Genomic DNA, 56,537 nt, shown 5'->3' on the forward strand with positions numbered 1-56,537 from the left:
CACCGGGTAGCCGCGCGCTTCTAACTCGGCGCGCAGGGCCGCGCGCTCGTGTGCGCCACTCAACTGCACCCCCACGAAAATCTGGGCCTGGGCGCGCGGGGCGTAGCGGTAATTGAACTCGGTGATGGCCCGCTTGCCCACCACCTCGATAAACGCGCGGAAGGCGCCGGGCCGCTCGGGAATGGTCACGGCGAAGATGGCCTCGCGCTGCTCGCCGATTTCGGCGCGCTCGGCCACGTGGCGCAGGCGGTCAAAGTTCACGTTGGCGCCGCAGGTCAGGGCCACCAGCGTCTGCCCCTGCAGGCCGCGCTGCGCGGCGTAGCGCTTGAGCCCGGCCACCGCCAGCGCGCCCGCCGGTTCCATCACGGCGCGGGTGTCGTCGAACACGTCCTTGATGGCGGCGCAGACCTCGTCGGTGGTCACGCGCACCCAGTCGTGCACGTGGCGCCGCGCCAGTTCAAAGGTGTAGGCCCCCACCTGCTTGACCGCCACTCCATCCACAAAAATGCCCACCTCGGGGAGGCGCACCCGCTCGCCCGCCTGCACCGACTGGTACATGGCGTCGCTGTCTTCGGGCTCCACACCCACCACCCGGATATCCGGGCGCAGGGCGGCCAGCACGCCGGCCACCCCCGCAATCAGGCCGCCGCCGCCCACCGGCACGAACACGGTCATCGGCCCCTCTGTGTCCAGTTGACGCAGCAGTTCCAGGGCCACGGTGCCCTGCCCGGCCAGCACCAGGGGATCGTCGTAGGGGTGCACAAACGTCAGGCCCCCGGCAGCCTGCAAGGCGTAGGCGTGGGTCTCGGCGTCGCTGAACGAGTCCCCGAACAGCACCACCTCGGCGCCCCGGGCGCGGCAGGCGGCCACCTTGATCTCGGGGGTGGTGGCGGGCATCACGATCACGGCCCGCAGGCCCAGTTGCTGCGCGGCGTAGGCCACCCCCTGCGCGTGGTTGCCCGCCGAGGCGCAGATCACGCCGCGCCCCCGCTCGGCGGCCGAGAGCTGCGCCATCTTGTTGTAGGCGCCGCGCAATTTGAAAGAAAAGATGGGCTGCTGGTCTTCGCGCTTGAGCAGCACGCGGGCGCCCGTGCGGGCGCTGAGGCGCGGGGCCTCGCTCAGCGGGGTCTGGTGGGCCGCGCCGTACACCTTGCCGGTCAGGGCAAGGCGCAGCACGTCGCTGGCGGTCAGGTCTTTCGGCAAAGCAACTGCTTCCATGTGGCCCCCCAAAGAAAACGCCCCCGAGCACTCGTCTCGGGGGCCAAGGACAGCGCGCAGGCCGTCAGGAGCTTGCCCCTGGTGGCCGGAGAATTCGCGCCGCGTTCATAGGGCGAGCATAGGCCGGGGCTGGATTGTCCGCCTCCGCCAGGGGTAGACAAGACCCATGACCCCTCTGGGCAAGCTGCCGGCCCCCGAAGCCCTGACGCTGCGCGACGTGACTGTCCGGCGGCGGCGGCTGTGGCCGTATGTGGACCTGGGCCCGGTGTTCCTGTTCATGGGCATCTCGGGCGTGGACCACGGCCGCGAGGCCCGCCTGCAGCGGCGCTTTGAGCAGGAGTACTACCCCTATCTGGTGACTGCCCGCCCCTCGCGTCCGCTGCCCCCGGGCCGCTACACCTTCAGCGGCCTTCCAGAAGACGCCAACCGGCGCGGCTGGACCGTGGGCCCGGATGAGCTGGCGCGCACCGAACTGAGCGAGGAAGCCCACAGCGCCTTTGAGGAGTGGCGCCAGCGCGGCGAGGGGGCGGTGGTGCCGCAGCGCCGGGAGGACTAGAGCGGTTGAGAAAAGCCCCCCCTCACCCCTCGCTGCGGCGCCGCTCTTCGAGTCCCACGAGGGGCGAGGGTCGAGATCCAACATCATCTTTATGGCACCTGCTCTAGAGCAGTGCTGTCGCACTCAGCCCTGCTGCGCGGCCCACAGGGCCAGCGTCTCCTGGGCCTCGTCCACATGCATCTGTTCCACCAGGGCGCCCTGGAAGGTCGCCACACTCTGCCCGGCGGCGCGGGCCTCGTTCCAGGCCGCCAGCAGGGCGCGGGCGCGCTCGGTTTCGGCCTCGCTCACGCCATAGGCGGCGTTGGCGGCCTCAATCTGGCCGGGGTGAATCACGGTCTTGCCCGCAAAGCCCAGGGCGCGGCCCTGCGCACATTCCCGCGCCAAACCTTCGGGGTCGCGCACATCGTTGTACACGGCGTCCAGCGGCACCTTGCCATAGGCGCGGGTGGCCAGGACCACAGCGCTCAGGGCATGGAGGAGCGGCTCCCGGCCCGCGTGGGGGCGGGTGCGCAGGGCGTGGGCCAGGTCGTTGGCCCCGGCGATCAGGCCCGCCACCCCCGGCGCGGCGGCAATGGCAGGGGCCCCAAGCACCCCCAGCGGCGTTTCGATCATGGCCCACAGCGGCTTCGGCCCGGCCAGGGTGGGCGGCGCCTCGACCTTGGGCAGCACCACCCCGGCCAGCGCCGGGTGCGCGGCCAGCGCCAGATCATCCCCGTGCCAGGGGGTGCCCGGGGCATTCAGGCGCAGCAACACCGGCACCGGCCAGGGCTGGGCCAGGGCGGCGCGCGCCTGCTCGCGGGCCCCGGCCTTGTGCTCGGGGGCCACCGCGTCTTCCAGGTCCAGAATCACCGCGTCGGCGCCCAGGGCGCGGGCTTTTTCTATGGCGCGGGGCTTGTCGCCCGGCACATACAACACGGAGCGCCAGGGGCGCGCGGCGGCAGGAAGGGGCTCAGCGGTCACGGCGCTCCGGTTGGGCGCGGCGGGCGGCGCTGCTGCCCAGCAGAAATGGCAGCAGCACCAGCAAGAATCTCAGGGGACGGGCCATGCGGGCAGTATGAAACATGGGTCTGCAGGGCACAAAAAACCCACTTCACGAAAGGAAGTGGGCGGGGGCGCGCGGCCTTCACGGCAGCAGCAGGCGGGGGGCCGGGGCCGGGCCCAGGGCGCGGCGCTGCACCTCGCGCAGGGTGCTCTGGGTGTCGGCGTGGACGCCGTGCTTGCGGAAGCTGGTCACGAGGCTCTGGGCGTCCCTGGCCAGCAGGTCGTGAAAATGGGGGTTCTGGCGCGTGGTGAGCTGGGGAAAATCAATGATGATCACGGTGTCCTCCCACCAGAGAAGGTTGTAGGTGCTGTAGTCGCCGTGGGCGTAGCCCAGCCGCAGCAGATCGGCCATGCCGCGCACGCTCTGGTCCCAGGCGCGCTGGGCCTGCTCGGGGCTCAGGGCGGCGTCACTCAGGCGCGGGGCAATCTGGTCTTCGGTGCCAATCAGGCGCATCAGGACGGCGGGGGTGGTCTGGGCGTACTCGAAGGGATGGGGGCCCACCAGGGGTTCGGGCACGGGCAAGCCTGCTGCCCACAGGTGCCACAGGTGGGCGTACTCGGCGTTCACCCAGCCCTCTTGCAGCATGGCGAGGCCCTTGCGGGTGCGGCCTTCCATGGCCCGCTTGGCGCGCGCGTCCAGAATCACCTGTCCGGCGCGGTACACACTGTCGTTCTTGAATGAGCGGGCTTCTAAGTCGCGGTAAAGCTTCAGCAGAACGCTGCCTTTGGGGCCGCGCGCCACGTACGCCGTGGCTTCCTTGCCGCTTTTCAGTTCGGCCACCACTTCGGTGATGTGGCCCAGGTCTTTCAGGCGGCGAATGACATCGTCCTGCTCACCCTCGCCCTCGGCGGTCAGGTCGGCCAGCGCGCGGCGGCCCGTGGGCTTTTTGCGGGGTCGCCGGATGCGCTCCTGCGGCTCGTCGGTCAGATCGTCAGTGTCGTCCCAGACATCGTCCTGGGCGCTCCACTGGGGCTGTCGTTGGGCGCTCATGGGCGCCCCGGGGGGTTACAAGGCTTGGGTGCGCCCGAAGGCAGAGGTGGCCCGTGTTGGTGAAACAAAATCACTCCTGTTGGCAGGGACGAAGACTCGGTGGGCAGCGGTCTTGGTGTCAGTGATATCGGTCATAGGCAACACCTCCTTTCGGTGATGAACGCAGCGTAGCAGGCAAATGCGGCGCCTGTCACGAAGATCTGCGGCGCTAGGCCATCACGCCTAGCGGGGGTGGCAGATGCAAAAGGGCAGGGTTTCCACGACAAAACCGCGCCCAGATCAGGCGCGGTCAAAGGCTGCGGGTTGTCTGCAGATGCTGTCTGGGAGGTGGACAGCCGCCGGTGTTTCCCCTTCGCTGCGCCACGCTGCAAGCGCCTTCAGTCAGGACCTTTCGGAAAGGGGGAGAGGAAGGCGTTGGAAGCTGGCTTACTTCAGCGTTTTGCTGATGTAGGCGTTGGTGTAATAGTCCGTGGCCTTGGCATTGGCGGGCAGTTTGCCCTGCTTGACCAGTGCGGCCACTGCCTTGGTCCACGCGGCCGGGTTCATGGCCCCCAGGCCGTTCGCCTGGGCGTAGGGGCCGGTCATCAGGGGCACGCTGGCGCGCAGCACGTCCAGGCTGCCACTGCTGCCAAACACCGGCTGGGCCAGCTTGAAGGCGCGTGCGGGGTCGGCCACCGTAAATTTCAGGCCGCGCTGCGCGGCGCGCACCACCTTCTTGGCCAGATCGCCCGAGAGGCTCTTGCCTGTGCCAATCAGGCCCACGCCCACCATCGGGTAGGCGCCCGTGACATCCAGGGTATACACGCGCTTGCCGCTGGTGCGGGCCAGTTGCAGCACGTCGTTGTTGGCGTAACCCACGGCGGCGTCCACCCGCCCGGCGCGCACGGCGTCCACCTGCGTAAAGCCGATGCTGCTCAGGCGCACGTCCTTGCCTTCTTGCAGCCCGGCGCTGTCCAGCAGCGCCTGAATGGCGTGGTAGGAGCTGCCAAAAGGGCCGGGCAGGCCCACCGTGAGGCCCTTCAGGTCCTGCACCGTATTCAGGGGCCTGAGGCTAAAGACCGTGACCGGGTTTTTCTGGTACATGGTCATCACGTAGCGCACGTCGGCGCCCTGGTTGCGCGCGAAGATGGCGTCTTCGGGGTCGCCCACCACAAAGTCCAGCTTGCCCTGCAGCAGCAGGGGCAGCAGTTGCGACACGTAGCCGTGCTGGTAGTTGACCTTCAGGCCCTCGGCACCGAAATAGCCCAGCTTGTCGGCCACGTAAAAGGGCGTGAACTGCACGTCCGGGTTGTAGCCCAGGCCAATGTTCACCGTGCGCTGCGCGGCGGCAGAGGTGGCCAGCAGGCCCAGCAGCAGGAAGGCGGCGCGTCTCATGAGGGCGAGTATAGGCGCGCCGGGTGACCCGTCTGTGATGCAGGCGGCGGTCTGCCGTTACGCCTGGGCCCGGCCCAGCACGCCGGTCAGGGCGCGCACCACCCGGGGGTCAAAATGGGTGCCGCTGGCCGCCTGGATAAAGCTCAGGGCCTCGTCGGCGCTCCAGGCGGCCTTGTAGGTGCGGTTGCTGGTCAGGGCGTCGAACACGTCGCACACCGCAAAAATGCGCGCGGTCAGGGGAATGGCCTCGCCGCACACCCCCCGGGGATAGCCGGTGCCGTCCCAGCGTTCGTGGTGGGCCGCCACCACATTCAGGGCCTCGTCCGGCAGGAAGGGCAGCTGCTGGGCCAGATTCACCCCCTCGTCCACATGGCGGCGCATCCGCTCGCGCATGCCGTCGGTGAGGGGGCCGGGGCAGTGCAGAATCTCGTCGGGCAGGCTCAGCTTGCCAATGTCGTGCAGGTACGCCCCCCAGCGCAGGGCGCACAGGTCCCCCTCACTGAGGTTCAGGGCCTGGCCCAGCTGCGTGGCCAGCCGGGTCACCCGGTCGGTGTGGCCGTGGGTTTCGGCGCTGCGGGCTTCCAGGCACAGGCCCAGGGCGCGCAGGGCACTTTCGTGGGCGTGGCGCTCGCGTTCCTCGGCGTCCAGGCGGGCGGCCAGCAGGGCCATCAGGCCGGTCACGCTGCGCACCAGCGCCTGCTCGGCCGCTGACCACGCCTGCGGCGAGAGCCCCAGCAGCAGCAGTGTGCCGATCAAGCGGCCCCCGGGGTCATGCACGGGGGCCGCACTCAGCGAGCGCAGGCCCGGCACCGCGAAGGTGCGCGCGGCCGGGTGCGTGCGGATATCCGCGATAAAGAGCGGCTCCTGCGCCTGGGCCAGCGCCCGTACCAGGGGCAGTTGCGGCGACAGCCCCTGACGCCAGCGGCCCAGCGGCTGCACCCCACTTTCGGCGCGCACCCGGTACAGGTTGTCCGGGGCCCACCACTGGTAATACCCGGCCCCGTGCGCGCCCGTGTGAAGCAGCAGCGCGTCCAGCACCGGCTGCATGGCGCTGCCCAGGTCGGGGGCCGTGAGCCCCAACCGCGTGAGCCGCAAGGTCAGCTCAGCGAAGGTCCCGGAAGCGTCGGCCGTGGTCATGAGATAGCTCTACTATGACACACCCAATGAGGAAAACCTCACAAAAGGGAAAAGGGGGCCACGCGGCCCCCCTCTGGGGTGATTCCGGGAGGCGCCTTCAGGGCAACGGAAAGCGCCCAGCGAAGGCGTGGACCTCAGCCTTCACGTCCTCGCCTTTCAGGGCGCGGTCAATCAGGCCGGCGATGGTGGGCATGTCGCTCTCGACCATGCCGCGCGTGGTGACGGCCGGCGTGCCAATGCGGATGCCGCCGCCGTGCAGGATTTTTTCGGTGTCGTAGGGCAGGGTGGACTTGGAAATGGTGATGTGGTTGGCGTCCAGGCGCTTGGTGGCCTTGGTGCCGTTCAAGCCCTGGGGGCGCAGGTCCAGCACCAGCAGGTGGTTGTCGGTGCCGCCCGACACCACGCGGTAACCCAGCGCCTGAAAGGCGGCGGCCAGCGCCTGCGCGTTCCTGATGATCTGCGCGGCGTAGGTTTTGAATTCGGGCTGCAGCGCCTCGCCAAAGGCCACGGCCTTGGCGGCGATCACATGTTCCAGCGGGCCGCCCTGGTAGCCGGGGAACACGGCGCGGTCAATCTTGGCGCCCAGTTCGGGGTCGTTGCTCAGAATGATGCCGCCGCGTGGACCCCGCAGGGTCTTATGGGTGGTGCTGGCCACCACATGCGCGTGGGGCAGCGCGTTGGGGTGCACCCCGGCGGCGATCAGGCCCGCAATGTGGGCGATGTCGGCAAACAGAATGGCGCCCACCTCGTCGGCCACCGCGCGGAAGGCCGCGAAATCAATGGTGCGGCTGTAGGCGCTGGCGCCCGCAATGATCATCTTGGGCTGGTGCTCGTGGGCCAGGCGGCGCACTTCCTCCATATCAATCCGCTCGGTTTCGGGGTTCACCTTGTAGCCCACGATTTTGTAGCGCAGGCCCGAGAAGTTCACCGGGTTGCCGTGCGTCAGGTGCCCGCCGTGCGAGAGGTCCATGCCCAGCACGGTGCTGCCGGGCTCAATCAGGGCGTTGTACACCGCGAGGTTGGCGCTGCTGCCCGAGTGCGGCTGCACGTTGGCCCACGCGGCGCCGAACAGTTCCTTGACGCGGTCAATGGCGAGCTGCTCGACCTGATCCACGACCTCGCAGCCGCCGTACCAGCGCTTGCCGGGGTACCCTTCGGCGTACTTGTTGGTCAGCAGCGAGCCCTGGGCTTCGCGCACGGCCGCCGAGGTGAAGTTCTCCGAGGCGATGAGTTCCAGCCCCACGCGCTGGCGCTCGGCTTCCTGGGCGATCAGGTCAAAGACGGCCGTGTCGCGGGCCTGGGTGGGTGCAGCGGTGCTGGTCATAGGGTCACGGTAACACTGCGGGGTGTGCTGGCCGGGCGGCGTGTCTTTGCAGGGCAGACGTGGGGTGGGGGGGATGGGTGATGGTGGAGGGTTGATGGAAGGGGGCGGGAGATTCATGGGTCGAGACGTCGAGGGGTCAGGGGTCGAGAGGGGAAGTGGGTGGGGGCGCTGGGAGGGAGGACAGCGGATGGCGGATGGGTCATCCCGGCCTCGTCTGTTCTCGACACCTCGACTTCTCGACACCTCGACCTCTCAACCTTCCCTCAGCCCCCCACCCCTGGACTGGGCCGCCCCTCGCCCAGCACCCGGCGCACTTCGCGCAGTTCGGCGTCGCCGGCCAGGACCAGCACGCTGTCGCCGGCCAGGAGCTGGGTGGCCCCCTTTGGAATCAGGAATTCGCCGGCGCGGTGCACCAGAATCACCAGGGCTTCGGGGGGCAGGTGCAGGTCCACGATTCGGCCGCCGTCCGCGAGGCTGCCGCGCATGACTTCCACCTCCACCATCTCGTTCTTGTTGTGGCCGGTGGGGGTGTAGGTGATGGGGTAGGTGGCCTGCGCCGGAATCTCCTCGCGGACGTGCAGCCAGCGGGCCACCAGGGTCAGGGTGGTGCCCTGCAGCAGCACGCTGGTGAGCACGATAAAAAAGACGATGTTAAAGAGGGTGCGCGCCTCCGGAATGCCGGCCACCAGCGGAAAGGTGGCGAGCACGATAGGCACTGCGCCGCGCAGGCCCACCCAGGCCACCATGCTTTTCTCGTTCAGTGGCATGCGGGCGTTCGCCAGCGAGAGGTACACGCTGACCGGCCGCGCCACAAACACCAGCATCAAGGAACAGGCCAGGGCCAGCCCCGCCGTGGGCAGCAGTTCGTGGGGATTGACCAGCAGCCCCAGCGTGAGGAACATGCCCACCTGCATCAGCCACGACAGGCCGTCGTGAAAGCCGATCAGGGAGCGCTTGTGGATAAAGTCGGCGTTGCCCAGCAGCACGCCCGCGATGTAAATGGCCAGAAAGCCGCTGCCGCCCACCACGGCGGTGCCGGCAAAGATAATCAGGGCCAGCGCCAGCATCAGGACCGAGTACAACCCTTCAAACTGCAACTGCACGCGGTTGAGCAGCCAGAGGGCCGCCCGGCCCAGCGCCAGACCCAGCAGCGCGCCCAGCACCATCTCCTTGAGAAACAGCGGCGCGATGCTCAGGACCCCCTGGCCCGGGTGCGCCATGAGTTCCAGAATCCCCACCGTCAGAAACACCGCCATCGGGTCGTTGCCCCCGGACTCGAATTCCAGCAGGGGGTCAATGTCGCCCTTCAGGCCCAGGTTGCGCTCTTTGAGCACCGAGAACACGGCGCTGGCATCGGTGCTGCTGACAATGGCGCCCAGCAGCCACGCGGTCAGCCAGGGAAAGCCAAAGGCGTAGTGGGTAAAGGCCGCCATCACCCCGGCGGTGGCCAGCACGCCCACGGTGGCGAGGCTCAGGCCCCGGCGCACCACCGGGCGGGTCAGGGCCCAGTTGGTGTCCAGGCCCCCCTGAAACAGGATGAAACACAGCGCCACCGTGCCGATGGCCTGCGCCAGTCCGTAATCCTGAAACTGAATGCCCAGGCCGTCGCTGCCGAACAGCATGCCCACGCCCAGAAACAGCAGTAGCCCCGGAATGCCCAGGCGCCCGCCCAGCCGGCTGACGAGCAGGCTGACCAGCAGCAGCACCCCGGCCGCCAGCAGGTAGCCTTCGGCGTGCACTTCACCCATGAAAGGCCCGGTGCGGCGAAGAGAAGAAGAGCGCAGTCATAAGGGCATCGTGGCATGCGTCTGGGTGCCACAAAAAGAAGCTGGCCCCTGGAGTGCGGGGGCCAGCGGGTCAGCTTAAGTTTCGTTAAAGGTCGCCGGCCAGCCAGCGCACCACGTTCTTGCCCAGCGCCGCGTTGCTGAGGTTGGGCCAGTTGTTGTACTGCCCGGTGCTGCCGTCCGAGTAGGTGTTGTCCCCGAAGGTGCTGCTGTCGCCCCACATCGCCACGCGGCCACCCCCCACGCTGTTCACGGCCAGATAGGTTTTGCCCCCGGTGCCCATCAGGGCGGTGCCAGAGAACACGTCCACGCTGGTGCCCACGTACACGCCGGCGCTGCTTACGCCGTTCAGGATGGGGTGGGTGGTCAGCGGCGCGGCCGTGTACACCGGATCGCTGAAGCTGGAGTTGAACGACGCACCCAGGCCAAACAGGCCGTCGGTGTTCAGGCTGGCCTGCAGGCTGGTGCTGACGCTGCTGGGCGTGCGGCCGTCCCAGCCATTAAAGACTTCGGGGCTGTCCCAGCCGCTGTTGTTGCGGTCGCTGGCGCGGTGGTCGGTGATGAAAAAGACCCCGCCCCCGTTCTGCACGAAGCTCTGGATGGCGGCGCGTTCGCTGTCGCTGAAGGGATTCTGCGGCTCGGGAATCACCAGCACGGACACGCCGGACAGGCTGCTGGTGGTCACAGCGGTGCCGGTCAGGGTGCCCACCGTGTAGCCCAGCCCCCGCAGGGCGCCCGCGTAGTCGCTGTACGCCCCGTCAATGCGCCAGTCGGCGTTGCCCGCATCCTCAGCCTTGGTGAGGTCGAACAGCACCTTCTTGGCCGTACCGCCCCCGCCGCCTGTGCCGCCCCCGTTCGCCGCGCCGGGGGTGGCCGCCTGCACCTTGAAGTCGGCGCTATTGGCGCCCGTGTCCTGGCCGTCGGGCACGCGGGCCAGGGCGCTGCCCGCGCCCGTGGTGGGGGCGGGGGCGCCCTCGCCCTGCCCGGCGGTGGGGGTGCCGTAGGCCACCGCGTCCACCACGGCGCCGGATTTCAGCAGGCGCAGGCTGCCGCTGCCGTTGTTCAGGTCCGCGCCGCTGCTGACCAGGGTGCGGTTCGTCACTGTGGTGTCCTGGGCCACCACGTAGTACCCGCTGGCCGGGATGGTGCCCGACAGGGTGATCGTGCGGTACTGGGTGCCGGCGGTGTCGTAGGCCGCCAGGGTGTAGCCGCTCAGGCTTTTGCCAGCCGGGCCTTTCAGTTCAATAAACGTGCCGGTATCGGTGCCCAGCGCGTCGGAGTACAGCTCGTTCAGGACGGGTTCGCCCGCCGCCGCCAGGGCCGCCAGTGGGGCGCTGTCCTGCGCGGTGCGGCCACAGGCAGGCAGAAGAAGGGCAAGGGAAGCGAGCGCCATCAGGCGCCGGGCCGGCAGATTGGGTTGCATCGGAGTTCTATTCTCTACGGAATTGTGATGTTTGTGTCAATTTGATTGGTGGTCCATCTGGCGCATTTCTTCATGTGCCCCTCGTCTGCTAGGCTGGGCCGCATGACACCTCAGGCCGGTTCACGTTCGCCGTTTTTCGGTTCTGGGGGTTGGCTGGCCTGATCGCTCAGGTCAAGCGCTTTACCCCCGCCCGCACCCATGCGAGGCGGGGCTTTTCTTTGTTCCGCAGGAGGACACATGCAGCACGAAGCCATTCAAGAGATCACGGCCGCTGGCACCCTGGAGGCCCTGCAGGCCGTCAAGACGAAGTACGTGGGCAAAAGTGGCCTGGTGACCCGGGAACTGGGCGCCCTGGGCAAACTGCCCCCCGAGGAGCGCAAGGCCCGGGGCGCCGAGATCAACGCCGTGCGTCAGGCCATCCAGGCGGCGCTGGACGAGCGCGAAGCCGTCCTGAAGCGTGAGGCCCTGGACGCCAAACTGGCGGGCGAGGCCATTGACGTGACCCTGCCCGGCCTGCCCCTGCCGGCGGGCGGCCTGCACCCCATCAACCGGGTGTACGAGGACCTCGTGAACATCTACGAGCGCCTGGGCTACACGGTGGTGGAAGGCCCAGAGGTGGAAGACGAGCACCACAACTTCGAGGCCCTGAACGTGCCCTGGTACCACCCGGCGCGCGACCTGCAGGACACCTTCTGGCTGGAGGAGGTGCCCGCCAGCTTCAACGGCCCGTTGGAACCGGGGGCGGCCCCGGCTCCAAGCGTGCCTCGCCTGCTGCGCACCCACACCAGCCCCATGCAGGTGCGCTACATGGTGGACCACGAGCCAGACCTGAAGGTGGTCGTGCGTGGCAAGGTGTACCGCTACGAGGCCACCGACGCCACCCACGAAAGCATGTTCCACCAGCTGGAAGGCCTGGTGGTGGGCGACGGCATCTCCATGGCCGATCTGAAGGGCACCATTGCTGAAATGGCGCGCGGGTTGTACGGGGCGGGGGCCAAGGTGCGCTTCCAGCCCAGCTATTACCCCTTCGTGGAGCCGGGCGCCGACTTCGCCGTGTACTGGGACAACCCGCGCGGCGAGAGCAAGTGGCTGGAACTGGGCGGCTGCGGCATGGTGCACCCCAATGTGTTCAAGGCCGTGGACGATCTGCGCGAAGCCCAGGGCAAGCCCCGTGTGTACGAGGGCAAGACCGGCTTTGCTTTTGGCCTGGGCCCCGAGCGCATTGCCATGCTGAAGTACAAGATTCCCGATATCCGCTACTTCTACGCGAACGACCCGAGGGTGATTGGGCAATTTCGGGGAGAGTTGGGATGAACGTTGATGCGGCGTCTGCGTCGTTGCGGTCATTCCTGACTTCGCATCCTGAATCGGAGATTGCCGAGCAGTTGCGGTATCTGCAAAACAATGGCTTCGGAAAGATTGAAAGTATTGCCGCCCTGAAAGACGTAGCGGGGATGGAAACGGCCGAGGCCAAACGGCAAGTGCATTTCAGCACCGCCTGGGCCCAACGCCGAGAACAGGACGAAGCGCTACACGACGAACTTGAACGTTTTATCGAGGAGGCCCCATGAGACCCCGTTCCGTCGGCATCCTCTTCAACGATCAGAACCAAGTCCTGTTGATGCTACGGCGCAAGGCAGGGCGCGCCTACGCCACCCTGCCCGGCGGCGGCATTGAGGGCGAGGAAACCCCGGCCGAAGCCTGCGCCCGCGAGATGCTGGAAGAAGTGAACCTGACCGTTGGGGTCCAGCGCGAGGTGCTGGTGCTGGACAACCTGGGCAACCGCGAACACTACTTTCTGGTCACGTGGCAGGGTGGCGAAATGCGCCTGGGCGACGGTCCCGAAGGCGTGCGCCACAGCGAAGAGAACTCGTATGAACCGGCCTGGGTGGGCGTGCAGGACCTGGACGCCGTGAATCTGATGCCGGAGCAGGCGCGGAAACTGGTGCGGGGGCTGGCATTCCAGGAGATTTCCGAGGCTCACTCCCAGAGGTGAATCCATGAATCTGGGTGGGTTCGCGCTATGGCTCTCGCCGCTTCCCTGGAGGACATGCCTTGTGAGCGTTTGAGGACCTGAATCCACTCAAGCAAGCCGCAAGGCACCTCACTTCGGGCCTTTCTCAATGCGGTGATGAGGTCGTCACCCTTCCCCAAGTGTTGTTCCAAAGCTGCAATGCCTTCGGGCAAGTGATGATAGCCAGGAACGCTCACGCCTTCAATTTAAGTTCTCGTTACGAGGTATCCACCATGAACATCCCCTATTCCTGGCTCAAAGAGCTGATCCCTGCCCTGCCGCCCGTGGCGGAACTGGAACCTGTGTTCGCCCAACTGGGCCTGCCGCTGGAAGGCGTGGAAGAGGTCCCCGCCCCGCCCGAAGGGGTGCTGCTGGTTTCTGTCACAGCGGCCGATCCGATGCCCGGCACCCAGCTGACCAAGCTGAGCCTGGATGCCGGCCCCCACGGGCCGCGCACCATTGCCAGCGGCGCTCCCAACGCGGTGGGCCTGCCCGCCGGCACCATGCTGGCGCTGGTCTCGCCCGGCACCGCTCTGGGCGGCATGACCTACGGCGTGCGCGAGTTGCAGGGCGTGGAGTCCTGGGGCATGGCCGCCAGCGCCAAGGAACTGGGCGTGGGCGAAAGCAGCGCCGGGCTGATGCTGTTCCCGGCCGGGACCGCCGCTCCCGGCACCCCCATGCGCGAGCTCTGGGCCGCCGATCAGGTGCTGGATGTGGAAGTGACCCCCAACCGCGCCGACGTGCTGAGCGCCCTGGGCCTGGCCCGCGACCTCGCGGCCTTCCTGAAGCTGGACTTGAAGGCGCCGCCCGCCGGCCCCGAGGCCAGCGGCGAGGGCGAGATCCGCGTCTCCCTCCCCGACAAGGGGCGGGTCATTGAGCGTGATCCGACCCAGAAACTGCGGTTCGGCTGCGACCATTTCGTGGCGCGCACCGTGGGCGGCCTGCGCAACGGCCCCGCGCCCCTGTGGATGCAGCGCCGCGTGACCCTCTCGGGGATGCGGTCCATTGACCTGATCGTGGACACCAGCAACTACGTGATGCTGGAACTGGGCCAGCCCACCGCGCTGTATGACCGCCGCGACGTGGGGGACGATCAGATTCTGGTCTCGTTCGGCCGCCGCCAGGGCGAGACGGTGCGCGACCTGATGGGGGGTGAGCACACCGTGGGCCCCGAGGACCTGCTGATTCTGGACGGCCAGGAGCGGCCCATTTCCAGCGTGGCCGAAGCCTTTGCGCAGGCAGGCCAGCCGCAGCCCGGCCAGGGCGTGCTGGGCATTGCGGGCATCGTGGGCGGCGACCACGGCCATGTGCGCGCCGACACCACCGACGTGGTGATTGAATCCGCGCACTTTGACCCCGTGTTGCTGCGCCGCACCAGCACCCGCCTGGGCCTGAAGACCGACGCCGTGTACCGCTACGAGCGGGGTGTAGACCCCCTGTTGCCGCCCCGCGCCGCCGCCCGTCTGGTGGGCCTGCTGGCCGAGGCGGGCGGCACCGTGCACCCCGGCGCCACCGTGGTGGGCCAGCCGGACGTGCCGGGCCCCATTGAAGCCACCGGCGAGCAGATTCGCGCCCTGCTGGGCATGAAGGTAGACACCGCCGAGATGCGGGATATCCTGACCCGCCTGGGTTGCGGGGTGGAGGGCGAGGGCGACGCTCTGCGCGTGCAGCCGCCCTCGTGGCGCGTGGACCTGAACATCTGGCAGGACCTGGCCGAAGAGGTGGCCCGCCTGCACGGCTACGCCCACCTGCCCGAACGCCTCCCCACCCTGCGCGTGCACGAAAGCAACATCGGCGCCGAGAAAGAGGGTGTGGCCCGCACCACCCTGCGCCGCACCCTGGCCGGGTTGGGCTTTCAGGAAGTCGTGACCTACACCTTCACCAGCGACGACGAAGCGAGCAAGGCCCGCAGCGAGCGCCCCGGCGTGCGGCTGCAAAACCCGCTGACCGCCGACCGCACCGGCCTGCGCACCGCGCTGTATCCCAGTCTGCTGAAAGCGGCGGGCATGCACGCGCCCGGCGAGCGCACCCTGCTGTTCGAGCTTGGCCGCATTTTCCCCGCCAGCGGCGAAACCGAGCGCCTGGGTCTGCTAATGCGCGGTCCCCTGGCCCCCAAGACCCATGAGGACGCGGTGGCGGGCGACTTCCGCGCCTTCAAGGGGCTGGTGGAGAGTCTGGCCGCCACGCTGGGCGCCGCGCTGGAAGTCCGGCAGCTGCGGGGCGACGCCGTGCCCGCTGCGCTGCACCCCGGCATTGCCGGTGAGGTCGTGTGGAACGGGCAGCCCGTGGGCTGGCTGGGCGCCCTGCACCCCGAGATTGCGCCCAATTTTGGCCTGAAGGGCGAGACCTTCCTGCTGGAAGTCGCCCTGCCGCTGCCGGGCCGCGAGTGGGCCTTCCGCGATCCCAGCCGGGCGCCCGCCGCGTGGCGCGATCTGGCCGTCATTGCCCCCCAGGGCGTGAGCTACGGCGAGGTGGCGGCGGTGCTGGAGCGCGAGGGCGGCGACCTGCTGCAAAGCGTGCAGCCCTTCGACGTGTTCGTGGGTGAGCAGATCGGCGCGGGCAACCGCTCTGTGGCCGTGCGCCTGACCTACCGGGGCGACCGGACCCTGACCGAAGAGGAGATTGATGCCGTTTTCCAGCGCCAGATTGCAGCCGTGAAAGCCCAAGGCTGGAGCATCCGGGAGAAGTAAACAGGCGCGGGTCAGCACGGCAAACAAGAGAAGCGCGCAGACTGGGCTGCGCGCTTCTCTTGTTTGCTGGCGGTTCCTGCGGCGGCTACAGGTCGTCGCGAATCATCTGACTGTGCCACCCCACAGCGTCACTGAAATGTTCAAATTTTGGCCGCTGACCCAGCACCACCGCGTCATAGGCATGGCGCATCTGCCGGGCACACACATCAGGTGGAAGCCGGCCAATAGCGGTGCCCAGGCCAGGGCACAGAAGGGTCCGAATCGGCGGCGCCCCTGTCTGGTTGTGTTCCCGGACCAGTCGGAGGGCCGCGCGGAAAGCCAAGTAGGCATTGGGGGTATGGACCACACTGGAGGGAATGCGCATGGTTGGCGCGCTGATGAGCCAGGGAAGGGCGGCCTTGCCGGTGGGGAGAATCTCTGCCTGACCAACCGGCAGCTCGCCGTCGTGTTTGTTGAAAATCAGCTCCTGCAGCGCGAACGACAGTTGCCAGCCGAAGTATTCGCTGTAGACCAGATCAATGCCGCCGTCCATAAAGCCAAAACTGTTGGCCGGGCTCACAATCGCGTCGGCGGTCGCCCCAAAGATGTCGCCCTGGCTGACGGTGACGTGGGGCAGGTCCCTGAAGTGCTGGTCCCAGGCGGCCACCAGCTTCGGGTTGATGTCTCGGAGATGAACCTGTAGGCCCTGGAGACTCACGCCCGGCTCCGCACTGTGTCCAGGGTGTCGCGCACCAGCAGTTCGCCGTCGCGGTACACCGTACGCATCAGGCTGCCGGGGAAGTCGGTGTCGAAGGTCTTGTAGGCCTTCGTGACCATGCGCCCGCCTTCCAGCACCAAATCCAGCACGCCGTCCTTGCTGCGCTTGCCGGGGTCGGTCACGGGGTCCTTGTAAATGCCCCGGTACTCGCCGTCAATCAGCCCGGCGCTGGCCTTGTAGGCAAATCTCTGCGTGTCGCGGTCCACCTTCTGCAGCAGCGCGCCGCCCATGCCAAAGGCCACGTTCTCGGCGCTGAAGCCGTCCACCTCCAGATTGTCCAGAATCTGGCGAATGGTCTGTTCGTCAATGCCGTCGCCCTGAATCACGCGCACATGGTTCAGCACCTTGTAGCCCTTGCTGTTCGTGGTGGTGCCGTACTTGGCCGCCAGGGCGTTCACAGCCAGCCGCACCATCGCCGGGGGGTCCCCACTGTCCGGGCGCACGACCAGGGTGGCGCCAGAGTCCATGACCTGCTGCTTCAGCGTTTCGCCCCAGTGCACGTTGATGGCGTGTTTCAGGTCGTACGAATCGCTGACCACCGCGAACACCCCGCCCGGCTTACCAAAGTGCGTGACCATATTGCGGTAGGCGTCCACCTCGTGCGCCTTGCCCCAGCTGGTGATGGTGCTGTGTTCGGCGGCGGGAATCGAGTACGCGGCAATATCGGCGCCGTAGTGGTTGCGGCCCACGCGCAGGGCTTCCAGGGTGTCGCTGCCCAGAAAGTTGATCAGGTGGGCCAGCCCGCCCAGGCCCGCGCTTTCGCGGCTGCTCACGCCCCGGCTGCCAAAGTCGTGCAGCTTGAACGGCAGTTCCTCGGCGGCGCGGTCACTGGTGCGCTCCAGCGCGGCGCGGATAATCTCGCGGATGTGGTAGCTCTGGGTGGCCACGGTGGTGGGGTACCACACGCGCATCAGCATGGTTTCAAACCAGCCCACCAGCCAGGGCAGTTGGGGGTCGGTGTTGGTCACGCTCATCAGCACGTTGTGAATGGGCACCAGCGTGCCTTCGGGCACCGCGCGCACCTCCAGCGGCAGGCGCCCGCCGTGCACGTTCACCACCCGCATCCAGCCGTCGTAGGGAAAGGGCTCACCGTGCGCTTCAATCAGGGCGCGCGCCTCTTCCACCATCTCGGCCGTCACGCGGCGGGTCAGGTAGCGGTCCAGGATGTACTGCAGCCCGAAAAACCGCGTCACTGGATAGCGCCCCCCACGCGACTCCAGGTACGAGAACAGCCGCGTGGTGCCCTGCGGATACTGCAGGAAGTGGCTGCTCTTGTACGAATCGGTGTCGAGGATCAGGTTCTGGTCGTCAATGCGGGTCATGGTGGTCCTCCTGTGGGTCACCGGCGATGACTCATAATGTAAAATCCTTTTCTGAAAACTATGAGGATGGAGAGTATAAGGGTGCTGGTCTGCCGCGCCGCTCCAATTGAGAAAAGGTGTGGACGGCGCCGCTTTTGTTCCTTTGGGCACGATGCGAGGTCTTTCACCGCCGCTGACCGGCAGGGCATTTATGCTCGCTTCATGTTCAAAGCCCGCTGGCCGCTGGCCCTCACGCTGTCTGCCCTGCTCATTGGCTGCGGCGCCTCGACTGGAGATTCTGGGGCCACGCCCACCCCGCCGCCGGGCACCCCGGCACCGACCCCGCAGCCGCCAGCGCCCACCCCGCCCGCCCCCACACCCAGCCAGCCGGGCAGCGCCTGGAGCGACCCGGCCACCTGGGGCGGCACGGTGCCGGCGGCGGGTGCCAACGTCACCCTGCCTGCGGGCAAGCGGGTGATTTTGGATGTCTCGCCCCCGGCTCTGACGGGTCTGACCATTCCAGCTGGGAGCGCCCTGGAATTTGCCGCCAAGAACCTGACCCTGCAAAGCGAATGGATCATGGTGCACGGCGAACTGCGCATTGGCCGCGAGGAGGCGCCCTTTGCCCACCACGCCGAGATCCGGCTGACCAACACGGTTCCCGGCGAGGACGTGATGGGCATGGGGGACCGCGTGCTGGGCGTGATGGACGGCACGCTGGAACTGCACGGCCAGCCCCGCCTCGCCTGGACCCGCCTGAGCGCCACCGCCCGCGCCGGCAGCAGCACCCTGACCCTGGAACGCGCCCCCGACTGGAAGGGGGGCGACACCCTGACCCTGACGAGCACCGACTTTAACCCCGCCCAGACCGAGCAGGTCACCGTGCAGCGCGTCAGTGGCAATACGGTCACCCTGGGTTCGCCCCTCAAGTACACCCACTGGGGCGACCCCATCACCGTGTCGGGCCGCGCGGTGAACGAGCGCGCCGAGGTGGGCCTGCTGTCGCGCAACATCGTGGTGGGTGCCACCGAGGACGCCGTGCAGAGCCGCGTGGGCGCCCATGTGATGATCATGGGCAAGAGCACGGCCCGTATCGAGGGCACCGAGTTCACCCGCGTGGGGCAGCTCAATACCCTGCGGCGCTATCCGGTGCATTTTCACCTGCTGGGCAGCGCGGCGGCCTCGTACCTGCGCAGCAGCAGCGTGCACGCCTCGTTTAACCGCTGCGTGGTGGTGCACGGCACGAGCGACCTGCGAGTGCTGAACAACGTCACCTACGACACGCTGGGCCACTGCATCTTCCTAGAAGACGGCGACGAAACCGGCAACGTGCTGCAGGGCAACCTTGTGACCCGGGTGAAGGCCCCCGACAGCAAGCAGGGGCAGAACCCGCTGCTGGACAGCGACAAGCGGCCGTCCGGCTACTGGATCACCAACCCGGCCAACACCGTCAAGGACAACGTGGCGGCGGGCGTGGACGGCACCGGCTTCTGGTACGCCATGCCCCAGCACCCCACCGGCCTGGCATCGGGGAAAACCACAGTGTGGCCCCGCCGCACGCCGCTGGGCGAATTCAGCGGCAACGTGGCGCACAGCGGGGACCGGGGCCTGAACGTGGACAACGGCCCCAAGGCCGACGGCAGCCTCACCGAGACGGTGTACTACGATCCGGTCACCAACCCGGCCGACCCCAAGAGCGCCGCTGTGCCCGCCGTCTTCAGCGATTTCGTGGCCTACAAGCACCGCGATCATGGCGTGTGGCTGCGCGGGGAAAACCATGTGCTGCAGGGCGCCGTGCTGGCCGACAACGCGGTGGGGGCCACCTTTGCCTCGCACCTCTCGGTCCTGAAGGGCGGGCTGCTGGTGGGCGAAACCGTGAACGTGGGCCAGCCGGAAAGCTGGGAAGCCAAGGGCGAGGGCGGCCGTAGCCTGCCCCGCCCGTGGGAAGCGGCGTTTCCCATTCGCGGCTACCAGTTCTACGACGGGCAGGTAAGCATTCAAGACGCTGCCCTGGCCGCTTTTGTGCCGAACAGCATTCGCAAGGCCAGCGGCCTGGGTTACCTGACCAAGAACGCCTTTCCCCTGAACCCGGCCAACCACGCCCGGGGCCTGACCTGGCTGGACAGCAGCGTGCGCGTGTATCTGCCCGACCCTCAGGCCGACAAGGACGGCGACAAGGCCGCCACCTTCATGGACACCGACGGCACCGTGACGGGCGCGGCGGGCCTGAGCGTAACCGGCAGCCCGCTGCTGCGCGCCGCCCCCGACTGCCAGGGCCGCGCGGAGTGGAACGCCAGCGTGTGCACCGGCAGCTACGGCCGCCTGTGGCTGCAGGATGTCCGGGGCGGCCAGCCCGGCCCGGTGACGGTGGCCGGTCCCCACGGCACCGTGAGCCTGAAGGGCACCCCCGACGCCTACGCCACCGTGAGCACCACGGCGCGCGTGGGACATGCCTACACCCTGACCCCCACGAACACCACCGCCCAGTGGCGCCTGGGCTTAAGTGGCCGCCAGCCCGGCGACACCCTGCGCCTGACCCTGCCCGCCACCAGCGAGCCCATCCTGTACCGCGACTGGTGGATTGACAACCGCAACCGCCTGAAGAAGGTGGCCCTGGGCAGCCTGGACGCGACCACGGGCGACAGCTACGCCTACGAGGGCGGCCAGCTGCACCTGAAACTGGTGGTGCAACCCGGGCGCGATTACGCGGTGCTGGACGTGTGCACGGCGGACCTGTGTAAGTAAGGGCTGGGGGCCATGGGCCATGAGCTTTGGGGGGTGCCCCAGGGCTCATAGCTCATGGCTCATGGCCTCCTCTTACAGGTACACCAGGCAGCCGCGTGCGGCCAGTGCCGCGAAGGCGTCTGGGACGTGCTCCAGCTGGTTCCAGCGCAGGTCCAGCTTGCGCAACCGGGGCAGGGTGGCCAGGGCCTCCGGCACGCGGGTCAGGCGGTTGGCGCGCAGGTCCAGCTCTTCCAGGTTCTGCCAGCCGTTCAGCGTGGCGGGGAGAGCCTGCAACTGGTTGAACCTCAGGTCCAGGCGGCGCAGGGCGCTCAGGCCGCCGAGGGTGTCCGGCAGCGTGCCTAGGGCGTTGCCCTGCAGGTTCAGCACCTCCAGCGCCCCGCAGTGCCCCAGGGTGTCGGGCAGGGTGGTCAGCGCGTTGTTCATGGCGTGCAGTTCCCGCAGGGCGCTCAGGGTGCCCACGCTGGCGGGCAGGGTCCTCAGGCGATTGCCGTACACACGCAGTTCGGTGAGGGCTGCCAGCTCTCCCAGCCAGTCCGGCAGCTCGGTCAGCCTATTGTCGGTGGCGTTCAGGTACCACAGGCCCTGCAGCGTGCGCATGGAGGCTGGCAGCGTGCTCAGGCGGTTGTGGCTGAGGTACAGGAACTGCAGTTCCGGCAGGCCCGCAAACACGTCGGGCAGGGTGGTCAGCTCATTGTGACCCAGGTCCAGCATGGTCAGGGCCGACAGGGTCCCCAGGGCCCCGGGCAGCGCACCCAGGCGGTTGGCCGAGAGGTTGAGGGTGCGCAGCCCCCGCAGCCGCCACACCCAGTCGGGCACGGTGGTCAGCCGGTTGTCGTACACGCTGAAGACGGTGGTGGCCGGGGCCGGGTGGGGGTCCTGGGGCAGCTGCTCCAGCCCCAGGCTGTCCAGATTGAGGTGCGTGAGGGCCGACCAGTCCGGCAGGCTCAGCAGGGCCCGGCCACGCACCTCTGGGTGATGTTGGTGGGCCAGGGGCGGCAGGGCAGGGGCAGGCGCCATACCGCGAGCCTATCCGAGCGGCACGGCAAAGGCGCCCCTATGTGCGGGGCGCCCCATGGCTCATGGCCCAAAGCCCATGGCCCCTACTCCTTCTTCGGCAGGGCCAGCCCCATCGCCTGATACATCTGGTACTGCGGCGCGCCGCCCAGCATGTTCTGGCCGCCGTCCACTGGCAGAATCACGCCGGTCACGTAGCTGGCCGCGTCGCTCACCAGAAACAGGGCGGCGTTGGCGATGTCCTGCGGCACCCCAAAGCGGCCCAAAGGCACGGTGCGCATGAACTGGGTGCGGGTCTTTTCATCCGGGGCCAGCCGGGCCATGCCCTCGGTGCCGTCAATGGGCCCGGGGATAATGGCGTTCACGCGAATGCCGCGCAGGCCCCATTCCACGGCCAGGGTGCGGGTCAGGGCGTCCACGCCTGCCTTGGCCGCCACCACATGCGCCTGCATGGGCACCGGCACGCCGTAGGCGCTGATGCTCAGCACGTTGCCGCCGGGGGTCTTCAGGCGCGGGGCCGCCGCCTTGATGGTGTTGTAGGTGCCCAGCAGGTCAATGTCCACCACTGTCTTGAAGCCGTTGGGCGAGATGCCGTCCACGGGCGCCGGAAAGTTCCCGGCCGCGCCCGCCAGCACGATATCGAAGTCGCCAAAGGCCTCCACGGCCTGCGCGGCGGCGGCCTGCAGCGCCGCAAAGTCGCGCACATCGGCGCTGACGCCCATGGCGCGCCCCCCCGCATCCACGATGCCCTGCGCGGCGGTCTGGGCTTTGTCCAGGTTGCGGCCCAGCAGCGTCACGGCGCAGCCGTGGGCCGCGAAGGTCTGGGCAATCCCCAGGTTGATGCCGCTGCCGCCGCCGGTAATCAGGGCGTGTTTGCCGGCCAGCAGGTCGGGGCGGAAGGTGGGGGAGAGGGGGGAAGGCTGGGTCATGGGAGCTCCTTTTTAGGGGGTCTAAGGGTCGAAGAGTCTAAGGGTCTAAGGGAAGTGCGGGCGGGTGTTGAAAGTGGGGGAGGTTGGTCAGGGGAGGGCCGTGGGGGACCAGCCCAGGTCGTTCGGAGTCAACCTGGGCTTGACCCTATGAGCCACGCCCCTTGAGGGCATTCATCAGGCCGTCCGCCGTCATGTGCTGGGCGTTCCAGGCCACCGCCTGCTGCAGGCCCTCGGCGTGGGGCAGTTCGGCACTCAGGGCGCGTTTGGTGCCTTCCAGGGCGCGGGGGGGCAGCTGGGCCAGGGTGTCGGCCAGGGCCCCCGCGCGGGCAAACAGGGCCTCGGGGGTGGGCAGCACCTCGGTCACCAGGCCCCAGCGTTCGGCGGCAGCGGCGTCAATGGGTTCGCCGGTCAGGGCGAGGTGCGCCGCGCGGCCCCGGCCCACCAGCCCCGGCAGGCGCTGCAGGCCGCCCAGGTCGGCGGTGATGCCCAGTTTCACTTCCGGCAGACTGAACCGGGCGTCCGCGCTGCACAGGCGCAGGTCGCAGGCGCTGATCAGTTCCAGGCCCGCGCCAATGCACCAGCCATGCACCGCCGCGATCACCGGAATGGGCAGGGCGGCCAGGCCCTCAATGGCCGCGTGCATCTCGGCCACCACGGCCGCGAACGCCTCGGGCTGGCCCAGGGCCGGGGCGATGACCGGCGCGGTGGCCTTCACGTCCAGCCCCGCGCTGAACCACTCCTGGCCGCGCACGATCAGCACGCGCGCGCCCCCCAGCCCGGCCAGGGCAGGCGGCACCTCGCGCCAGAACGCCGGGCCCAGGGCGCCTTTTTTCGAGGTGATGGTGAGGGTGGCGACCTCGCCCGCGCGGCCCAGGTGCACGCTTGTGTTGGTCATGGGGCCCACTTTACCCCGCCGCGCTGGACTCGGTTCAAAATGTCCGGGTCTGGGCCCTAGCGGCGGCGGGGCCCTGCTCTAGAATGCCGGTCGTGTCGGTGCCGCCCTCTGCCCCTGACCGGCTGGCCGCCCACCCGGCGGACGGGGCGCGGCCCGCGCTGCGGGACCATCTGCTGCGGCCCCTGCTCACGCCGTTTGTGCTGCTGTTGGGGGTGGGCGCGGCGGTGGTATATGGGGTGGGGCGCAACGATCAGGCGCTGCAGCGGGTGCTGGACGCCCAGGCCCGGACCCAGCTCATCAGTGAACTGACGGGTCAGGTGGCGGCCATGGAAAACGGGCAGCGCGGCTTCGTGATCACGGGGCAAAGCCGCTTTCTGGCCCCCTATCAGGAAGCGCAGGCGTCCTTTCAGGCGGCGGCCTACGCCCTGCACGACCTCAGCGTGGACGAGGCCCAGCGCCTCACCCTGGGACAGGTGCAGACCCTGGTGGGCCGCTGGCAGCAAGAAGCGGCGCAGCCCGAAATCCAGGCGCGGCTGGGGTCGCTGCAGGCGGCGGCCGGGCTGGTGGCCCAGGGGCGGGGCCGGGTGATTCTGGAACGGGCGCGGGGGGTGCTGGCCGTGCTGGCGAGTCAGGAAAATGCGCGCCTGAGTGAGGCCACGCGCCAGAGTCAGGCCACCCTGAACGCGGTGCGCTGGGTCAGCGTGGGGGGGCTGTTGCTGGGCATGGCGCTGCTGGTGGCCACCGCCACGCGCGTGGCGCGCACCGTGGGCCGCCACGTGCAAGAGCTGAATGTGGCCGCCCAGGACATGGCGCGCGGCGAGTACGCCCGCCGGATGCCGGGCAGCCCCGTGCAGGAGCTGGCGGTGCTGGGCGCGCAGTTTGACCTCATGGCCCAGGCGGTGCAAGAGCGCGAGCAGCAGTTGCGGCGCAGTGCCCAGGCGCTGGAACGCAGCAACGAGCAACTGGCGCGCAGCAACCGCGAACTGGAGCAGTTTGCTTATGTGGCGTCGCACGACCTGCAAGAGCCGCTGCGCACCATTGGCAGCTACACCGAACTGCTCGCCCGGCGCTACGCGGGGCAACTCGATGAGCGCGCCGACCAGTACATCGCCTTTACCACCGCCGCCACCCAGCGCCTGAAAACCCTGATTCAGGACCTGCTGAGCTACTCGCGCGTGCGCCGCACCCAGCGCTTTTTTGTGCCCACCGATGTGGGGGCGCTGGTTGGTGGCGTGCTGGCCGACCTGCACGCCCAGATTGAGGCCGCTGGGGCCCAGGTGGAGGTGGGGTCGCTTCCCACCGTCACCAGCCACCCGGAGCTGCTGCGCCAGGCCCTGCAGAACCTGATCAGCAACGCCCTGAAATTCCGCGCCCCGGACCGCCCGGCCCAGGTCCGCATTTCGGCGGCGCAGCAGGAAGGCCGCTGGGTGCTGAGCGTGCAGGACAACGGCATTGGCATTGCCCCGGAGTACCACGAACGAATTTTTGGGGTGTTTCAGCGGCTGCACAGCGCCGACGCCTATCCAGGCAGCGGCATTGGGCTGTCGGTGGCCCGCGCCGTGGCCGAGGCCCTGGGCGCCGAACTGCGGCTAAGCAGTGCGCCGGATCAGGGCAGCACCTTCTCTCTGGCCCTGCCCGTGCGCCCCCCCGCAGACCCCAGCCCCGAGGGCACAGGGGTTTGAACGTCCAGGGCGGCACACACAGCAGCGCCAGTTGCAGCACACAGGTCAGGACATCGCGGTAACCACCAGCGGCGGAGAAGCACTTTAGACGACTTCCGAAACATTCCATCACATGTTCCGGCGTTTTTCCGACCAAGGGGACGCGCAGAGCGGCCCCGCAGAGAAGAAAAAAGGCGAATGTCCGGGCATTGGGCTGACGCAGCGCCGAGGGCGGGGAACAGCCACTTCTTTCTGGCTGTTCCAGAAATGGGCGGCAGTTCGGATCAGGGCCCGTGAGATGGCTCTAGGGGCGGGCCATCACGCCAGCACTGCGTTCAGCGGCCATGTTCCGGCTGAGCCAGCCAACGACCGACCCCCCGACGGGCTGCAACCGCCGGGGGGCCTGGGGGATCAGGGGGAGTTTACATCGAGCTGCCGGTGGAGCCCATGGGGCGGCGGTTCATGCCGCTGTCGTCCATGATCTGGCCCCCGTGACGGGCGGCGGTGGCCTGCACGGCGTCAAAGGGCACGCTGTCTTCCACGCCCACCACGCGGCCACCACTGTTCATGGTGCTGTGCATGTGGTCGTAAGAGGTGTGGTCCACCTCGTAGGTGTCTTCCATGCTGGTGCGGCCGTCGTGGTTCTCGTCCACGCCCATCGCGCCGCCCGTGGCGCCCACCGCCGCGCCCACGCCGGAGCCCAGCGCGGTCATGCCCAGGATCACGGGCAGGGCGAGGCCGCCCGTCGCCACCACGGCGCCCGAGGCCAGCACGCCGGCCACAGCCCCGGCCACGGCGCCCACGCCGGTGCCCTTCACGGCGCCGGCGCCGGCATCTTCAGCGCCCGCGCTGGCGTCGGCGGTCACGGTGTCGGTGGTGGTCGTCGTGGTGCTGGTGCCGCCGCTGCGCATGTAGCTGGCGCGGCCCAGGGTGGGGGCCACGAGGCCCTGCTGCTGCATGTCGGCAATGAAGGCGTCGGCGGCGGCAACGGTCGGGAACATGACGTGTTTCATGCCTCCCAGTGTTCACGCCACCTGCACCCCCTTCCATGAGAGCCCGCGCAACGGGCATTGGGGCGACCCTGAGACCACCCTGAGACGCACCTCACAAAGCTCAGCATCTGGCCTTCAGGCGTGGCGCATGCCGGGCAGGCGGGGCTGGATTTCAGCGGGTTCTGCGTGCAGTGGGGCGCTGCATGGCGGCACCGAAGCGCGGCCCAGACCGCAGAAGGTCGCGGGCCCTCTCCTGCCGGCCTACCCCACCTGCTGCGCTTCAAACAGCCGGGCCGGGCGCACAAAGTCGTCCTGGGAGGCCACCAGCTGAATCTCGCGCGTGCCCGCAAGGTGGGTGCGCTGCAGCAGGGCGTAGAGCGCGCTCATGGCGAGGCTCAGGGCGCTGTCGGGGCGACCACTGTGCAGGTAATGCCCGAAAAACAGCGCGGCAATCGCGTCGCCCGTGCCGTTGCGAGGGGGGTCCAGGGGCAGCAGGGGCGTGCGGCACAGCCACGCGCCGTCCTCGCCCACCACCAGGGTTTCAATACTGCCCTCGGGGGCGCCGCTGCGCACCAGACTGGTGAGAAGCACCAGCCGGGGCCCCCCGGCGCGCATCCGCTCCCGTAGGGCGCGCGCGGCGTTCAGGGCCTGTTCCAGCGTCTCCACTGTGTGGCCAGTCAGCAGTTCCAGCTCGAACTGGTTGGGGGTCAGAATGTCCGCTTCGGGCACCGCCTGGGCCCCGATCAGGTCCGGCAGTTCGGGGCGCACGAACACGCCCCGGCCCACATCGCCCATCACGGGGTCGCAGCAGTACAGGGCCTGCGGGTTGGCGGCGCGCACCCGGCGCACGGCGTCCACCACCGCCGCCACCGTGCCCTCGCTGCCCATGTACCCACTGAGCACCGCGTGGCACTCCGGCAGCGCGCCGCGCGCCTCGATGCCGTCAATCAGTTCGGCCACCAGTTCGGGCGGAAAGACCGTGCCAGTCCAGGCGCCGTAACCGGTGTGGTTGGAAAACTGCACCGTGTGAATGGCCCAGACCTCAAAGCCCAGCCGCTGCAGCGGAAACACGGCGGCGGCGTTGCCCACGTGCCCGTAGCTGACCCACGACTGTATGGACAGGATGTTTCTTGGCGGCCCTTGCGTCATGCCGCCCAGGATACGGCGGGGGGCGGCGGCGAAAATATCTGCCCTGCCTGATCGCCGGTTTCCGGGCGGAGGGCGCGGGAAAAGAGACGGTGTTTCGGGCCTGGAACTCGAACCGCATCGCCGGCCAAAAGATGTGCCGCGTCCCCAGCGGTTCCGGGCGGGTCTGCCACACCGGATGAAGCCCCCTTGAGCCTTCTGAAGGACCCCGCCCAGTGAGGAGGCCCCAGCACCTGAACCGGGCTTCATATGCGCTGGGCTGGCCCCCCGGATACTTCGCACAACGGAGGCTGACATGAAACGACTGCTGCTCACCCTGGCCCTGCTGAGTGCCGCTGCCCTGGCCCAGACCGACACGACGAACACCACCGACCCCGCCGCCAGCACCACCGACCTGAGCACCTCCACGGGGACCGACACCACCGGAGAAACAGGCACAGGCGAGGCGAGCACCAGCGACACCGGGACCACCGATACGGCCACGGGCGATACGGGCACGGGCGACACGGGGACGGGCGACACCGGCATCGGCGACACCGGAGCGACCGAGACCGGCACCACGGACATGGGCACTACGGACATGGGCACGACCGATGCGGGCACCACCGGAACCGAGCCCAGCACCGACAGCTCGGAGATTGGCACCCCGGCAGAGACGGCCGTCGGCAGCGAAAGCGGCGCCCCGGGCAGCACCAGCATGGTTCAGGGCGACACGCGTGGCAATCCCTTTCCCTGGGGCCTGCTGGGGTTGCTGGGCCTGGGCGGGCTGATGGGCCGGGCGGCAGCGCAGCGGCGCGGACCGGGCCGGGCGTAAACGGGCGCAGGGCCCGGCACAGAGCGGCGTTTCGTCTGGGAGAGGGGCCTTTCTGGCTCCTCTTTCCTTCTGGACGCTGACAGCGGTTGGCGTTGAGGAGGGAAGGGACGCCCTCAACGCCAACCGCCGTCTATCGCAGTCACTCGCGCCGCTCGCCCCACACGACCTGAAAGGTTCACCCTGAGGTCTTGTGGGGACCGCTCTGAATGCCAATCCTGGTTAGCGCCTCAGCCGCTCTGGGCTTTGCGTTCAGGGCAAGGCGTGCAGGGTCAGTGGGCCCAGCACGCGCGCCCAGACATCCGCCTTGTCGCGCGCGCCTTCCAGGTCCAGGGGCGTGGCACCGCTGACGGTCAGGCGCCAGCCTCCACCCCGGCGGTCCAGGGCTTCAATCTGCACCCCGCCCGCGTGCGAGCGATCCAGGCCGTCGGCCACGCGCAGCACGGCCACCAGCCGGGTCAGCAGGGCCTGTTCGGGGGCCGAGAGCGCGGCGAACTCCGGGTGGGTGGTTTTGGGCGCACTCTTGCGGTGGTAGCGCGCCAGCAAGGCAATCCACTCGATCTCGCGCGGGGTAAAACCGCGCAGCTCGGCGTGGCGGATCAGGTAGGCGCTGTGTTTGTGGTGGGCGCTCTGGGCCACAATCTGTCCCACCTCGTGCAGCGCCCCGGCCGCCGTGAGCAGGCTGCGGGCCTCGCCCTCCGGGCCAAATGATTCGCCCGCCGCCTGCAGGCCGGCCAGCAGCCCCCGGGCCAGCGCCGCCACCTGCCGGGCGTGCGACAGGTTCGCCCCAAAACGCTCGGCGGTGCCCAGCACACTGCGCTGCCGGGCGCTGATGGACGACTGGTAGGCCTGCAGACGCGTGAGTTCCTCGATCAGCATGCCCTCGCGCAGCGCCCCCTCGCTCACCGTGACCTCGGCAGCGCCTAGCAACGCCAGCGCCGCGTGCAGGGTGGCCAGCCCAGCCACGATGGTGTCGGCCCGGCGTTCCAGGCCCGGCAGGCGGGCGCGCGCAGCCGAGCGCAGGCCGCGCACCTGTTCCAGCAGGGCCCCCAGTTCGGCCAGCGAGAAGCGCGTGCCGTTCACGCTCTGCGCGTGTTCGCCCCGCCGCGCCAGGATCGCCACAGCGGCGGCTTCGGCGGTGCCGCTGGAGAGCACCACCCGCGTGCCGGCCCGCACCCGGAAGCGCGCGGCGTGCGGCGCCAGCGCGTCCTGCACCGCCGCGCGCAGGGCCGACAGTTCGCGCCGCCCCGGCGTTTCGGTGGGCACATGGGCCCGGGTCATGCGAATGGCGCCCAGGGGCAGGCTCAGCACGTCTCGGGCACGCGCCGCGTCGCCGCGCACGAATTCCAGGCTGCCGCCCCCCAGGTCCAGCAGCACGTTGTCGGGGCCCAGTTCCACGGCGTGGGCCGCGCCCAGGTAGGTCAGTTCGCCTTCGCGCTCGCCGCTGATGATGGCCGGGTACACCCCGGTGCGCGCCAGCATCCGCGCCGCCACCGCCGCGCCGTTGGGGGCCTCGCGCAGGGCGCTGGTGGCGTACACATGCACCTCGGGCACGCCCGCACTGGCGGCCAGGGCCCGGAACCGGGTCAGCGCCGACGACAGGCGGTCCTCGCCTTCCGGGGTCAGGTTGCCCGCCGCGTCCAGGCACTCGCCCAGGCGGGTGCGGTCTTTCAGGGCGTCCAGCACGCGGTAGCCGCCGGCCTCGCCGGCGGTCATGGCCTCGGCGATCAGCAGATGGCTGGAATTGGTGCCCACATCCGCCACCGCGACCCTCATGCCCGGCGCTCCTGAACCTGCGTGTTCATGGGCTGCAGGGTAGCGTGAAGGGAAAGGGGCCATGGGCTTTGGGCCATGAGCCATGGGGGGGGTTCCCTCATGGCTCATGGCCCAGAGCTCATGGCCTGTCTGTCTTCAGGCCAGCTTCAGTTGCCACTCGGTGAAGGTGGACCACGGCGTAAAGCCCAGGGTCACGTTGATGCCGAGCATGGCGGCGTTCTCGTGGGCGTTGTTGGTCTGCACCCAGCGTGCGCCCGGCACGGTGGCCAGGATGTGCTCCAGCATGGCGGCCTTGACCCATTTGCCCAGGCCCTGGCCCCGCGCGCCCGGCCGCACGGCGGTGGCGCCCTGGAACACCGGGCCCTGGCGCTCCGGGGTCCAGAAGATCTCGCTGTAGGCGTCCAGCGCGCCCGTGCGGGTGTCTTCAATGGCCATCATGGTGCGGACCTCGCCCGCTTCCTCAATCATGGCGTCCCAGGCGCGGATCATTTCGGGGGTAATGCGCCAGTCGTCCTGCTCCAGGTCGCCCTTGGGGGCCGTGTTCATCACCATCATCATGTCGGCGGCGCGGTCCAGGTACGCGTCGGGCACGGTGGTCCACAGGTGCAGGCGGTAGGGGTCGCCTTCGGGGCGCCCCTGCCAGCGGGCCAGCAGGTCACGGTCCAGCCCAGAGAGGGGCAGGCGGCTCTGGCGCATGGGCAGCGCGGCCTGGGCGCCGGTGGCCTGCGCAAAGGCCTCGCCGGCAGGCACGCGGCTGGTGGTCCCGAAGGTCAACACGGTGCGGCCGGCCTGCATGGCCATGTCACGCAGTTGCCCGCCCAGGGTGCGGCCCAGGCCCTGACGACGCGCCTGCGGGGCCACCACCAGCCGGGCGTGGGCCATGTGGGTGTTCTGTTCGGTGTCGTATTCCAGGCAGCCCCAGGCCAGGGCCTGCGCGCCTTGCCACACCACGAGGTGGTGCTTGCGTTCGGTGGGCAGCTGGTGGCTCAGGCCCACGGCTTCCTGTTCTGGGATCAGGGGTGGGTCTTCGGGATTGGCGTAGGCAAAGCTGTCGGCCAGCAGGCGGCCCACGGCCAGTTTCTGTTCGGGCGTGGCACTGGCCGGGTCAAAGAGGCTGACTGGCCAGGCGCCAGCGTTCAGATCGGGCAGGGGAAGCGTGGAGGTCATGGGGGCAGTGTGACCCCTGGGGGTCAGAGGAACATGCGCCGGATGGCGGAGGGGGGCGTAAGCAAAGGCGGTCTCGCTTTTTAAGTTGCTCGCGGTTGATCCCTGGATCAACCGGGCGAAGCGAGGAGCGAAAACAGGGCCTCGCCCCAGGAATGGAAACGTTTCTGCTCTGCGCTCTTCTGAAACGGTGGCATGGGGGAGGTGCGAGGCCCTTCGCTGCCCGGTCCGGTTTGCGGCTGCGACATACTGCGCGGCGTGTTCGCCCACGCCATCGGCTTTGACGACGCGCCGTTTGACCGCGCCCACCGGGGCAACGTGCCGGTGATTGGCGCCGTGTACGCCCGCACCACCCTGCACGCCGTGGTGCGCGGGCACGTGCGCCGCGACGGGCGCAACAGCACCGCCGAACTGGCGCGGCTGGTGGCCCTGTCGCCCGAACACCTGCAGCTGGTGCTGCTGCAGGGCATTGCGCTGGCAGGCTTCAACGTGGTGGATCTGCCGGGGCTGCATGTGGCGACGGGTCTGCCCGTGCTGGTGGTGGCCCGAAAGGCCCCGGACCTGGACCGGATTCGCGCGGCGCTGCTGTCGCGGGTGCCGGGCGGCGCGCGCAAGTGGCGCCTGATCGAGGCCGCCGGGCCGATGGAACCCTGCGGCGGCGTGTACGTGCAGCGCGTGGGCCTGACCCTGGCCCAGGCCGAGGCCGCCCTGCACACCTTCACGGTGACCGGCCGGGTGCCGGAACCGCTGCGCGCCCCACATCTCATCGCCCGCGCGCTGGTCCAGGGGCACAGCCGGGGCGGCCGAGCGTAGGGGTCGGCCGGATCAGGGGCGCTGCTGTGCCCACCTCAACCCCCACCGAACTTGACCAAGTCCTCTGGATTCTCAGCCACCGGGGCCAGCACATTTACCGTCTGCTGAACTGTGAATGTTCCCGTCAGGTGGCGTCAGCACGGCGTCATGCGGGCCGGGCACACTGCCAGGCATGAAGAAGAACTCGACCGTCACCGCCCTGCTGGCCCTCGGCACCGCTACCACCCTCAGCGTGGCGGGCGCGCAGGCCAAGATCAGTGCGCAGAGCATCATCGTCAACCCCACCCAGCCCGACCTGTCCGTGAGCGTGCGCGTGGACAAGGACCCCAGCGGCAACAGCAACCCGGCCTACCGCGTGGGCGAGAACATCACTGTGAGCGCCACGGTCAACCGCGACGCCTACGTCTACCTGTTCAACGTGAACCCCGACGGCACCGTGGACCAGGTGCTGCCCAACCGCCTGAGCGGCGAGAACTTCGTCAAGGCGAACACCACCAAGAGCTTCCCGGCGCCCGGCGACAACTTCACCTACTCGGTGGAAGGCCCGGTCGGCCAGAACAAGGTGCTGGCCCTGGCCAGCCTGACCCCGCTGAACCTCGACCAGATCAGCTCCTTCCGCACGGCCCAGGACCAGTTCGCCACCGTGAGCACCCAGGGCGGGCAGACCGGGCTGGCGCAGGCCCTGAGCATCGTGGTCAACCCCCTGCCTCAGAACAGCTGGGTGAGTGACACCGCCTTCTACACCGTGGCCGCGCAGACCCCGGTGAGCACCGGCAGCCTGTTCGTGGGCACCAACGTGGCGGGCGCCACCGTGATCCTCAACGGCCAGCGCCTGGGCGGCGCCAACGTGACCTACAGCAACCTGCGCCCCGGCACCTACCCCGTGCGGGTGCAGGCCCCCGGTTTCGCTGACTTCAGCTCCACCGTGACCGTGCGTGCGGGCACGACCACCAACCTGAACGTGGAATTTGCCCAGCCCCTGAGTGTGGCCCCGGCGCCCGTGAACACCGGCAACGGCGTGCTGGACTTTATCGGCAACCTGCTGGGCGCCATTGCGGGCACCCAGCTGCAGGACCCCGCCCGCAGCGCCTACGACCAGAAGGTGCGTGAACTGCAGGCCGACGGCTACGCGCTGCAGCAGAGCCGCACCACCGGCACCGGCTACAGCGGCACCCTGGTGCGCGGCGCCAGCACCGTCACCCTGACCGTGGACCGGGGCGCCAACCGCACCGTGCGCGTGAACGTGAGCGAAACGACGACGTACCGCTACTGAGGCGATGGTCGAAGGGTAATGGTTGATGGTTGAACAGCAGGGCCCCTGGAACGTTCCGGGGGCCCTGTTCGTGTGGCGTTAGGCCTGGAGCTGTTCGGTGAGGAAGGTCATCAGGCTGCGGATGTGGTCGCGGTCAAAGCGGAATTCGGTGCCGGCGGCGCGGTAGAGCTCCGGGACGGGCACGGTGTTGCCCAGGCGCAGGCTGGCCTTGTAACGCTCCAGGGCGCCGGTGGGGTCCTGCTGAGCGCCGCGCCAGACCCCCACGGCCGCCAGATAGCACATGGCGTATTCGATGTAATAAAAGGGCACCTGGAAGATGTGGTAGTACTGCCAGCCCTTGGCGCGCAGGCGCTCGTCCAGGCCGTCCCAGTTCACGAAGGGGTGGAAGGTGCGGTCCAGTTCCAGCCATTTGGCGTCCAGGTCGGCAACCGTCACGGTGTCGGGGGCCTCGGCGTACAGCCAGTGCTGGAAAGCGTCCATCTGCGCGGCCCAGGGCAGGAAGGCCACCACGCCCTGCAGCTGCTTTTCGCGGTAGCGCGCCAATTCGTCCGGCGAGAACACATGCCCCAGGTGGTCCAGGGTCAGGAATTCCATCGCCATACTGGGAATCTCCACGAACTCAATGGGGCTCCAGCGGTTCCACACCAGCGGCTGGGCCTCGCCGCTGTAAAAGCCGTGGAAAGCGTGCCCCACCTCATGGAACAGCACCCGCACGTCCTCGGCAGTGCCCACCACATTCATCAGCACAAAGGGTTCGTTGGTGGTCGGAAAGTACGAGCAGTAGGCGTGGCTCATCTTGCCTGGGCGCGATTCCAGGTCCAGCAGGCCCCCGGCGCGCATCTGGGCAAAGCGGGCCGCCAGCCCGGAATCCAGGCCGCCAAAGGCCGTCTGGGCCAGAGTTTCCAGTTCGGCGCCCCCCTGGAACGGGGTCAGCGGCGCGCGGGCCTGGGGGTCCAGCAGGTTGTTGCGGTTGTAGTCCCAGGGGCGCAGGGCGCCCAGGCCCAGTTGCGCGGCGATCTCGGCCGTCATGCGCGAGAGCAGCGGCACCACCTCAGTCTGCACCGCCTCGTGGAAGGCGCGGCAGTCGGCGGGGGTGTAGTCCACCCGGTCCAGTTCCTTCCAGCGCAGGTCGCGGTAGTTCGCCTCGTCGGCGTTGCGCGCCAGCTGCCAGCGGGTGGCGATCAGGCGCGCCATCACGTCGTCCAGTTGCGGGGCCACCTCGGCGTTGCTGGCGGTCAGGGCGTGCCACGCGGCCTCGCGCGCGGGGCGACTGGGGTCGTCCAGGCGCTGCTTGATCTGGGGAATGGTCAGTGTCTCGCCGCCCAGTTGCACCGTCTGATTGCCGGTGATCACCGCGTATTCCTGCTTCTGGGCTTCGTGGGTGACCTCCAGGTCCACGTTGGCCTCGCGGAACAGGGCGGCGGCGTCCCGCATGCGGCGCAGGGCCAAGGCGAAATTGGGGGCGGGCTCGTAGTCCGGCACCGCCAGCAGCTTTTCTTTGAGGGCCTGCTCGGCGCGCGCCCACTGCGGCAGAGCCTCGGCCACAAAGGTCTGGTAGCGGGCCTGGGCGTCCGGCTGATCGGTGTGCAGGTCGGCAAACGTCGAGAGCTTGGCGCCCACGGCCTGCACTTCGCTGCTGAGGGTGCTCCAGGCCGCCAGCCAGGCGGGCACCTCCCCAGCCTGCAGGGCTTGGGCCTGCAGCGCCTGAAAGCGGGGCGCGTAGTGGGCCCACTCGGCCGCAGGTGCGGGCACCGTCAGCGTCTGGTCGGCGGTGGACTGGGAAGGCACAGGGCTCATGCCCGCGAGTGTACTGCGCGCCCCACGTGGGCCGGCCCCGCACCGGAGACTGCCGCCGCGTTCCTGTTCGGGCCCAGCGGACGCGGGGTCAGGGACGGGCAGCAGGCCGCTGCGCCCTGGGCTGTCCCCCTTACTCGCTGGGGGCTGGGCGGGGCCCCTTGCCGGGCCGCCCCTGGGGCCGCCCGCCTTCAGGCAGCGCGCGCACCTCGGCGTCGGTCATGCGGCGCAGGTCGGCGGCGGGCACGTTCTGCAGCAGGCCCTGATCGGTCGCCACGTCCACCGTGCCGCTGAGGGGATGCAGCTTGGTCACCTTGCCGCAGGCCCCCGAGCCCTCGTGGCAGACCTTGGCGTTCTTGCGCGGCAGGTCCTTGAGGAGTTCAAGGTACTGGGTGTGCTCAAACTGCAGGCAGCACAGCAGGCGCCCGCAGGGCCCCGAGAGCTTTTCCGGGTTCAGCGGCAACTGCTGGTCGCGCGCCATGCGAATGCTGACCGGCGCGAAGTCCTGCAGGTGCGTGGACGAACAGTTCTCGCGCCCGCAGGCCCCCAGCGTGCCGATCATCTGCGCCTGCTCGCGCGGGCCCACCGCCGCAAAGTTCACGCGGGCGCGGGTGTGGGCGCGTACCTCGCCAATCAGGCTGCTCAGTTCAATGCGCTCGTCGGCGCTGTAGCTGACCGTCACGAGGCTCTCGTCCAGCGTGAATTCTGCGGCCACCACCTTCACCGGCAGGCTGCGCTGTCGGGCGCGGGCGCGCAGCAACCATTTCAGGTCCTCGCCCGCGCGGTGCAGGTCTTCCCAGCGGCTCAGGTCCTCGGGGGTGGCGGCGCGCAGCACGGCGCCGTAGCGTTCCTGGGCGAGCGGCTCGCGGGGTTCGCCGCGCACGGTGGCCACCTCCGGGCCGCGCTTGCCCTGCACCACCACGCGCGTGCCCACAGGGTGCGCCTCCTCGCTCAGCATGGCGTGGAGACGGGGACTGCGCTCAAAGCGGATGGGCAGGACAACCATTCGCTGCAGGATGTCACGGCCAGCCCGGGGCCGTCGAGACGCGAGGCACAAAGGGGCGTGGGAAGTGGGGGTTTGGGCGGCCAGGGGCCCGTTCCCTTTACCAACAAGCGGGGGCTGGTCGCGGTGTGCGCCAGCCCCCACAGCATTGCCCCGAAGCTCAGTGGCGCTCGGCCAGGACCTCAATTTCCACCCGCACGTCGCGCGGGAGCCTCGCCACCTGCACGGTGCTGCGGGCGGGGTAGGGCGCGCGGAAATGCGCCTCGTAGACCGCGTTCATGGCGGCAAACTCGTTCATGTCGGCCAGGAACACGGTCGTTTTCACCACCCGGTCCAGATCGGTGCCCGCAGCGGTCAGCACGGCCCTGAGGTTGGCGATCACCTGTTCGGTCTGTTCGGTGATGCCGCCCTCGACCAGTTCGCCACTCGGGGTCAGCGGAATCTGGCCGCTGGTCACCACGAGGTTGCCGAAGGTCACGGCCTGGCTGTAGGGCCCGATGGCCGCGGGGGCACTGTCCGTCTGCACAATCTCTTTCATGCCCCGAGCATACCGGGCCGTGGTTTGCAGGCGCGCCCCTACCCTAGGGCCGCGACTCGCGCACCGGCAGTTCGGCCACCCGCGCCTGGGCGGGCAGGGCGGCGCTGGGAGCGCCCAGGGTCGGCGGGGGGCGCCCCACCGCACGCTGGCCCACCATAATGGCCAGCAGCAGCACGGTGCCCGATAGCCCGATGGGCACCCGGCTTTCGGGCGCCAGCATGATGCCCAGCAGCGTGAAATACGCCACCATCAGCAGCAGGTACGTGGCGAGGCTGTTGCCGCGCTGGGCGCTGAGCAGGGCGTCCACGTAAACCGGCCCGTCTTCGCGGCGGTGGGGCAGTGTGTAACCGGGCAGGCGTCCGGCGCGCTGGATATCCACAATCAGGGCCGTGATGTTGTCGGGCCCGCCCTCGTCGTTGGCGGCATTGACCAGCAGCCGGGCCGTGGCCTCCGGCGACAGGGGCCGCGAGAGCAGGCCCAGCAGGACCTGATCGGTCACCACGCCGCTCAGGCCATCGGTGCACAGCAGCAGGCGGTCGCCGGCCTGCACCGCCAGGCCAAAGAGTTCCAGCCGCACCCGCTCCTCGCCGCCCAGCGCGTTGCTGACCACGCTGCGCCACTGGTGGTCACGCGCCTCGTCCTCGGTCATGAGGCCCTGGCGCACCTGCTCGGCCACCCAGGAGTGGTCGTCGGTGAGGCGGTGCAGTTCGCCGCCGCGCAGCAGGTAGGCGCGCGAGTCGCCCACATGGGCCAGCAGCGCCGCGCCCCGGTCCACCAGGGCGGCGAGCAGCGTGGTGCCCATGCCCACGTACTCGCCGACCGCGTGGCGCAGCACCGCCATATTCGCGGCCTGCACCGCATTGGCCAGCCGCACGGGCGGGGTGCCCCGGCTGTCCAGGTAGGCCTGGCTCAGCGCGTCCAGGGCGAGGTTGGCCGCCAGTTCTCCGGCCGCGTGGCCGCCCATGCCGTCGGCCACCGCGTACAGGCCCCCGTGCGGCAGGTCCAGCGCCAGCGCGGCATCCTGATTGACCCCGCCCTGCCGCTGACGGCCCACATCGGTCAGCAGGCCCGACGTGAGCGAGGGCGTCGCGGAAGCGCGCATGAGACCAATATAAGCCACGGGCCGCGCCCGTTTGCCGCCGGGGGCGCAAAGGCCGTGGGGCCAGCGGGCGTGCTGCCGTTGAACAGACCCCTGCAGCGGTCACGGCGGCAGGCCGCCCCACCCCGGGGGCCTAGCTTTCGTCGCGGCCCAAAGCGGCGGGCTGGGTGCGCAGCCAGCCCAGCAGGGCCTCGGCACTGGCGGGGTTGGTCGCCAGGGGCACGTCATGGACATCGCACAGGCGTACCAGGGCCGTGACATCGGGTTCGTGGGGCTGGGCGGTCAGGGGATCACGGAAGAAGAACACGGCCAGCACCTCGTCCTGGGCCAGCCGTGCGCCGATCTGCTGGTCGCCGCCCAGCGGTCCAGAGAGCACCCGCTCGATGGTCAGGCCCGTCTGTTTTTCCAGCAGGCCGCCCGTGGTGCCGGTGGCCACCAGATGAAAGCGGCCCAGCACTTCGCGGTGGGCCAGGGTAAAGAGGGCCAGTTCCAGTTTCTTCTTGTCATGGGCGATCAGGGCGACCTGACGGCGGCTGGAGGGCGGCGGGGCAGCGGTCATGCGGGGATTGTGCCACGCCCTGCGGCGAGGGGCACTGGCCCTGCCCAGCGCGGCCAGACGGGGCCAGCAACTTTGGAAGGTGGGTGCCCAGACGGTATCTACAGATCCGGCCCCTGTTTCCCCCAGCGTCAGTGGATCTCAACCCACGGGAGGACGCGGCGTTCCGCACTCAGGCGGCGTCTTCCACCCGGATGCGGCGGTACAGGGCCTGCACCCCGCACCACAGGCCGTAGCACAGTGTGCCCAGGGCCACGGCGCCCAGCAGCACGTTGCCAGCCGGCTGGTCGCGCAGCCACGTCAGCGCCTCGGACACGCCCACGGCCTCGCGGGCGCGGCCCCGCCACGCGGCCAGCAGGGCAAAGCTGCCAATCACCAGCATCAGCAGCCCGCGCGCCGTAATGCCCATCTGCCCAATCTTGACCAGCACGCCGCGCAGGCGCTCGCTGATGTCGTGAAAGGCCATGCGTTTCATGAACTTGGCGCCGTAGGCCACGTACAGCTGGTAGGCCGCCACACCCAGCAGGAACAGCCCTATGGCGGTCAGCAGCAGGCGGCCGGCGGGCAGGTTCAGCACGGCAGCGGCGGCGCGGTCCTCGCTGTTCTGCTGGCGGGTGGCCGTGCCCAGCAGCGCCAGCCGCGCCGAGAAGAGGGCCAGGCCGGTGTTCGCCACGCCGCTGAGCAGGTAGCCGGCGCGTTTGCCCAGGCCCTTGGGGCCCGTGCCCTGGTGTTCAGGGTCCAGCAGCGCGCGGATCAGCTGCCACGTGGCGTAGCCCAGCAGGCCGGCGGCCAGCACCCACAGCAGCAGGCTGCCGCCAGGAATGTCCTGCAGCCGCAGCAGGGCGCCCTGCATGTCGGTGGTGGCCCCGCCCTGGCCCAGCGCCACGCCCAGGGCCAGCAGGCCAACGGCGCTGTACACCACGCCCTTACTGGCGTAGCCCACCCGGGCCAGGAGGTCCAGGCCCGGCGCGGCGTGCCCGGTGACGGCCTGCGCCCCCCGCCGCGCGCCACGTTTGACTTCAGAGGCCACCTCCTGGCCCATATTCTTCAGGTCTGCCATTGGACCTGTAGTGTGTGTCGCCCGGCCCGCGCGGCGGGTCTGAGGCCCCAGAAGCCGCCCTTGACCTGACGCGGCGACTTTCTTCATCTTGGCGCGGGGACACAGGCAAACCCCCCGTCGCCAGGGACGGGGGGCAAGGGGCGCGGGGCCGGGCTTAGGGCAGTTCCATCTCGAAGTCAGCGGCGTCTCCCAGGTATTCCGCCATCCAGGCCTTCACGGCGGCCTTGGTGTAGCCCCCGGCGATGGGCATGGTGGAGTCCAGGTAGTAGGCGCCTTCGTAGATGTACGCCTGGGTGTAGTAGTTGCTGTTCCAGTCGTTCACCAGTTCGGTGTCCAGGCTGTCCTCGTCGTCGCTGTAGTCCCACGACAGGCTGGCGGTGGCGCGGCTGCAGGTGTTGGCCTTGCAGCCACTGAGCCACACGGTGACCTCGTAGTCGCCGGCCATGACCGTCATGCTGGGGTCGCTGTCAGGGTCGGCGGGCTTCAGGGTCACCTTATAGCCGGCGTCGCGCAGGGCGGCGGCCATGGCGGCCGGTGTGGCGGGCTGCACCTGCGAGGCCGTGGGCGCCCCGGCGCCGCCGGCCAGGGCAGCGCCAGACAGAGCAGAAAGCAGGAAGGCCGCCGACAGAAGTTTTTTCGTCATGCCTTACAGTACGACGCCGGGTCGGCAAATGTGAGCAACTTTAGAATGGGTCAAGAGCTCACGCGGCTCATGAAGGAGGGTGCATACCATGAGGATTATGGCGACCCCCCTGCCCGCGCGGCGCAAGCGCACCTTCGGCGTGTACATTGGCCGCTTTGAGCCGCCGCACCAGGCGCACCTGCTGGTGATGCTTGAAGCCCTGGAGAGCGTGCAGAAGCTGATTGTGGTGATTGGCAGCGCGCGGGCGGCCCGCAACATCAAAAACCCCTTCACCGCCGACGAGCGCCAAGAGCTGATTGCGGCGATGCTGCAGGGCGCCGGCATTCCCCGCACCCGGGTGCTGTTCGTGCAGGTGCGCGACTACTTTTACAACGAAGCCCTGTGGCTCTCCGAGGTGCAAACTGGCGTGCATGCCCACACCCGGGGCAGCACGGACGTGGCCCTGATTGGGCATATCAAGGACGAGAGCAGCTATTACCTGCGCTCCTTTCCGGCCTGGGAGTTCATTCCCACCCACGTGGTGAGCCCCCTGAGCGCCACCGACGTGCGCAAGGCCTACTTTGAAGATCGCCTGGCCGACGTGCAGGGCATGGTGCCGCCCACCGTGCACGCTTTTCTGGACCGCTTCCGCGCTGCGCCAGAGTTCCGCGAATTACAGGCTGAATACGCCTACCTGAAGCAGTACCGCGCCGCGTGGCAGGACGCGCCGTACCCGCCGATTTTTGTGACCACCGACGCCGTGATCGTGAAAAGCGGCCATGTGCTGCTCGTGCGCCGGGGCGGGCTGCCGGGAAGGGGACGGCTGGCGATGCCCGGGGGCTTTCTGGAACAGGATGAAACCCTGCTGGCCTGCTGCGTGCGCGAGGTGCACGAGGAAACCGGCCTGGGCCCCGGCATTGACCTGGGGGCGGCGCTGCGGGCGCAGGCGGTCTTTGACTACCCGGACCGCAGTCTGCGGGGGCGGACGGTGACGCATGCCTTCCACTTTGATCTGGGGATTGGGCAGTTGCCGCGCCTGTCGGGGGGGAGTGACGCGAGTGAGGCGCTCTGGGTGCCGCTGAGTGAGGCGCTGGGGCAGCCGGAGCAGTTTTTTGAGGACCATCACGCGATCATTGAGCATTTTGTGATGCGGGGGTAGGAAGGAGATTTTTGGGCGAGTTCGTTTGCGGGCTTGCCCCACCCCCCCAGCCCCCCTACCCCGGAGGGGCAGGGGGGAGTTTTCCGCTGCGCTCGGCAAACGTCGACTGACGGTGTGGGGCGGCCTTCCTTCGTCCCGCTGTGTACGCCGTCGCCTTTCTCCGCCCATCGCCTCACGCCCGCGCGCTGCGCGCACGACGGCTTCCGTTGCTCACCCCGTAGAGGTGAAGGGTGGGGACGCTGAAAACGCGAGGTTCTACTTTTGAAAGGCAAAAGCGGCTATGGCTTCTGCTGCTTTTGAAAGTAGAACCTTCTGGCTCGCACCAAGGCAGCCTGCCCCTCCACTGCCCAGGTCCAGACGAGGCCGTCGTGCGCGCAGCGCGCGGGCCATTGCGATGGGGCGGAGGATGGCGTCGAAGCCGGACACGTTAACGGATAGAGCAACTCCGTCAACTTCAGTAAAAACTCTTGCCCAGTGCTAACGTCTGCTCCCCCCTGCCCCTCCGGGGTAGGGGGGCTGGGGGAGTGGGGCAAACGCAGGCAAACGTCATCACCCAAACAGCCCCCCAAATCCCAGAACCCCCCCCAGCCCCCACACCGTGACCCAATCCCCCCTCCCCGCCACTGCCCCCCCTCTACACTGAACCCCGTGCTCCCCGCCCGCTCCCCCTTCGCCCGCCTGGACGGCTTTCTGCGCGACACCCTGGGCAGCGGCGCCACCCGGCTGCACGAGGAAGAGGCGCAACCCGCCCGCACCGTGCCGGTGGCCGAGCTGGGCTGGAGTGACGCGGTGGCGCGCGGCTTTGGGTTCCCGGAGGTCTACGCCCACCAGGCCCAGACCTACCGCCTGATGCGGGGCGGCGACCATGTGATCATCACCACGCCCACCGCCAGCGGCAAGACTGGCGCCTTTTTCCCCGGCGTCTTTGACCGGCTGGAACGCGACCCGCGCTCAACGGCGCTGTTTGTCTACCCCCTGGTGGCCCTGGGCCAGGACCAGCGCGATAAGTTGCTGGCCTTTAAGGAACGCGGCGGGTTTCTCTGGGAGGTGGCGGCCTTCCAGGGCTCGGCCCAGAGCGGCGAGGTGTTCCGGCCGGGCGTGCGCATGGTCACCGCCACGCCCGACAAGCTGCACTGGTCGCTGACCCAGCCCGGCATGCGCGCTTTTCTGAAGGGGCTGTCGTTTCTGGTGCTGGACGAGGCCCACACCTACCGGGGCGGCTTTGGCTCCGAGGTGGCGGGGATGCTGCGGCGCCTGCTGGCCCTGGCCCGCGCGCTGGGGGCGAACCCCCAGGTGGTCCTGAGCACCGCCACCATTGGCAACCCGGCCGAGTTTGCCCGCGAACTGACCGGCGTGGACGCCACGGAAGTCAGCGAGTCCGGCGCGGCCCGCCACGGCAAACGTTACGTGCTGGCCGACCACCGAGGGCAACCCCGGCGCTTCTGGAACGCGGTGATGGACGCGTCAGAGCGCCACGACCTGAAGGTACTGGCCTTTTTCCGGGGCCGCTCGCGCGCTGCGCGCCTGTATTCCACCTACCGCGCCCAGCCGGGGTACGCCCGCCGCGCCCACCTGTATATGGCGGGCACCAGCGACCGCGAAGGCCGCCTCTCAGAATTTCGCCGCGCCCGCAGCGGGGTGATGTTTGCCACCAATGCGCTGGAAGCCGGGGTGGACATCGGCGACCTGGAAGTGGTGATTATTGACGGCTACCCGGGCAGCCGCATGGCCTTTCGCCAGATGGCGGGCCGCGCCGGACGCATTGCGCCGGGGCTGGTGCTGTACCTGCCCGCCCTGAACGAACAGGGGGTGCCGCTGCCGGCCGACGCCTTTTACAGCAACGCGGGCAATTTTCTGGAACTGCTGACCGGGCCCATTGAAAAGGCGGTGGTGGAGGCGCAGAACCCCTACCTCTCACCCCGCCACCAGGCCCGCGCCAACGAGGAATTTCGGCTGGCGGGGCTGGACCTGCCCCACGAGGTCCGCGCCGCCCCGCGCTACTGGAACCTGCGCGGCGAGGGCAGCCTGAAATACGCGGTGGTGGAGGCCGCCGACTGGGACCGGCTGGGCCCCAAAGCCCTGGACGCGCCGCTGGAAAGCCCCAGCCAGCACTACGCGCTGACCGAGAAGCACGAGGGCGCGGTGTTCACCCTGGACGGCCAGGGCTACAAGGTGCTGCGCTGGGACGAGCACCCGGCGGGCACCGCGATTGTGGTGGAAAAGTACGACGCCGCCAACCTTTTTACCCGGGGGCTGCACGCCACCCTGGTCACCCCGGTGGGGATGGGCGAATGGGTCCGCAAGGGTCCGCTGGCCTACCGCTGCGGCGAGGTCAGTATTCGGCGGCGGTATGCGGGCTACCAGATGCTGCGGCAGGTGTTCGAGCGCGTGTGCGTGGGCTGTGACCGCGAGCCCGGCCCCACCGAGCGCAGTTGCGCGCGCTGCGGGGGCCGCATTCAGGACCGCATGCAGGACCACAAGCTCAGTGAGCACCTGTACGAGCAGCCTACTGAACTGCCGCCCTTTCGCACCAGCGCCCTGGAAATCGGCGTGGACCCGCGCGCCACCGAGCGGCCCACGGCGGTGGCCCATACCCTCAAGCACCTGCTGCACAAGGTGACCCCCGAGCGCATTGCCTGCGACGAGAACGACCTCGCCAGCGCCTTCCGCGAGGGCCGCGACACCTACTTTTTTCTATACGACGACTGGCTGGGCGGCCTGGGCGTGGCGCGGCGGGCCTTTGAGCAGATGGACGACCTGCTGGACCGCGCCCTGAGTCTGGTGGCCAAGGGGTGCTGCCAGAACGCGCACGGCTGCTACGAGTGCATTGCGGTAGGCCGCTGCTTTGCGCCCACCCTGCCCAGCGGCGAGCGCCGCCCCACCGACAAGCACGCCACCCGGCTCTTTCTGGAAAGCCTGCCCGGCATCCGGGTGCCAGAGGCTGTGCCCGCCCCCGCCGCTCTCCCCGACGCGGCCCCCCTGCCCGACGAGATCGCCCTGCCGCCCAGCTGGCCGCTGCAGGCGCGCGAACTGCTGGACCTGCACGGCCTGTCCCTGCCCGAGGTCAGCGCCCGCCTGGGCATTCCCAGCCGTGAGTTGCAGCGCGCCGTGAGCACCACCGAGCCGCTGCGGCTACAGCACGCCAAATTCGGCACTGGGGTCTTTATGCAGGGCTTTCACCAGGGCGAACGCCGCGAGGTGCTGGTGTACTTCCCCGGCGTGGGCCAGAAGCGGCTGCTCCTGAAGTTTGCCGGCCTGACGGTGGTGGAGGGCGCGGCGGCTCCCCTCGCTTGACCCGCCCCGGGGGGCAAAGCTATACTCGGGCCCGCCGAGAAACGGCACTTCCATAGGGATATGGTGTAATGGCAGCACAACAGATTTTGGATCTGTTTGTCTAGGTTCGAGTCCTAGTATCCCTGCCAGAACGTACGGCCCCCGCGCTCAGCAGGGGTCGTTTCTGCTGTATGGCCCGGCTCATGAGACCAAACGTGACGAAGCTCATGTTCCGTCAGCTGGCCTTCACCGCCCGTCAGGCAGCGCGGCCTACCTTGGTGACAGAGGCACAGAGTTCCGCTGCACGGCCTGACCCCAGGCCGCAGGGTGCGCTGTGCCCACGGGAGTCCATCATGAAAAAGCCTGCCCTGCTGATCGCCTTCACTGCCTCCCTGCTTGGTGCCTTCAGTGCCCCCGCCAGCGCCGCCCCACAACTCAGCGCCCAGAGCATCATCGTCAACCCGGTGCCCACCACCCTGCAGGCCCGGGTGTGGGTGGACCGCGACCGCAGCGGCAACGCGGTGCCGAACTACCGCGTGGGCGACCGCATCACGCTATACGCCACGGTGAACGAGAACGCCTACGTGTACCTGTTCAACATCAACCCCGACGGCACCGTGGATCAGATTCTGCCCAACCGCTTCTCGGGCAACACCTACCTGCGCGCCGGGCAGACCCGCGCGTTCCCCAGCAGCCGCGACCGTTTTACCTTTGACGTGGCGGGCCCCGAGGGCCTGAACCGCGTGCTGGTGGTCGCCAGCCGCCGGCCGCTGAACCTGAACGAACTCAGCTCGTACGCTGCGGGGCAGGACTTTGCCACCGTGAAGCCCACCACGACCCCCGGCTTTGCCCAGGCCCTGAGCATCGTGGTGAACCCCGTGGAGAGACCTATTCCCCAGCAGGACTGGACCAGCGACACCGCCGCCTACAACGTGGATTACTGATAGTCAGCTTTTTTAAAGGGGGGGGGACGTTAAGTCCTCCTCCGCTGTTTTGAGGGCTGAGTGCCACTGATACACTGTTGACCACATGTCCGCTGTGCAGATGCGTGTTCGTGAGGCGGTACAGGCCGTACAGGTTTGGCTGGCGCATACCCCCGCTCCGGGTGAAGCCGTGGTGCGACAAGCCATTGTGCTGCGCCTTCTGCATGCGGCCGGTTTCGATATCTGGAATCCGGCTGAAGTGGTTCCCGAGGAGACCAACAGCAGTGGTAACCGATCCGATTTCTTGATTCGCCTGGGCACTGGCAAGTTTGCCCTGGAACTTAAGGGCATGAATGTCGCGCTGAGCCCCCGGGACTATCAGCAGGTGGTGACCTATGCGGCCAGCGAGGGCACACCCTGGGCAGTGCTCACCAACGGCCGGGTGTGGGTCATTCTGGACCGCACGCATAACCCCGGGGGCACCTTTCAGGAGCACGAGGTTCTGAAACTGGAGCTGGGGCAGGAAGGCGATACGTTTGCGGATGATTTCGCCGCGTTGTTTGATCCGGCCGTTTGGAAGGTAGACGCTTTTGCTCAGGCTGTAGGCAACGTGCGGGCGCGGCAGGAACGCCGGTTGAATGAAGCCCGCATTCGGCGTCAAAAGACGGCTGTCATTGAAGATATTCAGGAGCAGTTCCAGATTCCCTCGTTTGATCTAGCGGCCCAAGCAGCCGTCGAGATGAACCGCATGACTGAAGCTGAACGAGATGTATTGCTGGGTCACTCGCGGCATGCCACATCACCAACGACCCTCACCGCAACGCTGACGGACAGCACAACAGAAGTCTTTCAGGCGCCCATCCGGTTCCATTACCGGGTCAAAGGCGCCCACGCCACTGCTCTCTATGATCCTTCTCAAGGGACATGGACACTGATGGCAGGGAGCACTGCACTGAATCGCGTCTGCTCAGATCCTGCGCAGGCCCGAGCCCTCAAGAAACGGCGTGAAGTGCAGAAGGCTTCTGGGCAACTGGAGGAAGTAGATGCCACATACCTTCGGTTCCTGAGCGATGTGCCCTACACCAGCCCAAGTGTGCCGGCCCTGGACATTTCTGGCGGTCCGAAGAATGGGTGGGATGTGTGGCGGGATGACGAAGGGCGCCCAGCCCAGTTTTACCGGCCTACACCTTCTCCTTGCGGCTGACCGTGCCCTGGAACAGGGCCATCAGTTCCCAGTCGGCCTCGCGGCGCACCTCTACGCGGTAGATGCCCAGGGTGCGGCCCACGCGCTCCGGGGTGGCCAGCGCCACCAGGGCGTCGCCCGCGCGGGCCTGGCGCACAAAGGTCATGTGGGTATCAATGGCCACCGCCTGCGCCCCCAGGTTGCTGATGATAAACAGGGCCTCCTCGGCCAGGCCAAACACCACGCCGTTGTGCGCGCTGCCGCGCCGGTTCAGACCCGCGTCTCCAACCGTCAGGGAGACGCGGGTCAATTCAGGTAAAGCCTCCTGCACGGTCATGCCCAGGTGGTCGGCGTAGCTCATGACCCCAGGGTAGGGGAGAAGGCGGGGGCTATGGGTGGGGATGGTAGGGCCACGCCACCTCGCCGGCCGGGTCGCCCGCGCCCGCCGCGTCCCAGTCGTGGGGATACACCTCGCGGGGGCTGAGGTCGCCGCATGTCCCCTGGGCCTGGGCAGCGGCGCAGGTCACGTCGTAGGCCGCCAGGATGGCGGGGAACTCGAACTGGTCCTTGGTCAGCGTGACAAAGGCCTCGGCGTGGGCCGGTTCCACGCGCAGCCCCACCTCGCCGGCCGGGTGCAGCGCCCCGCTGTAGGGCACACAGATCTCGATGGGCCCGTCGCTGTCGGCGTTCACCTCGCCGTGGTAGATCACGAACGGCGCGGCGGCGGGTTGCGCGCCCTGGTCGCGCAGGGTCTGCAGCAGGGTGGTCATGCCCTGCGAGATGGCGGCGGACAGGCCGTCCACGTACACCTGCCGGGTCAGGGTGGCGACGTTCTGGGCGGGCACAGTGCGGGTCTGGGGGGTGGGGAGGGACATGGGCGTTTCTCCTTCGAGGTGCTGAATGAGGTGGCGGGTGAGGTCGCGCCGCTGGCGGTGTTCGGCGTCCAGCGCGGCGAGGTGCAGGCGCAGGGCGGCCGGGCGCTCGCCCGCCGGCAGGGCCAGCAGCGCCCCGATGGCGGGCAGGGGCATGTCGGCCTGACGCAGCCGGCCAATCAGGCGGGCGTCGGCCAGCTGGGCGGGCGTGTAGCGGCGGTAGCCACTCTGGGGGTCCACCTGCGCGGGCCGCAGCAGGCCCAGTTCGTCGTACAGCCGCAGGGCCTTGGGGCTCAGGCGACTGGCGCCGGCAAACGCGCCGATGGTCATGAGGGGCAGGGCAGGGGTGGGCATAGGGGGGCCTCCGGAGGTGAGCCCAGGGTGGGCCCTGCCCCTGGGGGAAGGTCAAGGGGGCTAAGGGTCGAAGAGTCAAAGGGTCTAAGGGGGTGAGGGAGGGGTCGAGAAGTCTAGGGGTCGAGCCGTCGAGGGAGGCACAGGGTTTCTCGACGCCTGGACCCTTAGACCTCTCGACGGCGGCGCCCCCGCCGCCCCCTGCGCTACCCTTGCCCCATGACCCCCCTCCTGCTGGGCCACCGGGGCGCGCCGGGGTTGGCGCCAGAGAACACGCTGGCCAGTTTTCAGGCGGCGCTGGCGGCCGGGCTGGACGGCGTGGAACTGGACGTGCGGCGATTGGCAGACGGCACGCTGGCGGTGCACCACGACGCGGCGCTCCCCGGTGGGCGGCGGCTGGCGGCGCTTACAGCCGCCGAGCTGCCGCCGCAGGTGCCCACCCTGCCAGCCGCGCTGGCCTGGGCCGCCGACACGGGCGCGTTCGTGAACGTGGAACTGAAGTTTGAGGGCCCCTGGCCCGACGACCGGGTGGCGGGCACCCTGCGCGCGGTCACCGCCCACGGCCTGACACGGCGGGTGATCGTGAGTTCCTTTCTGCCCACGCTGCTGCGGGCCGCCCGGGACTTGGCCCCACAGATCGAGCGTGGGTTGCTGGTGCACCGCGCGTATCCGCCGCCCCTACTGCGGGCCGGAATGCGCTGGACCGGCAGCGCGGCCCTGCACCCGGAGGTGGGCACGGTGGACGCGCGCCTGCTGGCCCTGGCCCGCGCGCAGGGCTGGCGGGTGCACGCCTGGACGGTGAATGACCCTGCCGAGGTCAAGCGGCTGAGCGCCCTGGGCGTGGACGGCCTGATCGGGGACGACCCCGCCGCCCTGCTGGGCGCGCGGTTGACCGGCCCCTGACGCGGGGCGCACCCCAGCCTGACGAACGCCCGGCACCGTACAGCGTGTGAGAACACTCCTGATTGGTGTCACGGCCCTGCTGAGCCTCGCTTCATCTGTTCACGCCGCCACGCTGGTGGGGTACGCACACCTGCCCGCCGACACCTTCGCGGCCGGGCCCGCCAGTGGGGCCTACAGCGGCGCGGGGCTGCGCGGTCAGGCGCGCTTTTCGTCGCAGCCGGTACAGGGGTTTTCGGGGGTGCAGTTCGGCAAGAACGGGGGCTACCTGTTCCTCAGCGACAACGGGTTTGGCAGCAAGGCCAACAGCGCCGACTACCTGCTGCGCCTGTACACCCTGAACCTGAACGCCAAAACGGCCCCCACCGGCCAGGACAAGGTGGAGGTGGGCGCCTTTGTCAGCCTGCGCGACCCCGATCGCAAGGTGCCCTGGGTGATCGTGAACGAGGCCAGCCCCGAGCGGCTGCTGACTGGCGCGGACTTTGACGTGGAAGGCTTTGTGCTGGCCCCCGACGGCACGCTGTGGGTGGGCGACGAATTCGGGCCCTACCTGCTGCACTTCAGCGCGGACGGCCGGCTGCTGGACGCCCCCATCGCCACGCCCAACCTGCCGGGCCTGCCCACCCTACGCGGTCAGGCGCCCATCGTGATCGGGCACCGGGGCAGCAGCGGCACCCGCCCGGAGCACACCCTGGAAGCCTACCGGGTGGCGATTGAAGCGGGCGCGGATTTCGTAGAGCCCGACCTGGTGGTGACCAAAGACGGCGTGCTGATTGCCCGCCACGAACCCGTGATTGCCGTGGTGGACGCCAGCGGCAAGGTGCTGGAAGCCACTGCCGATGTGGCGTCGCGCCCTGAATTCGCCTCGCGCCTGACCACCAAGAAGGTGGACGGTGTGGAGGTGCGCGGCTACTTTGCCGAGGACTTTACGCTGGCTGAACTGAAAACCCTGCGCGCCGTGGAGCGCCTGCCCGCGCTGCGCGGCAAGGCCTACGACGGCCAGTTTCAGATTCCCACCCTGGCCGAAGTGATTGCGCTGGTGAGGGACGTGGAAGCGAAAACCGGGCGCAAGATCGGCATCTACCCCGAGACCAAGCACCCCACCTACTTTCAGCAGATGGGCGTGAACACCTCGCAGCTGCTGATTGACACGCTGAAAAAAGAAGGCTTTACCGACCCGGCGCGCGTGTTCATCCAGTCCTTCGAGACCGCCAACCTGAAGGCCCTGAAAACCGACATCATGCCGAAGGCTGGGGTGAACCTGCCCCTGGTGCAGCTGGTCAGCAGCCCCGACGAGGCGCCCTACGACTGGGCGGCGAAGGGCGACCCCCGCAAGTATGACGCCCTGACCACCGACGCCGGCCTGAAAGACATTGCCAGCTACGCCAGTGGCGTGGGGGCCTACAAGCGCTGGATCATCACCGACAAGGGGCAGACCACCGATTTCGTGACCCGCGCCCACGCGGCGGGCCTGCTGGTGCACCCCTGGACCTTCCGCAACGAGGCCACGTACCTGCTGCCCGGCTACGCGGGCGACCCCGAAGCCGAGATGCGTCAGGCCCTGCTGGCCGGCGTGGACGGCTTTTTCACGGATTTCCCTGCCACCGGCGCCCGCGTGGTGGGCCAGTACACCGCCCCCGAGGTACGCAGCCCCCAGAACCCGGCCTTTGCCCTGGGCGGCAGCAGTGCGGCGGCCAACGTGGGTGCCAGCGGCGGCTTCGAGGGTCTGAGCCTGAGCCCGGACGGCAAGACGTTGTACGCCCTGCTGGAAAAAACCGTGACCGGCGACCGGCCCGGCCAGCTGCGCCTGCACGCCTACGATCTGGCGGGCAAGACGTGGACCCTGGCCGGCCGCTACGCCCTGGATGACGCCGCCCACGCCATCGGCGACCTGACCCCGGTGAACGCTTCGCAGGCCCTGGTGCTGGAGCGCGACAACGCCAGCGGCGCGGCGGCCAAGAGCAAGCGCGTGTATCTGGTCAGCCTGAACGAGAAGAACGTCGACGGCACCCTGAAAAAGACCCTGGTGGCCGACCTGATGAACGTGAAAGACCCCCAGGGCCTGGCCCCCAGCACCCAGGGCGGCGTGTTCACGTTCCCCTACGTGACCATTGAAAACCTGCTGGTGCTGGACGCAAACACCATTCTGGTCGCCAACGACAACAACTACCCCGGCACGGGCGGGCGCGGCGCCGACGTGAAGGACGCCACCGAGTTCCTGTGGCTGAAGCTGGATAGCCCCCTCACCCTGGCGCCCGGCGTGGGCCGCCGGTAAGCCACAAGGCCCGCCCCCGGTTCTTCAAGATTTCCCGCTGCCCGGTGTGCGGCGCCTGACTTCAGAGTTCTGTCAGAGCCGGCCGCACACACTGAGGGCCTCTCTCCCGCAGGTGGGCCGAAGTGCCCGCACTCCTTTTTCCTCTTGTTGAAAGGGCCGCGCCGAGGTGTTTCCCCTCTGAGCGCGGCCCTGTCCTGTGGGGCTGATACGGGACTCCTCTGATTCCAAAGCATATTGGAAAGAGCGCAGGGGTGCTTTTCCATCGCCGTAGTCCCGTATTTTCTCGTGTTCGCTCCGCTCAGGCTCGCCTTCGGCTCACCTGAGTTCCGTATGATACGGCTTCCGAAAAATTCCCGGGAATCCGGCTTAAGCCAGCGGCCCAGGCTCCTCGCCCCCGTGGGGCTGGCCCAGGGGCCGGATGTGCGCCGCCTCGGCGTAGGGGCCGGCGGGCGTGGAGAGGCGCAGGCCGCACAGCTGGCAGGTGTGGTCGTGCCATGCCTTGACCTGGGCGGCGTGACGGCTCAGGCGGCGCAGGCGGGTGGTGGCGTGCCGGTCAGGGGCCGCCGTGGCCGCTGTCGGCCCCTCGCTTTCCAGGGTCGCCTCACTCTCCAGCAGAAAGCGCCAGATGCGGTAGCCCGACCGCCCCACCTCATGCCAGAAGGCCGTGACCAGAAACAGGCCGTCGTAGCGGTAGGTGGCCCCGGCCACGCGCCGCACCACCCGCACCGGCTGACCCAGCAGGTGGCTGCGCGCCAGGGCGAGGTTGCCACGGGTCAGCAGCTGGTGGGCGGTCTGGGCCCCGGTCCGGGGGTCGCGCCCGCCCTCGCCGGTGTACAGAATCTGGTGGCCGCTGTCCTGGTCGTCCTCGTAGCCGCCAGACAGCACCACCGACACCGCGCCGCCCAGGGCCGTGCCTGCGATCCCCGCTTGCAGGGGGCGGTGCACGCCCGCCTCGCTCAGTGCCCGCCGCCCCTCAAAGAGGGTGCCGGGCGGGCAGCCGGGCAGCTCGCCCACCAGCGGGGCCGCCGCCTTCACGCGCCTAGAGCGGCGTACTTCTGGCGCAGGTAGGCGAGGTAGGGTTCCACCGTCATGGGCTGGCCGGTCACGCGCTCCACCAGTTCGCCCGGGGCATAGCGGCGGCCCGGGGCGTACACATGCTCGCGCAGCCAGGCGTGCAGGCGCGAGAAATCGCCGCGCGCAATATCCGTGTCCAGGCCCGGGGTGGCCTGCCCGGCCGCCGCGTAGAACTGCGCGCTCAGCACGTTGCCAATCGTGTAGCCCTGAAAGGCCCCACCGATGCCGCCGCCGTACCAGTGCACGTCTTGCAGCACGCCGTCCACATCGCTGGGGGCCCGCAGGCCCAGGTTGGTTTCGTAGGCCGCGTGCCATGCGTCGGGCAGGTCGCGCACCGCGAGGCGCCCGGCCAGCAGTTCGCGCTCCAGTTCGTAGCGGATGATCACATGCAGGTTGTAGGTCAGCTCGTCGGCGTCGGTGCGGATCAGGCTGCGGCGCACCACGTTCACGGCGCGGAACATCTCGTCTTCAGTCACGTCCGCCAGTTGCTCGGGGAAGGCATCCTGAAAGCGGCCAAACTGCCCCGCCCAGAAGGCGCGCGAGCGGCCCACGAGGTTTTCCCACAGCCGCGACTGGCTTTCATGCACGCCCGCGCTCACGCCGCCGCCCAGCGGCGTATCCAGGAATTCCTCGGCCACGCCCTGCTCGTACATGGCGTGCCCGGCCTCGTGCAGGGTGGAATACAGGGCGTCGGTGGGGTCGTCCTCGCGCACCCGGGTGGTGATGCGCACGTCGTGGGCGCCCAGGCGGGTCATGAAGGGGTGGGCGGTCAGGTCCTGGCGCCCGGCGGCCGTGTCGTAGCCGTAATCGCGCGCAATGGCCTCGCCCAGCGCCAGCTGGGTGGGCACGGGGTAGTGGCGGGCCAGGAAGTCGGTGCGCACCTGGGCCTGCGCGGCCTCGTCCACCATCGGCACCAGGGCCTGGCGCAGGGCGGTAAACACCTCGTCCACCTGTGCGGCGGCCATGCCCTCATCGGCGGCGTCAATGAAGTAGTCCATCGGCGTGGCGAATTCCGGGAAGTACGAGGCCATCTGCTGGCTGAGGTCCAGCGTTTTTTCGAGCAGCGGGGCCACGCGCGCAAAATCGTTGGCGGGCCGGGCCTGGGTCCAGGTGGAGTAGGTTTCGCCCGCATGGCCCGAGAAGGTCTGCACGAAGGCGCCCGGCAGCCGCGTGGCCCGGTCAAAGTTGCGCCGCGCCACGGCCAGCATGCGGGTCTGGGCCGGGCTCAGGTCGCCCAGCCCCTCTGCTTCGTCCAGCAGGCGGCCATAGGCGGCGCTGGTGGCGCGTTCGTGGCGCAGGCCCGAAAGCAGCGCGCTCTGCCGGGCGCGGCCCGCCGCCGCGCGGGGCGGCAGGTAGGTGCTGCGGTCCCAGCCCAGCAGGGCGCCTATGCCGCCCAGGTCCGCCAGGTCCTGCCAGTGGCGCGTGAGGGCCGTCCAGGTCTCCGGTTGTGTCATGGGGTTCAGGGTAGCGCGTTGATTCGGGGCAGCGCTGCGTTTTCGTCCATGCCACACTGCTTCATGCCCACCCCCCTGCCGCTGGAGGAACTTGCCGCCCTGCCCACCATCCTTGGCCTGGTCGTGTCCCCTGACGGCGAGCAGGTGGCCTTTTACGCCGACTGGACGGGCCGCTTCGAGCTGTATACCCTGCACCTGGGCACCCGCGAGCAGCGCCAGCACACCAACGGCGAGCTGCCGCGCACACCACGCACTGTGCCGGTCTGGGGCGCCGACAGCGCCCGCCTGTTTTTTGCCCGTGACGAGGGCGGCGATGAGCGCACCGCCCTGTTTGAGCTCCCTCTGGCGGGCGGCGCCGTCCGCCCGCTGTTCCACGCGCCGGGCAGCATGGACTACCCCGTTCAGGCGCACCCGAACGGCGCGCACCTGCTGGTCAACTCCACGCGGGGTGGGCAGCTGAACGTGTGGCGCTATGACCTGCGGGCAGAGGGCGAGGCCGCCTGGACCCCCCTGACCCAGCTCCCCAACACCACGCAGGCCGTGGCCTACAGCCCGGACGGCACCCGGATCAGCCTGAACACCAACGAGAGCCCCAACCTGCGGAACCTGGACGCCTATGTGCTGGACGAGGGTGCGGCCAGCCCACGACGGGTGTGGCAGGTACGCGAGGGCAGCCGCGACAGCGCCGGGCACTGGCACCCACAGGGTGAGCAGCTGGCCGTGAGCAGCGACGCCGACGGCCACAGCCGCGCCGGCATTCTGACGCTGGGCAGCGGTGAGGTGAGGTGGCTGACCCCGGCCGATGGTCAGACCGAGGAAACGCCTGGGCATTTCTCGCCGGACGGCCAGTGGTTACTGGTCACCCGCAGCGAACACAGCGCCGCGCTGCCCGTGCTGTACGCCACGGCGGGTGGAGAGGCGCGCACCTTGCACCTGCCGCCCGGCCTGACGGTGGGCGGCCAGTTTGCCCTGGGGGGTCGGGCGCTGCTGCTGCGCCACACCACGACGACCACCCGCCCCGACACCCTGCTGTACGACCTGGAGACCGATACCTTTGAGGTGCTGATGGCGGCCGGGCACGGCACCCTGGACCCCGCGCACTTCACGCCCGGGCAGTACATTCATTACCCCACCACGGATGGGCTGGAGGTGCCTGCCATCCTCTACACGCCCCAGGGCCTGAGCCCGCAGGGGCGCCACCCCGCGCTCATCTGCGCCCACGGCGGCCCCACGGCGCAGTTCTTCCGGGCCTTCGACGCCGAAGTCCAGTATCTGGCCAGCCTGGGTTACACCGTCCTGTGCCCCAACGTGCGCGGCAGCACCGGCTACGGCGTGGCGTGGCGCGACGCCAACCTGAAAGACTGGGGCGGGCGCGACCTGGCCGACATTGCGGCGGGGGCGCAGTATCTGCGGGGGCTGCCCCACGTGGACCCCGCGCGCATTGGGCTCTTTGGGGTCAGCTACGGCGGCTACCTCTCGTACCTGGCGCCGGTGAAATACCCGGACCTGTTCAAGGTCAGTGTGCCCATCGTGGGCATCACCGACCTGCACCAGCTGCACGCCGACAACAGCCGCGACATGCCGCAACTGGGCTATTACTTCCGCACCATGATGGGTGACCCGGTCGAGGACGCCGAACTGTGGCGCGACCGCAGCGCGGTGACCCACGCGCACGCCCTGAAGGCCCACCTCTTCATGATGCACGGCGCCAACGACCCCCGCTGCCCGGTCAATCAGGCACGCGGTTTCCGGGATGCCCTGCTGGCCACCGGGAAGCAGGAGGGCCAGGATTTCGAGTACATCGAATTCGCGGACCAGGGGCACGGCACCGCCGATATTGAAGGCAAAACGCGCAGCTACCGGCTGCTGGCCGACTATCTGAGGCGGCGCTTGTAGGGCGCTACACTGGGCCTGTGGGCCACACTGCAGATCGCCGCGCTCCGTGGCGGGCCGCGCTGGGCGACATCATCTACAACGCCGACACGCCCGCCGGGCGGGTGTTCGACCTGTTTCTGATCGCCGCCATTCTGGTGAGCGTGCTGGCGGTCATGCTGGACAGCGTGGCGCCCTTCCGGGTCCGGCACGCGGCGGCGCTGGACGCGGTGGAGTGGGCCCTGACGGGCCTCTTTTCCCTGGAATACCTCCTGCGGCTGATCACCGCGCGCCGGGCGTGGCATTACGCCCGCAGTTTCTTTGGCGTGGTGGACCTGCTGTCTATTCTGCCGGCCTATCTGGCGCTGCTTCTGCCCGGCGCCCAGTACCTGCTGATTATCCGCGTGTTGCGGCTGCTGCGCATTTTCCGGGTGCTGAAACTGGTGCGCTACCTCAGCGAGGCCAGTGTGCTCACCCGGGCGCTGCAGGCCAGCCTCGCCAAGATCACAGTGTTTCTGGCGGTGGTGCTGACCTTGGTGGTCATTCTGGGCACCCTGATGTACGTGGTGGAAGGCCCCCAGCACGGCTTTACCAGCATTCCCACCAGCATCTACTGGGCAATTGTTACGCTCACCACCGTGGGCTACGGCGACATTGCCCCCAAGACGCCGCTGGGCAAAGGGCTGGCCTCGCTGGTGATGATTCTGGGCTACGGCATCATTGCGGTGCCCACCGGCATTGTGACTGTGGGGCTGACCCAGGCGCAGCGCAGCGCCCGCCGTGAAGCCGCCCCGGCCGTGACCTGCGCGCGCTGTGGCCTCTCGCCCCACGAGCCTGACGCCCGGTACTGCCGCCGCTGTGGCGAGGGGTTACCCACCTGACGGAGGGGCTGGGGGAGAGGGTGAAGGTCCTCTGACAGCGGTCTTCCGTTCCGCCCAGGGGAGGAAAGCACCCCCTCAGCTCCACTTCATTCGCTGTCTGTCGCGGTCACTCGCGCCGCTCGCACCACCTGACCTGCAGGGTTCACCTTCAGGTCAGATGGGGACCGCTATGACACCTGCGCCCCACGGCGGACCCGGAGATGCCCATCTGGCGGATGACCCCGGCCACCTGCCCCGTCACACTGGCGCCATGAACGACCGAACCCTCTCCAAGCGCCTCTCGTACCTGCTGCGCCACGCGCCGCACGAGGCGGGGCTGACCCTGGCCCCCGGCGGCTGGGTGCCGCTGGAGCCCCTGCTGGCCCACCTGCGCGTGACCCGCGCCGATGTGGAACGGGTGGTGGCCGGGAACGACAAACAACGGTTCAGCCTGCGCGGCGACCAGATTCGGGCGAACCAGGGCCACAGCGTGCCGGTGGACCTGGAACTGGTGCCCCAGACGCCCCCAGAAGTCCTTTACCACGGCACCCACCCCGCCGCCCTGGCGGCCATTGTGCAGGACGGCCTGCGCGCCATGAGCCGCCACCATGTCCACCTCTCGGCTGACCGCGAAACCGCTGCCCGCGTGGGCGCACGCCGGGGCAGGCCCGTGGTCCTGACCGTGCGCGCCGGGGCCATGCACGCTGCCGGCCACCTCTTTTACCGCAGCGAAAACGGCGTGTGGCTGGTGGACCGGGTGCCGCCTGAATTTCTGGCTGACCGGGCCACGGGGCCGCGCTAGCCTGGGGCCATGACGCCCGAACAGGCCCGCGCCGCCCT

48 protein-coding genes and 1 tRNA gene (2 of these 49 running past the window's edge) are annotated in these 56,537 nt (G+C 68.9%); 21 read left to right on the plus strand and 28 right to left on the minus strand.

Annotation, left to right across the window (positions count from 1 at the left end; all coding sequences use genetic code 11):
- Positions 1-1,218, minus strand: partial view of a threonine ammonia-lyase, biosynthetic gene (ilvA, locus tag K7W41_RS03280; RefSeq protein ID WP_224604694.1) — the 5' portion only. Its footprint begins 327 nt before the window's first position; the window shows 1,218 of its 1,545 coding nt (coding positions 1-1,218); it begins with the start codon at positions 1,216-1,218; the stop codon falls past the left edge of the window.
- Positions 1,219-1,384: 166 nt separating this feature from the next.
- Here ilvA and K7W41_RS03285 point away from each other — a divergent pair, with 166 nt between their 5' ends.
- Complete coding sequence (locus K7W41_RS03285; protein WP_224604695.1) at positions 1,385-1,774, plus strand: hypothetical protein; 390 nt, start codon at positions 1,385-1,387, stop codon at positions 1,772-1,774.
- 123 nt (positions 1,775-1,897) lie between these two features.
- On the opposite strand, the gene K7W41_RS03290 is transcribed toward K7W41_RS03285, so the two are convergent.
- From K7W41_RS03290 to K7W41_RS03320, 7 genes are all read right to left on the minus strand, one after another.
- The gene (locus K7W41_RS03290) at positions 1,898-2,734 is read right to left on the minus strand and encodes an HpcH/HpaI aldolase/citrate lyase family protein (protein ID WP_224604696.1); all 837 of its coding nucleotides are present in this window, start codon (positions 2,732-2,734) and stop codon (positions 1,898-1,900) included.
- 163 nt (positions 2,735-2,897) lie between these two features.
- On the minus strand, positions 2,898-3,806 hold the full coding sequence (locus K7W41_RS03295) for an RIO1 family regulatory kinase/ATPase domain-containing protein (protein WP_224604697.1): 909 nt from the start codon (positions 3,804-3,806) through the stop codon (positions 2,898-2,900).
- Positions 3,807-4,232: 426 nt separating this feature from the next.
- The gene (locus K7W41_RS03300; protein WP_224604699.1) at positions 4,233-5,180 is read right to left on the minus strand and encodes an ABC transporter substrate-binding protein; all 948 of its coding nucleotides are present in this window, start codon (positions 5,178-5,180) and stop codon (positions 4,233-4,235) included.
- A gap of 57 nt (positions 5,181-5,237) precedes the next feature.
- A complete protein-coding gene (locus K7W41_RS03305; protein ID WP_224604701.1) occupies positions 5,238-6,317 on the minus strand; it encodes an HD-GYP domain-containing protein in 1,080 nt (359 codons plus the stop codon).
- 97 nt (positions 6,318-6,414) lie between these two features.
- On the minus strand, positions 6,415-7,641 hold the full coding sequence (gene glyA / locus K7W41_RS03310; protein ID WP_224604703.1) for a serine hydroxymethyltransferase: 1,227 nt from the start codon (positions 7,639-7,641) through the stop codon (positions 6,415-6,417).
- Positions 7,642-7,904: 263 nt separating this feature from the next.
- Positions 7,905-9,389, minus strand: coding sequence for a potassium/proton antiporter (locus K7W41_RS03315; protein WP_224604705.1), 1,485 nt, complete (start codon positions 9,387-9,389; stop codon positions 7,905-7,907).
- A 124-nt stretch (positions 9,390-9,513) separates the two neighbouring features.
- Entirely contained in the window at positions 9,514-10,848 is a 1,335-nt protein-coding gene (locus tag K7W41_RS03320) for a Gldg family protein (protein ID WP_224604709.1), read from the minus strand.
- Between the two features lie 237 nt (positions 10,849-11,085).
- Here K7W41_RS03320 and pheS point away from each other — a divergent pair, with 237 nt between their 5' ends.
- From pheS to K7W41_RS03340, 4 genes are all read left to right on the plus strand, one after another.
- Positions 11,086-12,162: a phenylalanine--tRNA ligase subunit alpha gene (gene pheS, locus K7W41_RS03325; protein WP_224604711.1), complete on the plus strand. Its 1,077-nt coding sequence runs from the start codon at positions 11,086-11,088 to the stop codon at positions 12,160-12,162.
- Positions 12,159-12,419, plus strand: a complete 261-nt coding sequence (locus K7W41_RS03330) for a hypothetical protein (RefSeq protein WP_224604714.1) — start codon at positions 12,159-12,161, stop codon at positions 12,417-12,419. The genes pheS and K7W41_RS03330 overlap by 4 nt, the downstream gene beginning before the upstream one ends.
- A complete protein-coding gene (locus K7W41_RS03335; protein ID WP_224604715.1) occupies positions 12,416-12,844 on the plus strand; it encodes an NUDIX hydrolase in 429 nt (142 codons plus the stop codon). The genes K7W41_RS03330 and K7W41_RS03335 overlap by 4 nt, the downstream gene beginning before the upstream one ends.
- A 251-nt stretch (positions 12,845-13,095) precedes the next feature.
- Positions 13,096-15,552: a phenylalanine--tRNA ligase subunit beta gene (locus K7W41_RS03340; protein ID WP_224604716.1), complete on the plus strand. Its 2,457-nt coding sequence runs from the start codon at positions 13,096-13,098 to the stop codon at positions 15,550-15,552.
- A gap of 85 nt (positions 15,553-15,637) precedes the next feature.
- Here K7W41_RS03340 and K7W41_RS03345 read toward each other — a convergent pair whose 3' ends face one another.
- Complete coding sequence (locus K7W41_RS03345; protein WP_224604717.1) at positions 15,638-16,249, minus strand: macro domain-containing protein; 612 nt, start codon at positions 16,247-16,249, stop codon at positions 15,638-15,640.
- Positions 16,246-17,631 carry a nicotinate phosphoribosyltransferase gene (locus K7W41_RS03350; RefSeq protein WP_224604718.1) on the minus strand — a complete coding sequence of 462 codons (1,386 nt, stop codon included), beginning with the start codon at positions 17,629-17,631 and terminating at the stop codon, positions 16,246-16,248. The genes K7W41_RS03345 and K7W41_RS03350 overlap by 4 nt, the downstream gene beginning before the upstream one ends.
- Positions 17,632-17,832: 201 nt before the next feature.
- Here K7W41_RS03350 and K7W41_RS03355 point away from each other — a divergent pair, with 201 nt between their 5' ends.
- Positions 17,833-20,355, plus strand: coding sequence for a G8 domain-containing protein (locus K7W41_RS03355; protein WP_224604719.1), 2,523 nt, complete (start codon positions 17,833-17,835; stop codon positions 20,353-20,355).
- 72 nt (positions 20,356-20,427) lie between these two features.
- On the opposite strand, the gene K7W41_RS03360 is transcribed toward K7W41_RS03355, so the two are convergent.
- From K7W41_RS03360 to K7W41_RS03370, 3 genes are all read right to left on the minus strand, one after another.
- Complete coding sequence (locus K7W41_RS03360; protein ID WP_224604721.1) at positions 20,428-21,372, minus strand: leucine-rich repeat domain-containing protein; 945 nt, start codon at positions 21,370-21,372, stop codon at positions 20,428-20,430.
- Between the two features lie 83 nt (positions 21,373-21,455).
- Complete coding sequence (locus K7W41_RS03365) at positions 21,456-22,298, minus strand: SDR family oxidoreductase (RefSeq protein WP_224604723.1); 843 nt, start codon at positions 22,296-22,298, stop codon at positions 21,456-21,458.
- A gap of 145 nt (positions 22,299-22,443) precedes the next feature.
- Positions 22,444-23,193, minus strand: coding sequence for an enoyl-CoA hydratase-related protein (locus tag K7W41_RS03370; RefSeq protein WP_224604725.1), 750 nt, complete (start codon positions 23,191-23,193; stop codon positions 22,444-22,446).
- Positions 23,194-23,276: 83 nt separating this feature from the next.
- On the opposite strand from K7W41_RS03370, the gene K7W41_RS03375 reads away from it, so the two are divergent.
- Positions 23,277-24,875 carry a sensor histidine kinase gene (locus K7W41_RS03375; RefSeq protein WP_396114990.1) on the plus strand — a complete coding sequence of 533 codons (1,599 nt, stop codon included), beginning with the start codon at positions 23,277-23,279 and terminating at the stop codon, positions 24,873-24,875.
- Between the two features lie 401 nt (positions 24,876-25,276).
- Here K7W41_RS03375 and K7W41_RS03380 read toward each other — a convergent pair whose 3' ends face one another.
- Positions 25,277-25,867 carry a hypothetical protein gene (locus tag K7W41_RS03380; protein WP_224604732.1) on the minus strand — a complete coding sequence of 197 codons (591 nt, stop codon included), beginning with the start codon at positions 25,865-25,867 and terminating at the stop codon, positions 25,277-25,279.
- Positions 25,868-26,107: 240 nt separating this feature from the next.
- Complete coding sequence (gene pdxY / locus K7W41_RS03385) at positions 26,108-26,995, minus strand: pyridoxal kinase PdxY (protein WP_224604734.1); 888 nt, start codon at positions 26,993-26,995, stop codon at positions 26,108-26,110.
- A 292-nt stretch (positions 26,996-27,287) separates the two neighbouring features.
- Here pdxY and K7W41_RS03390 point away from each other — a divergent pair, with 292 nt between their 5' ends.
- Positions 27,288-27,806, plus strand: coding sequence for a hypothetical protein (locus K7W41_RS03390; protein WP_224604736.1), 519 nt, complete (start codon positions 27,288-27,290; stop codon positions 27,804-27,806).
- Between the two features lie 249 nt (positions 27,807-28,055).
- On the opposite strand, the gene K7W41_RS03395 is transcribed toward K7W41_RS03390, so the two are convergent.
- The gene (locus K7W41_RS03395) at positions 28,056-29,579 is read right to left on the minus strand and encodes a Ppx/GppA phosphatase family protein (protein ID WP_224604740.1); all 1,524 of its coding nucleotides are present in this window, start codon (positions 29,577-29,579) and stop codon (positions 28,056-28,058) included.
- Positions 29,580-29,714: 135 nt separating this feature from the next.
- Positions 29,715-30,746, minus strand: a complete 1,032-nt coding sequence (locus K7W41_RS03400) for a GNAT family N-acetyltransferase (protein ID WP_224604743.1) — start codon at positions 30,744-30,746, stop codon at positions 29,715-29,717.
- 255 nt (positions 30,747-31,001) lie between these two features.
- Here K7W41_RS03400 and K7W41_RS03405 point away from each other — a divergent pair, with 255 nt between their 5' ends.
- Positions 31,002-31,556 carry an endonuclease dU gene (locus tag K7W41_RS03405; protein ID WP_224604745.1) on the plus strand — a complete coding sequence of 185 codons (555 nt, stop codon included), beginning with the start codon at positions 31,002-31,004 and terminating at the stop codon, positions 31,554-31,556.
- A gap of 172 nt (positions 31,557-31,728) precedes the next feature.
- The gene (locus K7W41_RS03410; protein WP_224604747.1) at positions 31,729-32,829 is read left to right on the plus strand and encodes a DUF4384 domain-containing protein; all 1,101 of its coding nucleotides are present in this window, start codon (positions 31,729-31,731) and stop codon (positions 32,827-32,829) included.
- A 78-nt stretch (positions 32,830-32,907) separates the two neighbouring features.
- Here K7W41_RS03410 and K7W41_RS03415 read toward each other — a convergent pair whose 3' ends face one another.
- The 7 genes from K7W41_RS03415 to K7W41_RS03445 all read right to left on the minus strand — a co-directional run bounded on the left by K7W41_RS03415 (position 32,908) and on the right by K7W41_RS03445 (position 39,522).
- Positions 32,908-34,626 carry a M3 family oligoendopeptidase gene (locus K7W41_RS03415; RefSeq protein WP_224604748.1) on the minus strand — a complete coding sequence of 573 codons (1,719 nt, stop codon included), beginning with the start codon at positions 34,624-34,626 and terminating at the stop codon, positions 32,908-32,910.
- Between the two features lie 130 nt (positions 34,627-34,756).
- A complete protein-coding gene (locus K7W41_RS03420) occupies positions 34,757-35,629 on the minus strand; it encodes a PSP1 domain-containing protein (RefSeq protein WP_224604749.1) in 873 nt (290 codons plus the stop codon).
- A gap of 157 nt (positions 35,630-35,786) precedes the next feature.
- Entirely contained in the window at positions 35,787-36,164 is a 378-nt protein-coding gene (locus tag K7W41_RS03425) for a RidA family protein (RefSeq protein ID WP_224604750.1), read from the minus strand.
- Positions 36,165-36,207: 43 nt separating this feature from the next.
- Positions 36,208-37,266, minus strand: a complete 1,059-nt coding sequence (locus tag K7W41_RS03430; RefSeq protein ID WP_224604751.1) for a PP2C family protein-serine/threonine phosphatase — start codon at positions 37,264-37,266, stop codon at positions 36,208-36,210.
- 130 nt (positions 37,267-37,396) lie between these two features.
- On the minus strand, positions 37,397-37,822 hold the full coding sequence (locus K7W41_RS03435) for a methylglyoxal synthase (protein ID WP_224604752.1): 426 nt from the start codon (positions 37,820-37,822) through the stop codon (positions 37,397-37,399).
- Positions 37,823-37,991: 169 nt separating this feature from the next.
- Positions 37,992-38,879, minus strand: a complete 888-nt coding sequence (locus tag K7W41_RS03440; RefSeq protein WP_224604753.1) for a DUF1206 domain-containing protein — start codon at positions 38,877-38,879, stop codon at positions 37,992-37,994.
- Between the two features lie 154 nt (positions 38,880-39,033).
- Entirely contained in the window at positions 39,034-39,522 is a 489-nt protein-coding gene (locus K7W41_RS03445; protein WP_224604755.1) for a YbjN domain-containing protein, read from the minus strand.
- Positions 39,523-39,619: 97 nt separating this feature from the next.
- Here K7W41_RS03445 and K7W41_RS03450 point away from each other — a divergent pair, with 97 nt between their 5' ends.
- The 5 genes from K7W41_RS03450 (at position 39,620) to K7W41_RS03470 (ending at position 46,060) form a co-directional block, all read left to right on the plus strand.
- Entirely contained in the window at positions 39,620-40,660 is a 1,041-nt protein-coding gene (locus K7W41_RS03450) for a bifunctional nicotinamide-nucleotide adenylyltransferase/Nudix hydroxylase (RefSeq protein WP_224604759.1), read from the plus strand.
- 648 nt (positions 40,661-41,308) lie between these two features.
- The gene (locus K7W41_RS03455) at positions 41,309-43,954 is read left to right on the plus strand and encodes a DEAD/DEAH box helicase (protein WP_224604760.1); all 2,646 of its coding nucleotides are present in this window, start codon (positions 41,309-41,311) and stop codon (positions 43,952-43,954) included.
- A 54-nt stretch (positions 43,955-44,008) separates the two neighbouring features.
- Positions 44,009-44,082 (plus strand) — tRNA-Gln (locus K7W41_RS03460).
- A gap of 204 nt (positions 44,083-44,286) precedes the next feature.
- Positions 44,287-44,877: a DUF4384 domain-containing protein gene (locus K7W41_RS03465; protein WP_224604762.1), complete on the plus strand. Its 591-nt coding sequence runs from the start codon at positions 44,287-44,289 to the stop codon at positions 44,875-44,877.
- 85 nt (positions 44,878-44,962) lie between these two features.
- Positions 44,963-46,060 carry a DUF4357 domain-containing protein gene (locus tag K7W41_RS03470; protein ID WP_224604765.1) on the plus strand — a complete coding sequence of 366 codons (1,098 nt, stop codon included), beginning with the start codon at positions 44,963-44,965 and terminating at the stop codon, positions 46,058-46,060.
- Here K7W41_RS03470 and K7W41_RS03475 read toward each other — a convergent pair.
- Positions 46,038-46,400, minus strand: coding sequence for a hotdog fold thioesterase (locus tag K7W41_RS03475; RefSeq protein WP_224604766.1), 363 nt, complete (start codon positions 46,398-46,400; stop codon positions 46,038-46,040). The two genes, K7W41_RS03470 and K7W41_RS03475, sit on opposite strands and share 23 nt — an antisense overlap.
- 28 nt (positions 46,401-46,428) lie before the next feature.
- Positions 46,429-47,265 (minus strand): MerR family transcriptional regulator, encoded by an 837-nt coding sequence (locus K7W41_RS03480; RefSeq protein WP_224604767.1) that lies wholly within the window; start codon positions 47,263-47,265, stop codon positions 46,429-46,431.
- Positions 47,266-47,481: 216 nt separating this feature from the next.
- Between K7W41_RS03480 and K7W41_RS03485 the strand changes: the two genes are divergently transcribed.
- Both K7W41_RS03485 and K7W41_RS03490 read left to right on the plus strand, forming a co-directional pair.
- Entirely contained in the window at positions 47,482-48,165 is a 684-nt protein-coding gene (locus K7W41_RS03485; RefSeq protein ID WP_224604768.1) for a glycerophosphodiester phosphodiesterase, read from the plus strand.
- 46 nt (positions 48,166-48,211) lie between these two features.
- Positions 48,212-50,437: an esterase-like activity of phytase family protein gene (locus tag K7W41_RS03490; RefSeq protein WP_224604769.1), complete on the plus strand. Its 2,226-nt coding sequence runs from the start codon at positions 48,212-48,214 to the stop codon at positions 50,435-50,437.
- A gap of 366 nt (positions 50,438-50,803) precedes the next feature.
- Here the strand turns inward: K7W41_RS03490 and K7W41_RS03495 are convergent, their stop codons facing one another.
- Both K7W41_RS03495 and K7W41_RS03500 read right to left on the minus strand, forming a co-directional pair.
- Positions 50,804-51,472 carry a YDG/SRA domain-containing protein gene (locus K7W41_RS03495; RefSeq protein ID WP_224604770.1) on the minus strand — a complete coding sequence of 223 codons (669 nt, stop codon included), beginning with the start codon at positions 51,470-51,472 and terminating at the stop codon, positions 50,804-50,806.
- Positions 51,469-52,965 carry a carboxypeptidase M32 gene (locus K7W41_RS03500; protein ID WP_224604773.1) on the minus strand — a complete coding sequence of 499 codons (1,497 nt, stop codon included), beginning with the start codon at positions 52,963-52,965 and terminating at the stop codon, positions 51,469-51,471. The genes K7W41_RS03495 and K7W41_RS03500 overlap by 4 nt, the downstream gene beginning before the upstream one ends.
- A gap of 63 nt (positions 52,966-53,028) precedes the next feature.
- On the opposite strand from K7W41_RS03500, the gene K7W41_RS03505 reads away from it, so the two are divergent.
- The 4 genes from K7W41_RS03505 to K7W41_RS03520 all read left to right on the plus strand — a co-directional run.
- Positions 53,029-54,861: a S9 family peptidase gene (locus K7W41_RS03505; protein ID WP_224604775.1), complete on the plus strand. Its 1,833-nt coding sequence runs from the start codon at positions 53,029-53,031 to the stop codon at positions 54,859-54,861.
- Positions 54,862-54,878: 17 nt separating this feature from the next.
- Positions 54,879-55,718: an ion transporter gene (locus K7W41_RS03510; protein WP_224604777.1), complete on the plus strand. Its 840-nt coding sequence runs from the start codon at positions 54,879-54,881 to the stop codon at positions 55,716-55,718.
- 250 nt (positions 55,719-55,968) lie between these two features.
- Positions 55,969-56,499, plus strand: a complete 531-nt coding sequence (locus tag K7W41_RS03515; RefSeq protein ID WP_224604780.1) for an RNA 2'-phosphotransferase — start codon at positions 55,969-55,971, stop codon at positions 56,497-56,499.
- 9 nt (positions 56,500-56,508) lie between these two features.
- On the plus strand, positions 56,509-56,537 hold the beginning of the coding sequence (locus K7W41_RS03520; RefSeq protein ID WP_224604783.1) for an SIR2 family NAD-dependent protein deacylase. Its footprint extends 712 nt past the window's final position; the window shows 29 of its 741 coding nt (coding positions 1-29); it begins with the start codon at positions 56,509-56,511; its stop codon lies off the right edge, out of view.

Origin of the sequence: Deinococcus multiflagellatus (genome assembly GCF_020166415.1) — a bacterium.
Lineage (GTDB): Bacteria > Deinococcota > Deinococci > Deinococcales > Deinococcaceae > Deinococcus > Deinococcus multiflagellatus.

Excerpts from the sequence above, each read along its gene's own strand:
- K7W41_RS03355 (WP_224604719.1), top strand. The coding sequence starts at position 17,833 with ATGTTCAAAGCCCGCTGGCCGCTGGCCCTCACGCTGTCTGCCCTGCTC.
- K7W41_RS03320 (WP_224604709.1), bottom strand. The coding sequence starts at position 10,848 with ATGCAACCCAATCTGCCGGCCCGGCGCCTGATGGCGCTCGCTTCCCTT.
- K7W41_RS03440 (WP_224604753.1), bottom strand. The coding sequence starts at position 38,879 with ATGGCAGACCTGAAGAATATGGGCCAGGAGGTGGCCTCTGAAGTCAAA.
- K7W41_RS03415 (WP_224604748.1), bottom strand. The coding sequence starts at position 34,626 with ATGAGCCCTGTGCCTTCCCAGTCCACCGCCGACCAGACGCTGACGGTG.
- pheS (WP_224604711.1), top strand. The coding sequence starts at position 11,086 with ATGCAGCACGAAGCCATTCAAGAGATCACGGCCGCTGGCACCCTGGAG.
- K7W41_RS03445 (WP_224604755.1), bottom strand. The coding sequence starts at position 39,522 with ATGACGAAAAAACTTCTGTCGGCGGCCTTCCTGCTTTCTGCTCTGTCT.
- K7W41_RS03365 (WP_224604723.1), bottom strand. The coding sequence starts at position 22,298 with ATGACCCAGCCTTCCCCCCTCTCCCCCACCTTCCGCCCCGACCTGCTG.
- K7W41_RS03380 (WP_224604732.1), bottom strand. The coding sequence starts at position 25,867 with ATGAAACACGTCATGTTCCCGACCGTTGCCGCCGCCGACGCCTTCATT.
- K7W41_RS03500 (WP_224604773.1), bottom strand. The coding sequence starts at position 52,965 with ATGACACAACCGGAGACCTGGACGGCCCTCACGCGCCACTGGCAGGAC.
- K7W41_RS03485 (WP_224604768.1), top strand. The coding sequence starts at position 47,482 with ATGACCCCCCTCCTGCTGGGCCACCGGGGCGCGCCGGGGTTGGCGCCA.
- K7W41_RS03395 (WP_224604740.1), bottom strand. The coding sequence starts at position 29,579 with ATGAGGGTCGCGGTGGCGGATGTGGGCACCAATTCCAGCCATCTGCTG.
- K7W41_RS03480 (WP_224604767.1), bottom strand. The coding sequence starts at position 47,265 with ATGCCCACCCCTGCCCTGCCCCTCATGACCATCGGCGCGTTTGCCGGC.
- K7W41_RS03315 (WP_224604705.1), bottom strand. The coding sequence starts at position 9,389 with ATGGGTGAAGTGCACGCCGAAGGCTACCTGCTGGCGGCCGGGGTGCTG.
- K7W41_RS03350 (WP_224604718.1), bottom strand. The coding sequence starts at position 17,631 with ATGACCCGCATTGACGACCAGAACCTGATCCTCGACACCGATTCGTAC.
- K7W41_RS03400 (WP_224604743.1), bottom strand. The coding sequence starts at position 30,746 with ATGACCTCCACGCTTCCCCTGCCCGATCTGAACGCTGGCGCCTGGCCA.
- K7W41_RS03420 (WP_224604749.1), bottom strand. The coding sequence starts at position 35,629 with ATGGTTGTCCTGCCCATCCGCTTTGAGCGCAGTCCCCGTCTCCACGCC.
- K7W41_RS03330 (WP_224604714.1), top strand. The coding sequence starts at position 12,159 with ATGAACGTTGATGCGGCGTCTGCGTCGTTGCGGTCATTCCTGACTTCG.
- K7W41_RS03295 (WP_224604697.1), bottom strand. The coding sequence starts at position 3,806 with ATGAGCGCCCAACGACAGCCCCAGTGGAGCGCCCAGGACGATGTCTGG.
- K7W41_RS03425 (WP_224604750.1), bottom strand. The coding sequence starts at position 36,164 with ATGAAAGAGATTGTGCAGACGGACAGTGCCCCCGCGGCCATCGGGCCC.
- K7W41_RS03360 (WP_224604721.1), bottom strand. The coding sequence starts at position 21,372 with ATGGCGCCTGCCCCTGCCCTGCCGCCCCTGGCCCACCAACATCACCCA.
- K7W41_RS03285 (WP_224604695.1), top strand. The coding sequence starts at position 1,385 with ATGACCCCTCTGGGCAAGCTGCCGGCCCCCGAAGCCCTGACGCTGCGC.
- K7W41_RS03450 (WP_224604759.1), top strand. The coding sequence starts at position 39,620 with ATGGCGACCCCCCTGCCCGCGCGGCGCAAGCGCACCTTCGGCGTGTAC.
- K7W41_RS03465 (WP_224604762.1), top strand. The coding sequence starts at position 44,287 with ATGAAAAAGCCTGCCCTGCTGATCGCCTTCACTGCCTCCCTGCTTGGT.
- K7W41_RS03305 (WP_224604701.1), bottom strand. The coding sequence starts at position 6,317 with ATGACCACGGCCGACGCTTCCGGGACCTTCGCTGAGCTGACCTTGCGG.
- K7W41_RS03505 (WP_224604775.1), top strand. The coding sequence starts at position 53,029 with ATGCCCACCCCCCTGCCGCTGGAGGAACTTGCCGCCCTGCCCACCATC.
- K7W41_RS03340 (WP_224604716.1), top strand. The coding sequence starts at position 13,096 with ATGAACATCCCCTATTCCTGGCTCAAAGAGCTGATCCCTGCCCTGCCG.
- K7W41_RS03430 (WP_224604751.1), bottom strand. The coding sequence starts at position 37,266 with ATGCGCGCTTCCGCGACGCCCTCGCTCACGTCGGGCCTGCTGACCGAT.
- K7W41_RS03515 (WP_224604780.1), top strand. The coding sequence starts at position 55,969 with ATGAACGACCGAACCCTCTCCAAGCGCCTCTCGTACCTGCTGCGCCAC.
- K7W41_RS03435 (WP_224604752.1), bottom strand. The coding sequence starts at position 37,822 with ATGACCGCTGCCCCGCCGCCCTCCAGCCGCCGTCAGGTCGCCCTGATC.
- K7W41_RS03375 (WP_396114990.1), top strand. The coding sequence starts at position 23,277 with ATGCCGGTCGTGTCGGTGCCGCCCTCTGCCCCTGACCGGCTGGCCGCC.
- K7W41_RS03390 (WP_224604736.1), top strand. The coding sequence starts at position 27,288 with ATGAAACGACTGCTGCTCACCCTGGCCCTGCTGAGTGCCGCTGCCCTG.
- pdxY (WP_224604734.1), bottom strand. The coding sequence starts at position 26,995 with ATGACGCAAGGGCCGCCAAGAAACATCCTGTCCATACAGTCGTGGGTC.
- K7W41_RS03470 (WP_224604765.1), top strand. The coding sequence starts at position 44,963 with ATGTCCGCTGTGCAGATGCGTGTTCGTGAGGCGGTACAGGCCGTACAG.
- K7W41_RS03475 (WP_224604766.1), bottom strand. The coding sequence starts at position 46,400 with ATGAGCTACGCCGACCACCTGGGCATGACCGTGCAGGAGGCTTTACCT.
- K7W41_RS03335 (WP_224604715.1), top strand. The coding sequence starts at position 12,416 with ATGAGACCCCGTTCCGTCGGCATCCTCTTCAACGATCAGAACCAAGTC.
- glyA (WP_224604703.1), bottom strand. The coding sequence starts at position 7,641 with ATGACCAGCACCGCTGCACCCACCCAGGCCCGCGACACGGCCGTCTTT.
- K7W41_RS03410 (WP_224604747.1), top strand. The coding sequence starts at position 31,729 with ATGAAGAAGAACTCGACCGTCACCGCCCTGCTGGCCCTCGGCACCGCT.
- K7W41_RS03300 (WP_224604699.1), bottom strand. The coding sequence starts at position 5,180 with ATGAGACGCGCCGCCTTCCTGCTGCTGGGCCTGCTGGCCACCTCTGCC.
- K7W41_RS03370 (WP_224604725.1), bottom strand. The coding sequence starts at position 23,193 with ATGACCAACACAAGCGTGCACCTGGGCCGCGCGGGCGAGGTCGCCACC.